The sequence below is a fragment of the Streptomyces sp. NPDC002476 genome, from assembly GCF_042889785.1.
Lineage (GTDB): Bacteria > Actinomycetota > Actinomycetes > Streptomycetales > Streptomycetaceae > Streptomyces.
On the sequence record NZ_JBIARH010000009.1, the window covers coordinates 1 to 55509 of the forward strand.

Genomic DNA, 55509 nt, shown 5'->3' on the forward strand with positions numbered 1-55509 from the left:
TTGATAGGCCGGATGTGGAAGCCTGGTAACAGGTGGAGCTGACCGGTACTAATAGGCCGAGGGCTTGTCCTCAGTTGCTCGCGTCCACTGTGTTGGTTCTGAAACAACGAACCGCTGTTTGCTGGTTGATGTGTTTCATAGTGTTTCGGTGGTCATTGCGTTAGGGAAACGCCCGGTTACATTCCGAACCCGGAAGCTAAGCCTTTCAGCGCCGATGGTACTGCAGGGGGGACCCTGTGGGAGAGTAGGTCGCCGCCGAACAGTTTTTGTGGGGAAGCCCCGCACCCTTGTGGTGCGGGGCTTTCTCGCGTTCAAAAACAGCGGCGGACACGGGCGCCGGCCGGGAAAGTTGTTTGTGCTGGCCGGGCGGGTGGCGGCAGGATCGGTGGATGGACCATGTGATTCGAGTCGTACGTGCCGAGGAATGGCGCCTGGTCAAGGAGCTGCGGCTGGCAGCCCTGCGGGACCCGGTGGCGTCCGTGGCGTTCCTGGAGACGTACGAGCAGAGTGTGACCCGTTCCGACGCGTTCTGGCGGGACCGGGCGCTCGGCGCCTCCGAGGACGGGAACGGTGAGGTGCGGCAGTTCGTCGCCGTGGCGCCCGACGGGCGGTGGGACGGCAGCGTGACGGTGCTGATCGAACGGCCGGACGCGGAGGTCCGGTTCGGCGAGGAGGCCGAGACCCACCAGGCTCATGTGGTCGGGGTGTTCGTACGGCCCGAGGCGCGGGGGCGGGGCCTGGCCGAGAAGCTGTTCCGGGCCGCGACGGAATGGGCCTGGTCACTGGACGGACTGCGGATCGAGCGGGTGCGGCTGTACGTGCACGAGGGCAACCCGCGGGCCGCAGCGTTCTACCGGCGGATCGGGTTCGTTCCCACCGGGCGGACGGAGCCCGTGCCGGGTGATCCGTCCGCCCGGGAGATCGAGTGCGCGGTGGCGCGTCCGGAGTAGCCGCGAGGCGGCATGCGTTCGTTCGGTCGTGGCCGCTCGGGGCGGGGCAGGGCCCATCCGCTCGGCGAAGGGCGTGAGACCGGACGAGGCGGCGCGAACTCAGCGCGGGGCCGGGAGTTCCTGGAGCCAGCGGGCACGGGCCTGTTCACGGGAACGGAGGAGGGCCAGGGTCGGCAGCCCCACGGCCCCGCCCGTCGACAGCAGCTCCGGGAGCAGGGGGACGGGCGCCACTGCGGCGATGTCGTCGAGCACGAGCGTCATTGGTGGGTCGAGCCGACCGTCGGCTGACCGTGCGGCCAGGCGGCGGCCGTGCTCGACCACGTGTGAGGCGAGCGCCGTGAGCAGGGGCATCGCTCCGGGGCCCGAACGGGGATCCTCGATCGGCTCACCCACCACATAGAGAGTGCCCCCCTCGTCCACGAAAGATGCCAGCGCGAGCGAATCCGCCCGGTTCGGGGTGCAGGCCTCGCGGATGTGGACCGCGGAGAGCGCGCCGAGGGCCCGTACGGTCAACTCCTGTGCGATCTCGCGGCGTTCGGGATGCGCCGTGAGGGCGGACTCCAGCAGTCCGGCGAGTCCGGACGCGGCCTTGGGGTGGGTGCGCAGCAGCCGCACCGCTTCGTGTGCGCCGCCGCCGAGGGCCCAGCGGTGGACCTGGCGGAAGGGGCGGCCGTCGACGGCCGCGGCGTGCAGCCAGCACTTCAGGAGCGTTTCCGCGGTGTCGGCCGTCGCCGCGTCCATACGGGCCTGCGGCCGGACCGGGGCGAGCAGCGCGGCGGAGCGGGACGCGGCGGTTTCGGGGTCCTCGCAGCCCGTCGTGGGCGACCAGTGCAGGCGGGCCGGGGTGTCGCAGAGGTGGCCGGGGTCGTAGACGAGGACCGGGCCGAGCTTGGCCCGAGGCCCCTTCGTCTCCGCCCAGACCGTGGGGTCCGAGGTGACGACGAGCGCGGGCCCGTCGGCCTCCAGGATCGCCCGGACGGCGGTGGGGCGGCGGGTGGCGGGCGGACCGTGGACGACGAACGGGGCGCCGGGGGTGGGCGCCGCGCGTTCCAGGGGAGTGGTCTCCGCGCCGGGACCGGCGCCGGGGCCGGGCTCCGGAGCGGCGGGTGTCCTCGCAGCCGGCGCGGTGGCGGCCTCCGGAGCGGGGCCGGGCACGGGAACGGGGTCCGTCGCGGGCACGGCGGCGGAGCGCGGCGCGGGCGTGGGTTCCGGTGCGGAGCCGGGGCGCGGGGCGGGCTCGGGATCGAGGGGCCGCGGGGCCGACACCGGGTGACGGGCCGCCACGGCGGCTTCCGCGGGCCCGCTCGTGTCCCTGCCCGTCTCCCTTGTCTCCTTGCCCGTCTCGCCGTCCTCGTACAGGGCCGCGTGCCGTTCGGCGCGCTGCCGGGCCCGTACCGCGCGCCAGCGGGTCACCACCCCCAGCACGAAGATCGCGAGCACCACCAGCACCATCAGTTCGCCTATGAACAGGCCCCAGAACAGCCCGTATCCCGAGAGGGCGTCCGCCGGGGTCCCGGGCCAGGCGGCCGGGAGGTCGTGCGGCGCGGTGACGAGCCTGCGCATCGCGAGGGGGGTCTCGGCGAGGCTGACCCCCTCCGGCCAGGCGCCGTGCGTGAACAGACCGGCCAGACCGGTGGCCGTCCACGCCAGGAGCGTCAGCCCGAGCAGGAACGCCAGCAGGCCGATCAGCATCCCGTCCGGGATGCCTCCGCCGTTTCCGTCCCGGCCGGCTCCGCCGTGCCCGTTCCCCCCTCGGTTCCCGCCCCCGCCTCCCGTGCCTCGTACTCCGCCGTGCCCCGCCATGTCAGGCCACCGTTGACTCGGACGACTCGTTCAGCCGCCGTTGCTGGTACTCGATCCGTGCCGCGCGCTCCTCCGCCTCCAGGTCGGCGGCGCGCTCGTCGTCCGGGACGCTCTCGTCGGAGGAGGACTCGGTCATCGCGCGGTCGGTGAAGACGAGCGGCCGTTCCGCCTCGGTGATCAGGTGTTTGACGACCTGGACGTTGCCGTTGACGTCCCAGACCGCGATGCCGGGTGTGAGCGTGGGGATGATCTCGACGGCCCAGCGCGGCAGGCCGAGCACCCGTCCCGTCGCTCTGGCTTCGTCGGCCTTCTGGGCGTAGATCGTGCGGGTCGAGGCCATCTTGAGGATCGCCGCGGCCTCGCGCGCCGCCGCTCCGTCGACGACGTCGCTGAGGTGGTGGACGACTGCCACGAACGACAGGCCCAGCCGTCGCCCGAACTTCAGCAGGCGCTGGAAGAGCTGGGCCACGAAGGGCGAGTTGATGATGTGCCACGCCTCCTCGACCAGGAAGATGCGTTTCTTCCGGTCGGGCCGGATCCAGGTGTGCTCCAGCCAGACGCCGACGATCGCCATCAGGATCGGCATCGCGATCGAGTTGCGGTCGATGTGCGAGAGGTCGAAGACGATCAGCGGGGCGTCGAGGTCGATGCCGGCGCTGGTCGGCCCGTCGAACATGCCGCGCAGGTCGCCGTCGACCAGTCGGTCCAGGACGAGCGCGACGTCCAGGCCCCAGGCCCGTACGTCGTCTATGTCGACGTTCATCGCTTCGGCGGACTCGGGTTCCGGGTGCCGGAGCTGCTCGACGATGTCGGTCAGGACGGGCTGCCGGTCGGTGATCGTCTCGTTGACGTACGCGTGGGCGACCTTCAGCGCGAAGCCGGACCGTTCGTCCAGCCCGTGTCCCGTCGCCACCTCGATGATGGTGCGGAGCAGGGCGAGCTGACCGGTCGTGGTGATCGAGGGGTCGAGCGGGTTGAGCCGGATGCCGCCGTTGAGCGCGGCGGCCGGGTCGAGGCGGATCGGGGTGAGCCCGAGCTGCTGCGCGATGAGGTTCCACTCGCCGACGCCGTCCTCGCCCTGCGCGTCCAGGACGACGACCTGACGGTCGCGGAAGCGCAGCTGGCGGAGCACGTACGTCTTCTCCAGCGCGGACTTGCCGTTCCCTGACTCGCCGAGCACCAGCCAGTGCGGGGCGGGCAGCTGCTGCCCGTAGAGCTGGAACGGGTCGTAGATGTAGCCCTTGCCGGAGTACACCTCACGACCGATGATCACGCCGGAGTCGCCGAGGCCGGGGGCCGCGGTGGGCAGGTAGACGGCCTGGGCCTGTCCCGTAGATGTACGGACGGGCAGCCTCGTCGTCTCCACCTTCCCGAAGAGGAAGGCGGTGAAGGCGTCCGACAGCGCGGACAGAGGATCTCGCATGGCGGGACCGGCCTCCCTCTCGTGTCTCTTGTGTCTCTCGGTTGTCTCGGGCGTCTCGGTGGGGTCGGTCGCGCGGTCAGCGGCGGATGCCGGTGGCGAACGGCAGGGTGTTCACGAAGGCGCGGTGGTGCTCGCGGTCGCACCACTCCAGCTTGAGGTACGACTTGCCGGCGGATGCGCGGATCGTCCGCTTGTCGCGGGCGAGGGCCTCGGGGGAGCGCGAGGACACGGTGATGTACCCCACGAGGTTCACCCCGGCCGCGCCGCTCGCGAGGTCTTCGCCCCGCTGGTCGAGGCGGCCGTGCGCGGCGATGTCGCGCGGGTCGACGGTGCGGTTCATCTTGGCCTGACGGCTGGCCTCCGCCTCGTCGTTGGTCTTCTCGGTGAGCATCCGCTCGATGGCGATCTCGGTGGGTTCGAGGTCCATGCAGACCGCGACCGTACGGATCACATCGGGCGTGTGGACGAGGAGCGGGGCCAGGAAGTTGACCCCGACGGGCGTCATCGGCCATTCCTTCACCCAGGCCGTGGAGTGGCACCAGGGGGCTCGGGTGGCCGACTCACGGGTCTTGGCCTGGAGGAACGTCGGTTCGACCGCGTCCAGTTCGGCGGGCCAGGCGTTGCGCTTGGTCATCGCCTGGATGTGGTCGATGGGGTGGTCGGGGTCGTACATGGAGTGCACGAGGGAGGCGAGCCGGCTCTGGCCGAGCGGCTGGCGCACCCTGATGTCGGCCTCGGCGAGACGGGCGCAGATGTCGGTGAGCTCGCGTGCCATGACGACGGCGAGGCCCGCGTCCCGGTCCAGCTTGCGGCCGGACGCGGGGCGGGCCGCACGGGCCATGGCGTTGGCCTCGGCGGCGAGCTCACGCGTGTAGTGCATGCAGGCCACGAGGTAGGCGCGGTGCTGCTCGCTGGAGGTGGAGACCATGGACTGGAGCTGGTCGTACGAGTCCCGCAGCCAGGCCGGGGAGGAGTCGTCGCCGCGCTGGCCGACATCCTTGGCGTGCGCGTCGGGGTCGGCGGGGAGGGTACGGGCCAGCATCTGGATGCGGGTCACGAAGCCGTCCCCGTTGGCGACGTGCTTCAGCAGGGTGCCGAAGCGGTCGACGAGAGCCTCCTGGTCCTCGCTGTCGCGCAGACCGACGCCGGGGCCCTCGATCTCGATCGCGGCGGTGACGGTACGGCGGTCGGCGTGCAGCAGCACGGCGATCTCGTCCGGGCCGAAGGGGGCGGCGAGCCAGTTGATCCGGCCGATGCCGGGGGGCGGGCCGATCTCGACCTCCCGCCCGTCGGCGCGCACCCCGGCCTCCATGGCGCCGGAGCGGTAGGACGTGCCGCGGCGCAGCAGGCGCTTGTAACTCCGGTTGATCTCGTACCACTTGTAGAAGGTGCGGTGCCGGTACGGGACGTACACGATGGCCAGGGCGAGCAGCGGGAAGCCCGCCAGCAGCACGATCCGCGGGGCCAGGTAGGGGATGGCCAGTCCGCTCACCATGCCGAGGAACGCGCCGACGATGATCAGCGCGATCTCCCCGGTCTCGCGGTTCTTGCCGACGATCGCGTTCGGCCGGGCGCGGCCGATGAGATACGTGCGGCGGGGCGCGATCGTGTGGGCCGGAGTCGTCAACGCCCTCCACCTCCCGTGCTGTTGTTACCTGTACTGCCTGATCCGCCGCGCGGGGTGCGGCTGCCGTGCGGGGTGCCGGAGGCCGGACCCGATCCGCTGCGGGGCGGGGGCGCGGTGGGGGAACCGGTGCCGCGGGAGCCGTGCGCGGCGACGCCGCCGCTGACCGGGTTGGCGGGCCGGGGGCTGCCGCCGGCGTCGCCGCCGTTCTGGCCGCCGCGGCCGCTGTGCGTCTTGATGCCCTGGGAGACGAGGGCGGCGGGGGAACTGATCAGCGCGGCGGCCTGGGAGCCGTCGGTGGCCTGCTTGCGGTTGGTGCGCGCGCCCTGGATCTCGTCGCCGAAACCGGGCACGAAGCGGTAGATCATCGCGGAGGCGAAGATGGCGAGCAGGATGATGGCGAGCCCGGAGACCACGGAGGAGAACGCGTTCGGTCCGTCGTCGCCGGAGAGGGCTCCGGCCAGTCCGAGGACGATGACGATGACCGGTTTCACCATGATCACCGCGATCATGATGCCCGCCCAGCGGCGTACGTGGCCCCACATGTTCTTGTCGACGAGCCCCGCGTAGACGACGGTGCCGAGCAGGGCACCGACGTAGAGCAGGGCGGCGCGGATGACGAGTTCCAGGTAGAGGACGCCCGCGGCGAGGATCGAGACGAGCGAGACGACGATCAGCATGATCGGCCCGCCGCCGATGTCGGAGCCCTTCTTGAGCGCTTCGGCGAAGGACCCGAAGAAGACGTCGGCCTTGTTCCCGGTGGCCGAGGCGATCACGTCGCTGATGCCGTCGGTGGCGGACACGACCACGTACAGAACGAGCGGGGTGAACGCCGACGCGATGACGGTCAGCCAGAGGAAGCCGACCGCCTCGGAGATCGCGGTGCTGAGCGGGACGCCGCGGATGGCGCGCTTGGCGACGGCGAACAGCCACAGGACGAGCGTGAGGAAGGCGGAGGCGGCGAAGACGATCGCGTACTGGTTGCGGAAGGTCTCGTTGGTGAAGTCGACGTTCGCGGTCTCCTTCACGGCCTCGCTGAGCTTGTCGACGATCCACGCGGCGGCGTCGGCGCAGCCCCGGGCGAGGGAGGAGAGGGGGTCGAGGGATTCGTCGACGGTGGAGCGGCGGGTCTGGGTGGTGGCCGCCTCGCCCTTCTCGCAGTAGTCCTTGGCGAGTCCGACGATGAGGTCGCAGGCGTTGTCGCTCGCGCCGGGCGAGGGCGTCGACGACGGCTGGGGCGTGGACGACGGCGTGGGGTCCGCGACGGCCGGTGAGGCCAGCAGGAGCGACACGACCGGCAGGAGCGCCGCCACCACCGGCAGACCGGCGAGGACCGCCAGGAGGGCGCGGGCGCGCGGGCGTCGGCCGAGGAGCGTCGGCCCTTCCGGGCAGACCTTTCCGGTCACGGCACTAGCGGGCATAGGTGAAGCCTCCGTATCCCTGAACGGCACTGGCGATCTCGTCCGCGGTCGAGGCCCGGTTGTCGCCGTTGACGGGCGTGGGGCCCTCCGTCTGGCTCGACGACTCGATCCGCCAGTCGCCACCGACCCACTTGAGCTTCTGCGTGAGGGTGAACCACCGTGAGGTGACGGGCTTGGTGGAGTCCTGACCGGCCATGCCGACCAGACCCGTGCACCAGACCTCGACGGTGGCGGTGTCGCCGCCGTGCTCGACCACCTTCGTGCCCACAGGCATGGTCCGGGAGACGAAGGTCAGGCCGGACGGGGTGGTGCCGTCCGCGTTGAGACCGAGGTTCTCCAGCAGGCCCGGCGAGTACGCCTTCGTCAGGTCGGCCAGCAGGCTCTCCACGACGGCGGGGTCATGGGTGGCCTCGACGATGGACCGGCGGGTGTCGGAGCTGAACATCCCGGCCGAGCCCAGCGCCACCGCGAAGTTGGACGCCGCGCTCTGCGCGCCCTGCTCGTCGTGGGCGAAGCCGGTGGGGATCGAACCGTTCTTCCCCGTCACCGGTCTGGTGCCGGTGGCGGCGGTGGACGAGGAGTCGGGCCTGCCGCCCGCGCTCCCGGGGCCGCCGTCCTTGCCGTCCTTGCCGCCTCCGCCCAGGTTCGCGAACGCGATGGCGGCGAGCAGGAGGACGACCACGCCGACGACCATGACGAGGGAGCGGGAGGAACGGGCCGGGCGGCGGGCGGCGCCGTAGTCGTCGCCCTCGCCGTCGGGCAGTCGCGTACGGGTCTGGCGCGTACCGCCGATGGTGCTGTACGGGTCGGCGGTACGTCCCGGGCCGCTGTAGCCGCGCTCGTCGCCGGTGCTCATCTCTCGTACGTCCCCTCAACCGTTTGCTCGGCCGCTTCCTGAACCGGGTGATACGACGGTAGCCGCACGGCTTCCCGTGCGGGCGCGGTGTGGTGACTCGACATCAGGGGGACGCAACCTCTGCCGGTGGGCACGACGGGTGGGTGGTGGAGGTGGGACGGACGAGGAACGGAGGAATGGGCGCGGAGCGCCCCTGGCACGGGTGACTGCCGGTCAGACGGCCATCCCGTAGACGATGGTGAACAACGTCCCCAGGGATCCGATGATGAACACACCGGTGAGCCCTGCGACGATCAGCCCCTTGCCCTGCTCCGCGCTGAACGTGTCGCGCAGCGCGGTGGCGCCGATGCGCTGCTTGGCCGCACCCCAGACCGCGATGCCGAGGCAGAGCAGGATGGCGATGGCCATCACCACTTCGATCATCACGCGGGCCTCGTTGCCCAGGGTCCCGAACGGCCCCCAGTTCGGGGCGATTCCGCCGATGATGGTGGTGATGTCGCCCTTTTCAGCTGCCAGGATCATGTAAGTCACCGCCCCTGTTGGGTAGTTCGATGCCCCTGCCACACGACACGGGTCACCCTCTATCTTCGCTGATGAAACTGCTTTCGTACGACGGCTTGACGGCTCTCTTTACCCGAATCTCGCACGTGTGACCGGTTCGACCATCTGACTGGTGGATCGAATCGATGTATGAGTGAATACGTACGGTTACTCTGTTTATCACGGAGAGTGACCTCGGGCAATGATTGTCATCGCGCCATCCCGGCCGGAACCCGGTGTGGACCTGGTGAGTTCAAGGCGCGGAGCCGGTCCGTTCCTGGTCGGGGGCGGGATCCGGTCAGAGCAGAGGGTGACGGGGGATGGGGCGGCGGGGAGGCGTCGTCCAGGTCGGTGGTGGCTTGAAATCGCACCAGGTGCCGTCGAAGGGAAACGTTCCGGTCTCGGCGAGTCGAGCGACCGCGCGACCCTCGTCCCGGATGGCCGACGCCTCGTCGGGGGTCCAGTAGGCCGGGTGCCCGGTCTTCTCGGCGAAGGACCGTTCGTCCTTCCACCGCCAGCTGCGGTCCGGGGCCACGTCGATGTCGAGTTCGTGGTCGGCGACGTCGATGTCGTCGCCGCGGTGGACCCGGTGCTCCAGGTTCACGTACCAGCCGCGGAATCTCCGGTGGCGGCCGAAGAGCCAGAGCACCGAGTACCCGGCACCGGTCGGCTGGTGGAAGAGGGCGCTGCCCATCGGCCACCGATCGGCGACCAACGGGTATCCCTCGGCCGGGCGTTCGTGCGGCGCGATGTCCCGCAGATGCTTTCCGCGCGGGAGCCTTGTACGCCACATGGGCGTGCCGGTCTCCATCCAGACCAGCTGACCGCTGTCGGTGCGCTCGACGAGGCGCACGGGTACCGAGGTGCTCAGGTGGCCGCCGATGAAGAAGTTCCAGTGGAGTATCCGGCCAGGGGCGTCGTCCATGCCCCTGATCGTGCCCACGGCGCGGAGCACGGACACGTGGCGTGGGTGCGCGGGTGGCTCAGGGCCGGGCGGAGGCGCCGCCGTCGTCGGTGGTCCCGTCGATGTCCTCGCCGATGCCGATGCCGGTGCCGGTGCCGGCACCGGTGCCCGGGTCGGGGACCGTGTCCGTGCCGAAGTCCGTTTCGGAGTCCGTTTCGGAGTCCATGTCGTCGATGAAGTGGTCGAACTCGCCGGCCTGGACGCCCTTGGCGAAGGCGTCCCATTTGGCGCGGGTGGTGGTCACGATGTTGGTGGGGTCGCCGGTCTCGCGGAGATGGACGAGTTCGTCCGGGCCGAAGGCGATCTCGATCCAGGGGCCGGTTCCCTCGTCGTCCTCGGGGGCGGCGCGGATCCAGGTCAGGTCGGCGGGGATGTCGGTCATGGGCGGGATTCTCCTTGACGATGCGTGTTGACGGCGCGTGTTGACGGTGCCGCGAGGGAGCCGACCGGGCGCCGGGGCCGTGCGCCGGGCCGTGCCGGAGTGCGCGCGGATCTCCGCAGGGCGGACCGCGCCGGGAGCGGGAGCGGGGCGGCAGGGCGGCGAACACGGGCACGCGGGATCCGCCCCTGCCGTGGGTGCGAGGGCTCCGGCCACGGTCGGACCGGCGACGGCTGCGGGCAGTCCGGCTACCGCCGCAGGCGGTCCGGCGACGACCGCGGGCGAACCGGCGACCGTCGCGGACGGTTCGGCGACCCCGTGCACGGTTCGGCGACGGCTTCTCCTCAGAGGCTCCGGGCGATGGCGTCCACCAGGTCGCGCGACTCGGCGGCGTCCAGCGCGAGGGACTCCATGCGGTCCAGCACCTGCCGGTACTTGTGCAGGTGGGCCTCCGCGTCCAGAAGGGCCATGCCGTGCGCCTGGTCCAGCTGCACGGTGTCCAGTTGCGGTACGGATCCGTGTACGTAGTGGACCGGCTGGCCGGTCCCCGGATACCCGCCGGCCCGGAACGGGATCACCCGGATCGTGACGTGATCGCGCTCGCTCATGGCCAGCAGGTGCGCCAGCTGCTGTCTGGCCACGGCCGGACCGCCGAACCGCATGTGCAGGGCCGCCTCGTGGACGACCGCCCGGTAGGGCGCGGGGTTCTCGCGGAAGATGACGGCCTGACGCTTGATCCGGAACGACAGGTGGTGCTCGATCTCCGGGGGCGTGAGAGCGGGGACGACCTGGCGGAAGACCTCGCGGGCATGGTCCGTGGTCTGGAGCAGACCGGGCAGACCGGAGACATGGGCGGTGCGCAGTGCGGTTCCGTGGTGTTCGAGTTCCGCCAGGTCCAGCAGTTCCGTGGAGAGGATGTCCCGGTACTCCTCCCACCAGCCCCGTTTCCGGTCGCCCGTCATGGCGGCCAGCGCGTTGACCAGCGCCTCGTCGGGGCAGTGGTAGTGGCAGGACAGCGTGCGCACCCGTTCGGCGCTCACGCCGTAGCGGCCGGCTTCGATGTTGCTGATGCGTGCCTGGTTGCCGCCGAGCAGCCGCGCGGCCTCGGTCGCCGTGATCCCGGCGCGTTCGCGCAGCTTGCGGAGCTCGGCTCCCAGCCGTCTGCGGCGGGCCGTCGGTGTGGTGCTGGGCGGCATCACTCACTCCCCGTCTTGGTCACCCACACGAGCGTATCTGTTACGTAATCCATGGATTTTATGGAATGCATTCCGCATCGAGCTCTATCGTGTGACGCAGGCCACCGGTCCGGAAGTACCCCGCTCGACGGAGCGGCCTCGTCACCGGACAACCCGAAGCGCATCTTCCGACTTCCCTCCGTGAACGGAGACTTCCATGGTCAGTGCCACGGTATCCCCGCCCTGGACGTACACCCTTCAACTCCCGCGAGATCCCCGCGCTCCCGGTGTGGCCCGCGCGATGCTCCGCAGCGCGCTGCGCCTGCACGGCATGCCCGAACTCGTCGAGAACGCCGAAATGCTGGCGAGCGAGCTGGTCACGAACGCGTACCTGCACTCGTCGGGGCCGTACTCATTGCGTCTGCGCAAAGCCGGGCGAGGCCGGATCCGGCTCGGCGTCCGCGACACCAGCCCGCATATTCCCGCGCCGTTCCGAAGGAGCGCCGGGGTCCCGGCGGAGCTGGCCGAACGGGGACGCGGGCTGTATCTGGTGACGCTCTACGCGGAGAGCTGGGGAGCGGTTCCCTTGAGCGACGGAGGGGTCGGAGGCGGTGGACGGCCCGAACGCGCGCCGCAGGCAGCGGAGGTGCCGGACCGAAGCGTCCTGTCGGGGCAGGGCGGAAAGCTGCTCTGGGTGGAGTGCGTGGCCAAGGGGGAGGGCGAGGAAACCGTGGCGGGGGCGGACGCGGAGGTGCAGCGCGAGACCGCGTCGGGGCTGGGGTGAGGGGGAGGAAACTCCGGGGCGGTCTCCGCCCCTTCCGCCCACTCGCCGGAGTCGGCGTACCGCGCGCGGGGTTCGTCCTGTGAGTGGAGACAGACCGGGCACTCGCCGTCCCTGTCCGGCTGCGTGACATCGAAGCACCACACGCCTTCGCCGTCGGCCTCGGCGACTCCCACCAGATGGTTGGTCGACAACGAGCGGCCGTCGCCGCAGTCCCCACGTGCTCCGGCGAGATCATTCCTCGCCCCGGCGTCCGCTCCGACTTCTGGTCCACCGGGGCGCCCTGACGGGTGGGCTGTCCTCAATGCCCCGTATCCAGACAGTCGGTGACGGTACGGGAGAGGCCGATCACCTGGGTTTTTGAGCCTGGTATTGGGCCCTGGGGCCCATGCCGCGCCCTGTAGTGCTGTGGTCGCATAACGGTACCGGGGGGAACCGTCGCTGCACCCACTCACCAAGCTGGGGAGACTCGCCGTGTCTGGCATACGAGAATTAGCGGTACCGGGCGGCGCCGGCGTCGGTGCCGCCGAAGTTCCTCCCGGTAGACAGCCGTTGTCGCGCCCCTTGCAGGCGGTGCTGATTATCGTACGGCTTCTCTTCGCGGTCACGGTCATCGGCGTGATCGACGCGCTCGTCGTGGCGTCGGCCGTCGACGCGGTGAACGGGCGGCTGTTGGGCATGCTCGTGTACGCGGCCCTGCCCGGAGTGATCGGGTTCGTGCTGTCGCTGTACGTGCGGACCGGGGGCGTCTGGATCCGGCGCGGGCTCCTCGCCGTACACATCTGGCTCGCCCTGGGCGCGTTCGCGACCCTGAAGGACGGCACCGCCGGGCAGGGCCTGGCGCAGGTGGTCCTGCCGGTCGTCGTCATCGTCCTGCTCTGCCGGGCCGCCTCGCGCGAGTGGTTCCGCCTGCCGGCCGAACAGCGTGTCCAGTACCGTCCGTTCAGCGTCGTGCGGATGCTGAAGTGGCGTCGTGCCGACGCCGGGCAGACGGCGATGGAGTACCTGGGCATGATCCTCGTGGTCGTGGCCCTCATCGGGGCGCTCGTGGCCACGGGAATCGGCGCGCAGCTGACCGGGCAGATCCAGAACGCCATCTGCCAGCTGACCGGGGGCGCGTGCGCGCCGCCGGACGGCAATGTGGAGGCGGGCAAGGGCTCGGGGGCGACCGGCGGAGGGTCCGGCTCCTCGGGCGGTGCGGGCTCCGAAGGCGCGACCGTGACCGGTGGTACGGGCAGCGGCGGGTCGACCACCTCCGGTGGTGCGGACTCGGGCGGTTCGTCCGCGTCCGGCGGATCCGACGCGTCCGGCGCGTCCGGCGCGTCCGGTGGCACGGGCTCGTCGGGCGGCTCCGGCGGCACGGGCGGGACCGAGGGCTCCGGTGGGACCCAGGGCTCAGGCGGCACCGAGGGCTCCGGTGGCTCCGGCGAATCGACCGGCGGCAATTCTTCTTCGCCGGTTGACGCGGGTAGACAAGACGGTTCGTCGGGTTCCTCCGGCTCCTCGGAGGGCGGCTTCCTCGACGGTGTCGTCGGCGACGGCGGCCTGTTGGGCGACGTCAACGGCGTCGTCGACGCGATCTTCAACCCCGGCGACACGGTCAAGGGCATCGCCGACCAGTACGGCCAGGCGGCACGGGGCGCGGGCAACAAGTGGGACAAGGGCCAGTACATCGCCGCCGCCTGGGACATGACCAAGGCGTCCGGCGGGGGCGGCGGCGCGGTCGCCGGACTGCCCGGCTCCGGGCCCCGGGTCGAAGCGGCGGTGCAGGGCGCGACGCGCGACTACCTCAACGACCGCATCCCGTACAACGCCTCCGCGGCCGATCGCAAGGCGTGGTGGGACGGCCTGTCGCAGCAGCAGCGCGACCAGTACCTCGACCTGTCCTCGGACAAGATCGGCTACCTGGACGGTATTCCGGCGGCGGACCGGGACAAGGCCAACCGCAAGAACCTGCCCGAGCTGATCTCGAAGCTGGAGGGCAAGACCGACTCCAAGTCGAAGGAGCAGCTGGCCGGTCTGCGTGAGATCCAGCGTCAGCTGAACGAGGGCAGTCAGCCGCCGATGTACCTGCTAGGCATCAGCGACGAGGGCAACGGGAGGGCCATCGTCTCGTACGGGAACCCCGACACGTCGAAGCACGTGTCGGCCTATGTGCCGGGCCTGAACACCTCGCTGGACGAGGACTTCGCCAAGTCGGGCCTCAAGCGCGCCCGCGACACGGCGATCGGCGCCCAGGGCTACGACTCGTCGACCGCGGCGATCGTCTGGCTCGGCTACGACGCGCCGCAGTCGCCGGACGGGCTGCACAGCCTGGCCGTCGCGGGCACCAGCCGGGCGGAGAAGGGCGGTGCCGCGTACAACGACTTCATGTCGGGGATCTCGGCCACCAACCAGAACGCGGACCCGCACATCACCGCCATCGGCCACTCCTACGGCTCCCGTGCCGTGGGGGCCGCGACGCAGCACCCGGGTGGCATCCCGGGGGTCGACGACATCATCCTGGTCGGCAGTCCCGGAGTCGGCGTGGACCGCGCCGTGGACCTCGGCGTCGGTGCCGGGCACGTCTTCGTCGGTGCCGCCGAGAACGACCCGGTCACCCACCTTCCGTCCAAGACGCAGGTGGTCGTGGGTACGGTGGGGATGATCCTGGGAGGCCCGGCCGGCGCGTACATCGCGGGCGACCTGGCCGACAAGGGCGACGACGACCTCTGGTTCGGCAAGGACCCGGCGAGCAAGGCGTTCGGTGCCAAGCGGTTCCCGGTGGCCCCCGGGACGCCGTTCATCAGTACCGGTGGTGTGAGCTTCGACGCGCACTCCAACTACTTCGACCCGGTACGGGACGCCATGTCGGCGGACAGCATCGCCCTGATCGTGTCCGGCAACTCCGACAGGCTCAAGATGGAGGAACAGCGATGAAGCGAAGGTTCCGGTTCGTCGCGGTGGCACTGGCCGTCGGCTTCGCGCTGACGGGCTGCGGCAACGAACACGCGCGATCGGGCGGCGAGAGCCCGGGCAATTCCACCGAGAGCAACATGAGCACCAAGGGCACCGGAGGCAAGGGGGGCGACGAGAACACCCAGGAGACCGACGGCGTCCGGCGAGCCAAGAGGACCGACATGGACATGCAGGAGGCCGCGGAACGGTCCGACGGCATGCTCGACTCCGTGCTGGAGGCGATCGACCCCGAGGTGCAGTGGGCGCACGGCCCGACGACCACCGGTACCTGCGACGTGACCCGCAGGCGGACCGTGATGACCATCGTGTCGGCGGAACGCCGCCAGAGCTTCCTGGACCAGGTCGAGAACCACTGGCGCGAGAACGGCTACCGCATCAAGGGCAAGAACGACGACAAGGTCTTCCCGGCGGTCTACGCGCAGACCAAGGACGGCTTCGGGATCAGCGTGAGCGTCCGCGGCAAGGGCCAGGTCTTCTTCGAGGCGGACAGCCCCTGCGTGAAGGAGTCGAAGGTCGCCGAGTCCACGTCCGAGCCGAACGGACCGGCGTACAAGGGGGTCTACCCGCTCCCGCGCCCCAACGTCCGGTCCGGGTACTGGTCGAGCGGCACGGCCTGACGGGAAATCCAGACGGCCTGAAGGGGTGTCGGCACGGCGTGGTCCGTGCCGACGCGCAAGGCTTCCGGATCGGCACGCTCTGACTTGCGGTCAGGGCGTGCCGATCGTCGTTCGACGCACGGTGATCCCCGGGCGGCGCGCCGTGCGCCCCGGCGGGGGGCGGTGCGCCCCACCGGGCGGCCGGTGCGCCCCCTGTGTCACCCGAGGTGCGGGAAGGGCCCGTGAACGACCCCAGTGACCCGGTTGATTCGTACACACCCGCGAAAGCGGTCATGAAAACCGCCCCGATGGGGGATGGTTGAGGGGTGCGAAAATTCTGGGTGATCGGTGGGCTCGGCGTCGGCATGGCCATGTGCTTCGTGACGCTGCTCGTCGTCGGCACGTATTCCGCCGCCGCCGGACTCGCGGGTTCCGGCAGGAGTGGGGCGGTCGGGCTGGCGAAGGGCGCGGTGCCGGCGAAGTATCAGGGGCTGGTGCAGAAGTGGGGCAACCTCTGCCCGGCCATCAACCCGGCCCTCCTGGCCGCCCAGCTGTACCAGGAGAGCGGATGGAACCCCCGGGCCGAGAGCCCGGCGGCCGCTCAGGGGATCGCCCAGTTCATCCCGGGCACCTGGGCCGGGCACGGGATCGACGGCAACGGCGACGGCAGACGCGACGTATGGGATCCGCAGGACGCGATTCCCTCCGCCGCCTCGTACGACTGCGAGCTCGCCGGGTACGTGAAGAAGGTGCCCGGCGACCAGACGGACAACATGCTCGCCGCGTACAACGCCGGGGCGTACCGGGTGATCCGCTCCGGCGGGGTCCCGAACATCGCGGAGACGAAGAACTACGTCACCATCATCCGGTCGCTGGAGAAGAGTTTCGCCCGGCCCGTGGGGCGGGTGCAGCCCTCGGAGCAGGCGGCCGGGGCCATCCACTTCGCCCAGAACAAGCTCGGCACGCCGTATCTGTGGGGTGGCAACGGCACACCGGAGCAGGGCGGGCGGTTCGACTGTTCGGGGCTGACCCAGGCCGCGTACCGCACCGTGGGGATCGACCTGCCCCGGGTGGCGAACGACCAGTACAACGCCGGGCCGCATCCCTCGCGCGACGAACTGCTCCCCGGTGACCTGGTGTTCTTCTCGGACGACCTGACCAACTCACGGGCCATCCGGCACGTGGGGCTGTACGTGGGAGGGGGCTACATGATCAACGCTCCGTACACCGGGTCGGTGATCCGGTTCGACAAGATCGACACCCCCGATTACTTCGGTGCGACCCGCGTGACGAAGGAAGGGGCCGCGGCCCTCCCGACCGACCTTCCCGGCGACCGTCCGGAGGCCTGACGCGGCGACGGCGGTGGCCGGAACTCTCCGTAAGGCCCAGGCCCTGAGCTGCGACGATGCGTCACTCTTCGATAACGTCATAGTGATCATTCGGTGGAGGGTGGAACGCGCGCACGGACCGCGTCGTTCCCTGGGTGGACTGGATGGCCCGGGTGGACCGGGCGGCCCGCGGGCGGTGGTGAGCCGACCGCGCGCACGCCCCCCGGACAGGCCCTCGCGGGCAGGTCCGCACGGGCGACGCAGCCACGCGGTGATCGAACCGACACGGGGGTTCGTCAGGGCGGTGCACGGGTGTGCCCCGCGTCAGCAGACAAGACAAGGGGCCGCAGCGGATGGCTGGACTCGCACTGGATGGGTCGAACCCCGACGTCGGCCTGCTCTACGAGATCAACGGGCTCGCGAAGTCCGCCCCCGCCTGGTTCGACCGGATCATGGAGTTCGTGGGCGAGTACGGGATCATGCTCGGCATGGTCCTGCTGGTCCTGTGGTGCTGGTGGAGCGTGCGCCGGCGCGGCACGGCCGAGGACTCGGTGACGGCGGTCGCCGGGATCGTCTGGGCGCCGCTCGCCGCCGGGATCGCGCTGCTCGTCAACATCCCCATCCGCGGATTCGTGGAACGGCAGCGTCCGTTCCGGGAACACGCGGGACTGGAGGTCCTCGTGGAGGGGAAGAACGACTTCTCCTTCGTGAGCGATCACGCCACGATGGCCATGGCCCTGGCTGTCGGACTCTTCGTGGTCAACCGGAAGTTCGGTGTCGTCGCGATCGGCCTGGCCCTCCTGGAGGGCTTCTGCCGGGTCTACATGGGTGTCCATTACCCGACCGACGTCGTCGGCGGACTGGCGCTCGGCACGGCGGTCGCCCTGCTGCTCTCCCCGCTCGCGATGATGCTGCTCACGCCGTTGACGGCGGCCGTCTCCCGCTCGGACCGCCTCGGACGGCTCGTCAGGTCGCGCGGCTCGTCGTCGGCGGCGAGGCGCGGTGGCCGGACGGGGACGATCGGGATTCGCGAGCCGCGCTCGGGGGCGGTCTGCGGGGATGGCGAGAAGGACCTGGCCGCGTAGGCCGAGGAGCCAGAGGGCCTGCGGGAACGAGAACAGGCGATCCGGGGCGTAGCGCTTCTTCAGGTCCGTCAGACGCTCGGCGGCCGTGCCGTAGTAGGCCCGGCGCCAGTCGCCCAAGCATGGGATCCGTGTAGTTCTGGTACGCCGCCCCGGACGCGTACCGGCACATCACCATGTGGGTGCTTTTCAGCCAGTCCTGCTGGAGCGTGCCCTGTTCGGTGCGGCCGGGTGCGAGGTGCGAGGTGCGAGGTGTGAGGGGGCGTGGGGTCAGGGCGAGGCGCGGTGCTCCGAGGCGTCGGCCCGGGCCCGGTCGCGGGAGCGGCGGGCCGGTCCCGACCATCCGCAGGCGCAACGGGCGATGCAGAACGAGCCGCGTTCCACGGTCGTGGGTTCGTGTCCGACGGACGTGGGAGCGGGGGCGGTCGGCGGGGCCTCTGGGGTGTGTTGGACGTACACCCGTCCACGGTACTGGGTGCCGCCACTCGGCGGTGCGGCGTTCGGGAGCGGCGTGACGGGGGACACGGGTTGTCGTTATCCGGAACGGATGGGGGGCTCGGGCAAGCGGTACGGCGTTGGGGGTTGGCAGGCGATGGTGGTGCAGCGGCACAGGTCCGGAGGCGGGGCGCGCGCTGCCTGCGCCCTCGCCGTGGTGGGTGTGATGGCGGCGACCGCCGGATGCGGGGGCGATCGGGTCGGCGGCGACAGCGCCGTGGCCGACGAGCGGGGCGGGGCCGACTCGCTCGACGCGGTCCGCCGCGCGGCCGAGGTGCTCGGCGGGACGGTGTCCGGCACCGGAACGGGGACGGTGGCCGGGGCAGGAGCCGGGGGCGTCGGGGGAAGCGCCCGGGTGCGTACGTCGATGCAGACCGCGGCGGGCGGGACACGGGTGACGATCAGGGGCCGCGGGGCGTACGACTTCCGCAGGTGCGCCGGCCGGTTGGAGGTCGTGCTGCCCGAGAACGCCGCCGGGGCGGACGGGCACCGCCCCATTACCGAGCTGCTGGTCCCCGACGCGCTGTACATGATGAATCGCGGCGCCGGGGTGCCCACGGACAAGTGGGTCAGGGTCGACACGACGACGCTGGCGGACGGCAATCTGGTCACCGGTGGGGTGACCGACCCCATGGTCGCGGCCGAACTGCTGCGCGGGGCGCGGCAGGTGGAGTACGTGGGGCAGGCGGTGCTCGCCGGGGTGAGCGTGCGGCACTACCGAGGGGTTTCGGACATCGGGCGGGCGGCCCGCGAGGCGTCGCCGCAATCGCGCGGGGCGCTGGTCGCGGCGACGAAAGGATTTCGCACCCGAACCGTGCCGTTCGACGCGTATCTGGACGAACAGGGGCGGCTGCGCGAGGTGCGCCACCGGTTCACCTTCGCCGACGAGGGGCCCGTGGCGGAGGTGACGTCGACGATGTCGCTGTCCGATTTCGGGGTGCCCGTCTCTGTCCGGCTGCCGGACGACCACGACATCTACACCGGGAAGATCGAGGAGCGGTAGGCGGGGCGTGGCACGGCTTCGGCGTGCCGGTACGTCTGCCGAGCACGTGTCGGCACGTCGGCCGGCGCGCATGGCGGAACGGAGGCCGGGGCGCTTGTCGGCACGGCGGCGGGCGCGTCCCGGCCGGGGCGGCGGTGGCGGGTGCGGGCGGCCGGACGGGCCGGGCGGGGGCGGACGTAGGCAGGACGGCGGAGCAGAAATGGTCCGTCCGTGCCATGCGCGGCGCGTGCTCCGCTCCCTACGCTGGGAAGCCGGCACGGCAATGAGAGGTGAGTGACGTGGTGACGCTCGGCACACGGACCGAATCCGACCATGTGGCTCTCGCCGAGATCGAGCTCTGCGGCGAGCTGATGATCGCGGCGTCGGCCGCGATCGGGGAGCGGCTCAGCTCCGCCCGCATCGACGAGGTGCTGAACGTGGGGGTGGTCGCCGAGCGGGCCACCGCTCCCCGGCCCGGCGACCACCTGGCCTGACCAGTGCCCCTTCCGGCGACGTTCGCCCCGTCGCGCGGCCCGGTACTTCCCCGGGCTCTCAGCTTCGTTCGAGCCCGGTCTTCGTCCGGCCCGCCCGGCTGCGGGGCCGGGCCCCGTCCTCAGGTGCGGAGCAGGCGGGCGATGGCCTTGGTGGCCTCCTCGACCTTGGCGTCCGCCTCGTCGCCGCCCTTGAGCGCGGCGTCCGCCACGCAGTGCCGCAGATGCTCCTCCAGCAGCTGGAGCGCGAAGGACTGGAGGGCCTTCGTGGACGCCGAGACCTGGGTGAGTATGTCGATGCAGTAGACGTCCTCGTCGACCATGCGCTGCAGGCCGCGGATCTGGCCCTCGATCCGGCGCAGCCGTTTGAGATGCTCGGCCTTCTGGTGGTGGTAGCCGTGGATGCCCCGGTCGTGGCCGGTGATGACCGGCTCGGCCGCCCCGGTGGTGGTGGAACCGGCCACGGGGTCGGGGGCGGCCGAGGCGCCCGAGGTCGTGGCATCCGCCGTGGCGTCGGTGCTCGCGGTGCCGGCGTCCGAGGTGGTCGCGGCGGTCCCGGTGGTGGTCATGGCTGCCTCCCGTATTCCCTTTACTACTGCCGTCCATATACCCCTGGTGGGTATAGCTTAACGAATTCTGCCAAAACGTGACCGGGGGCCCGTGCTGATCTCCGCGCCCCATGCGCGACACTGAAGAACGCCGGTTAGCCGTGGCCGGATGATGCGCCTAGCATCAGCCTGGCCGAATCCAAAGCACCCCGAGGACCCCACGTGCGCTTTCGTCTGACCCCCAGGGAGACGAGCTTCTACGACATGTTCTCCGCCTCCGCGGACAACATCGTCACGGGCTCGAAACTCCTGATGGAAATGCTGGGGGCGGACCCTGCCTCCCGAGCCGAGATCGCGGAGCGCATGCGGGCAGCGGAGCACGCGGGGGACGATGCCACCCACGCGATCTTCCATCAGCTGAACTCCTCTTTCATCACGCCGTTCGACCGTGAGGACATCTACAGCCTCGCTTCGTCGCTCGACGACATCATGGACTTCATGGAGGAGGCCGTCGACCTGGTCGTGCTGTACCAGATCGAGGAACTCCCCAAGGGCATCGCGCAGCAGGTCGAGGTGCTGGCCCGCGCGGCCGAGCTGACCGCCGAGGCGATGCCCGGACTGCGGACCATGGACAATCTCACCGAGTACTGGATCGAGGTCAATCGTCTGGAGAACCAGGCCGACCAGATCCACCGCAAACTGCTCGCCCATCTCTTCAACGGCAAGTACGACGCCATTGAGGTGCTGAAGCTCAAGCAGATCGTGGACGTACTGGAAGAGGCGGCCGACGCGTTCGAGCACGTCGCCAATACGGTGGAGACCATCGCGGTCAAGGAGTCCTGAACCACGTGGACACCTTTGCGCTGATCGTGACCATCGGGGTCGCGCTCGGTTTTACGTATACGAACGGCTTCCACGACTCGGCGAACGCCATCGCCACCTCCGTCTCCACCCGTGCGCTCACTCCGCGTGCCGCGCTGGCGATGGCGGCGGTGATGAATCTCGCGGGCGCGTTTCTCGGCAGTGGTGTCGCCAAGACCGTCAGTGAGGGTCTGATCGCGACGCCCGAAGGCGACAAGGGGATGGGAATCCTCTTCGCCGCGCTCGTCGGAGCGATCATCTGGAACCTCGTCACCTGGTATTTCGGGCTGCCGTCCTCGTCCTCGCACGCGTTGTTCGGCGGAATGGTCGGTGCCGCGCTCGCCGGCGGGACGATGGTGCACTGGGACGGGGTGATCGACAAGGTCGTCATCCCGATGTTCCTCTCGCCCGTCATAGGTCTGGTCGTCGGCTATCTGGTGATGGTCGTGATCATGTGGATCTTCCGGAAGACCAACCCGCACAAGGCCAAGCGCGGATTCCGGATAGCCCAGACGGTCTCGGCGGCGGGCATGGCACTCGGGCACGGTCTCCAGGACGCGCAGAAGACCATGGGTGTCGTCGTGATGGCCCTGGTCATCGCGGACATCGAGAGCCCGGAGGACCCGATTCCGGTCTGGGTGAAGCTGGTCTGCGCGCTGATGCTGTCGCTGGGCACGTACGCGGGCGGCTGGCGCATCATGCGCACGCTGGGCCGGAAGATCATCGAGCTGGATCCGCCGCAGGGGTTCGCGGCGGAGACCACCGGCGCGTCGATCATGTTCGGCTCGGCGTTCCTGTTCCACGCGCCGATCTCCACCACGCATGTGATCACCTCCGCGATCATGGGCGCGGGCGCCACGAAGCGGGTGAACGCGGTGCGCTGGGGCGTCGCCAAGAACATCATCCTCGGCTGGTTCATCACCATGCCGGCCGCGGCCCTGGTCGCCGCCGCCAGCTACGGGGTCGTGCTGCTGCTCTTCGGCTGACGGACGGCCGTGAGGGCCGCCGGTACGCGCCGGTGCGAAAGTCGGGTCCGCCCCGCTTTCCCGTGAGGGGAGCGGGGCGGACCCTTTGCCTTACGGGTGGCACCGCCATGCAGCACCCAAAGGCCATCCTTGGGGGGCGAGGATCCGGCCCTTCTCCGGCGGAGGAGGGCCCGGCCTCCCCGTTATCCGAACCGGCCCGAGATGTAGTCCTCGGTGGCCTGGACGGACGGGTTGGAGAAGATGCGCTCCGTGTCGTCGATCTCGATCAGCTTGCCGGGCTTGCCGACCGCCGCGAGGTTGAAGAACGCCGTACGGTCGGAGACGCGGGCCGCCTGCTGCATGTTGTGCGTCACGATGACGATCGTGAAGCGCTCCTTCAGCTCACCGATCAGGTCCTCGACGGCGAGGGTGGAGATCGGGTCCAGGGCGGAGCACGGCTCGTCCATCAGCAGCACCTCCGGCTCGACCGCGATCGCGCGGGCTATGCACAGTCGCTGCTGCTGACCGCCGGAGAGGCCGGAGCCGGGCTTGTTCAGCCGGTCCTTGACCTCGTTCCAGAGGTTGGCGCCGCGGAGAGACTTCTCGACGATGTCGGGGAGCTCGCCCTTCTTGTACGAGCCGTTCAGCTTGAGGCCCGCCGCGACGTTGTCGAAGATCGACATGGTCGGGAACGGGTTGGGGCGCTGGAAGACCATGCCGACCGTGCGGCGCACGGTGACCGGGTCGACGTTCGGCCCGTACAGGCTCTCGTCGTCCAGCAGCACCTTGCCCTCGACGCGGCCGCCGGGGGTGACCTCGTGCATGCGGTTGAGGGTGCGCAGGAAGGTGGACTTGCCACAGCCGGAGGGGCCGATGAAGGCGGTCACGGAGCGGGGCTCCACGGTCATCGAGATGTCCTCGATGGCGAGGTGGGAGCCGTAGTAGGCGGACAGGCCGCTGACGTCGATGCGCTTGGCCATCTGAATCACTGCTTCTTTCTGTGGCCGCGTCGGCGGCCGGTCACGGGGCGGGAGCCGCACGTATCAGTGCTTCGGAGCCTTCCAGCGGGCGATGCCGCGGGCCACGAGGTTGAGGATCATGACGAAGGCGATCAGCACGAGGGCGGCGGCCCAGGCCCGGTCGTACGACTGCTCGGTGCCGACCTTGTACTGCTCCCAGATGTAGAAGGGGAGCGAGGACTGGGCGCCCGAGAACGGGTTCGTGTTGATCAGCTGGCTGCCGAAGACCAGCAGCATGATCGGTGCGGTCTCACCGGCGATGCGGGCGATCGCGAGCATCACACCGGTGGTGATGCCGCCGAGCGCGGTCGGGAGGACCACCTTCAGGATGGTGCGCCACTTCGGGACGCCGAGGGCGAGCGACGCCTCGCGCAGCTCGTTCGGGACGAGCTTGAGCATCTCCTCGGTGGAGCGGACCACGACCGGGATCATCAGGATCGTGAGCGCCAGCGCGCCCATCAGACCGGACGGATCGGTCTGCGTCATCAGCATGATCGAGAGGATGAAGAGACCGGCGACGATCGACGGGATGCCCGTCATGACATCGACGAAGAAGGTGACGGCCCGGGCCAGCGCGCCCCGGCCGTACTCGACCAGGTAGACGGCGGTCAGCATGCCGATGGGGGTGGCGATGAGGGTGGCGAGGCCGACCTGCTCCAGGGTCCCGATCAGCGCGTGGTAGACACCGCCGCTGGCCTCGGAGCCGAGCACCCCGGCCATCGAGTGGGTCAGGAAGTACAGGTCGAGGCGTTCGGAGCCCCGGCTGACCGTCGTCCACAGCAGGGAGGCCAGCGGGGCGACGGCCAGCAGGAAGCACACCCAGACGATGCTGGTGGCGAGCCGGTCCTTGGCCTGGCGCCGGTTCTCCACGACCGAGGTCGTGATGTACGAGATGACGACGAAGAGGAGGGCGGAGAACAGCCCCCACTGGGTGCGGCTCTCCCAGCCGGCGGCGATGCCGGTGCCGACGCCCAGCACGAGCGCCACGGCCGCGAAGCCGAAGGGCGCCCAGCGGGGGAGGGACCGTGTGCCGAGGCCGGTCCGGGGGGCGACGGTCGCCGCGGGGGCGGGGACCTCCTGGACGCCGGTGTTGGCTGCGTGGCTCATGCGTTGGCCCCCGAGTACTCCTTGCGGCGGGCGATGATGAGCCGGGCCGCGCCGTTGACCAGCAGGGTGAGGACGAAGAGGACGAGGCCGGAGGCGATCAGGGCGTCACGCCCGAACTGGTCGGCCTCGTCGAACTTCGCGGCGATGTTCTGGGCGAACGTTCCGCCGCCCGGGTTGAGCAGATGCCCGGAGATGACGAAGCTCGGCGACAGGACCGTGGCGACGGCCATCGTCTCGCCGAGCGCCCGGCCCAGGCCCAGCATCGACGCGGAGATCACGCCGGAGCGGCCGAAGGGGAGCACCGAGAGGCGGATGACCTCCCAGCGGGTGGCGCCGAGGGCGAGGGCGGCCTCCTCGTTCATCCTCGGGACCTGGAGGAAGACCTCGCGGCTGACGCTGGTCACGATCGGCAGGATCATGATCGCGAGCAGGATGCCGACGGTGAACAGCGAGCGGGCGACGCCGACCTCGGTCTTGTCGAAGATGTACGTCCAGCCGAAGAAGTCGTCGAGCCAGAGGTTGAGGCCCTCCAGGTACGGGACCAGGAAGAGGGCGCCCCAGAGGCCGTACACGATGCTCGGCACGGCGGCGAGCAGGTCGACGACGTACCCGAGGGGCGCGGCCAGCTTGCGCGGCGCGTAGTGCGAGATGAACAGGGCGATGCCGACGGCGACCGGGACGGCGATGGCCATCGCGACGACCGAGCTGACGACCGTGCCGAAGAGGAGGACCGCGATGCCGAAGACCGGCGGGTCGCCGGCCGGGTTCCAGTCGAAGGCGGTGAAGAAGTTGCCCTCGTTCTTGGAGACGGCCAGTGCGGCGCGGTAGGTGAGGAACACGGCGATCGACGCCATGATCACGAGCAGCAGGATGCCCGAGCCCCGGGAAAGCGCCAGGAAGATCTTGTCGCCCGCGCGCCCGGTACTGGGGGCGCGGCCGGTCGCCGCCGGGGGTACCGGCGGCGTGTCTATCGGTGTGGTGGAAGCCATGGTCTTTCCGGTCTGTGTGGGGGAGCGGCGTGGCTCCCCTGGCGGCGGTGCACCGGATGGGCGGTGGCGGGCCGGTCCGGAGGGGTGCACCGGACCGGCCCGCCGGGTGTCGCTGGTGTTGCTCTGGTGTTGTCGTGTCGCGCGACGCGCGCTACCGCTCGTCGCGCTTCCGGGTTACGAGAGGGAGGCGATGGTCTCGCGGACCTTGGCGTTGATCTCGGCCGGGATCGGCGCGTAGCCGGCGTCGGTGAGGAGCTTCTGGCCCTCGTCACCGGCGGTGTAGTTCAGGAAGGACTTGACCGTCGGCAGGGTCTCGGACTTGTTGCCCTTGTCGCAGACGACCTCGTAGGTCACCAGGACGATCGGGTAGGCGCCGTCGGCCTTGGTCGCGTAGTCGAGGTCGAGGGCCAGGTCCTTGCCGGTGCCCTTGATCTTGGCGGCGGCGATGGCCTTGGAGGCGTTCTCCGGGGTGGCCTTGACCGGGGTGGCGGCACCGGTGGCGATGTCGACGGTGGGGATCGACTGCGCGGTGGCGTAGCTGAGCTCGAAGTAGCCGATCGAGCCGTCGACGGCCTTCACCTGGGAGGCGACACCGGAGGAGCCGGACGCGGCCTGGCCACCGGGGGCCGGCCACTTCTTCTCGGCCTCGTACTTCCAGTCGCTCGGCGCGGCGGCGTTCAGGTACTTGCCGAGGTTCTGCGTGGTGCCGGAGTCCTCGGAGCGGTGGAAGGGCTGGATCGCCTTGTCCGGGAGGTCGACGCCGCTGTTGAGCTTGGCGATCGCCGGGTCGTTCCACTTCTTGATCTTCGTGTCGAAGATCTTGGCGAGGGTGGGGGCGTCCAGCGTCAGGTTGTCGACGCCCTCCAGGTGGTAACCGATGGCGATCGGGCCGCCGACCATCGGGAGGTTGATGCCCTGGCCGCCCTTGCAGATCTTCTTCGAGTCGGCGACCTCTTCGGGCTTCAGCGCGGAGTCGGAACCGGCGAAGCCGACCGTGCCCTGGTTGAAGGCGATGATGCCTTCACCGGAGGAGGACGACTTGTAGTTGATCTCGACACCCGAGCACCCGGCCATGTAGTTCTTGGCCCAGAGGTCCATGGCGTTCTTCTGCGCGCTGGATCCGGAGGCGAGCAGCTGGCCCTTGGCGTCGTCGCACTTGATGTTCGACGCGGCGCTCGTCTTGCCGCCGCCGGCGGACCCGTTGCTGTTGTCGTCCGAACCGCACGCCGTGAGGACCAGGGCGCCGGAGACGGCGAGGGCACCGAGCGCGGTGGCACGAAGCCGGTTCTTGCGCTGAAGCTTCACTTTTCGGGTGTTCCTTCCAGGAGCCGCCGATGCCTTTTTTTGTTCTACGACGGCGCGCGATGTGGTGGGTGCTGCGGCGTTTCGCCGTGCACCGTGCACTGCCGAAGTTAGGCAGAACAGGTGAAGCGGTTTACGGGGGTGGGTGAACGGGAGGTGAACCATGCTGGACGGTGCGGTTCTCGCCACCGGTCGCCCGGTCCGGTCCGGGGTGCGGTTTCGGTCCCGGACCGACGGTGGTCCCGAACCGGGGCGCGGTCCAGGGCCGACGGTGGTCCCGGACCGACGGTGGTCCCGGCGCGGGCACGGGCCACGAGGCCGGTACGGGAAGTGCCGGACGGCCGACGGGCGGGCGGGGGTGCCGGACACCGGCCGACGGGCCGGGCAGGGAAGTCAGACGTCTGGCAGGCCGGCCAGCCAGACGTCGAGCAGGTCCCGGTCGTGGTCCTGCGTGAGGCGGGCCCGGGCATCCGCCGGGGCGAGCCAGGCCAGCCGGTCGACCTCGGCTCCCGGCACGAACGTGCCGCCGGTGGCCTCGGCCGCCCAGTAGGCGACTTCCTTGGGCCGCCCGTTCACGGCGTACCGCACCGTGGGGAGTACGGTTCCCAGCGCGCAGTGGTGGCCGGTCTCCTCCAGGACCTCACGGCGGGCGGCGTCCCGGGCCGACTCGCCGCGCTTCAGCTTGCCCTTGGGGTGCGACCAGTCGTCGTAACGGGGCCGGTGCACCAGGCAGATCTCCATGCTGCCGGTGCGTTCCGAACGCCGCCACAGCACGCATCCGGCCGCCAGGACCGGTCCGTTCGCGGAGCGTCCGCCCGTCGGCCGCCCGGGCCGGGCGGCGGCGCCGGTTCCTGCGGCACGGGCGGCGTCGGGCCTTCCGGCGGATGCGCCGTCGGGACCGGGCGCGGGCGGCCTGCTCATGGCGTGGTCGCCGCCGCCGGGGCGTACGGCCAGCTCGCCCGGAACAGCCCGCGTGCCGCCCCCGCCTCGTGCCGCTGGTCCGCGTGCAGCACCCCGAGGACGTACGCGGTCGCGGGCGCGATCCGGGGGGTGCGGGCCGCCGATGCCGCCGCCGCGGCGGCCTCCGCCGCGTCCCGGTGCAGGTCGAGGGCGTGCCCCGCCGCGGTCAGGACCGGGTCCGGGGCGCCGCGGACCACCTCGTGGGCGTACCGGTGCAGCCGCAGCAGCAGCCGGGTCCGGTGCCAGGGCGCGTCCTGCGCCTCGTTGTACGGCTCGGTCGCCCCGTCCGGCGGCAGCGCGGCCACCGCGCCCAGCAACTGCTGCTCGGCCCGTTCGGCGGGGCCGTGCAGCATCTCGTCGGCCGGGGCCCCGGCCGACGCGGTGAGCGGGACCTCGGAGGCGAGCAGCGCCACGGCGTCGGCCACCGCGTGGAAGCGGGAGGAGCCGAGTGCCTGGAGCGCGGCGGAGTGGGCGCGGGTCCGGGCGAGGGTCAGCTGGCGCTCCAGCAGGGCACCGGCGCGGGCCGCGCCGACGCCGAGGGCGGCACGGTCCTTGTCGTCGGGTCCGTGGGGTCCGGCCCCCGTTGCCTTGCGGGCGGCGGGGAGCGGTCCGCCGGACACGTGGTGCAGCGCTTCGAGGAGCCGGTTCAGCCGGGTCGCGTAGGCGTGTTCCCGGGCCAGGGTCCCCGACAGCCAGGCCAGTTCGGCGCGCAGATGCTCGGCCCAGGCCGGGTCCAGCGCCGTCCGGAAGGTGTGCAGGGTGCCGCCGATCCGGCGCGAGGAGCGGCGCAGCGCGGCGGCGGCCTCCTCGGCGGTGCGGGTCCCGGCATCCGAGGGTGCGCTGTGCTCGCGGTGCAGGCGCAGGCCGCGGAGGAATTCGGCGGCCCGTTCCTGAAGGTAGGGCGCGAGCACCGCGCCCGCCGTAAGGTCCGCCTGCGTCGTCGTCTGGTGGTCATGGCGTCGCACGCCGGCGCCTCCGGGCGTCAATGAGCATTTCCTGTACGTGCCGCAGTGGCTGGCCGTCCGCGTCCGTGGAGTGGCGGGTCCAGTTCCCGTCGGGACCGAGGTGCCAGGAGGAGGTGGTGTCGGCCATGCCGGTCTCCAGGAGCCGGTTGAGTGCGGCGCGGTGGGCGGGGTCGGTGACCCGGACCAGTGCTTCGATCCGGCGGTCGAGGTTGCGGTGCATCATGTCGGCGCTGCCGAACCACACCTCGGGTTCGCCGCCGTTGCCGAACGCGAAGATCCGGGAGTGCTCCAGGAAGCGTCCCAGAACCGAGCGGACCCGGATGTTCTCGGAGAGGCCGGGGACGCCGGGGCGTATCGCGCAGATGCCGCGTACCCAGATGTCCACCGGGACCCCGGCCATCGCCGCCCGGTAGCAGGCGTCGATGACCGCCTCGTCGACCATGGAGTTGACCTTGATGCGCACGTAGGCGGTCCGCCCGGCCCGCTGGTGCGTGATCTCCTTGTCGATCCGGGCGATCAGCCCGTCGCGCAGCGAGCGCGGGGCGACCAGGAGGCGGCGGTAGGTCTCGCGGCGGGAGTAGCCGGAGAGCCGGTTGAACAGGTCGGAGAGGTCCGCCCCGACCTGTTGGTCCGAGGTCAGCAGGCCGAGGTCCTCGTACAGCCGGGCGGTCTTGGGGTGGTAGTTGCCGGTGCCGACGTGCGCGTAGCGGCGCAGTGTGTCGCCCTCCTGGCGGACGACGAGCGAGAGCTTGCAGTGGGTCTTGAGGCCGACGAGCCCGTAGACGACATGGCAGCCGGCCTCCTCCAGCTTGCGCGCCCACTTGATGTTGGCCTGCTCGTCGAAGCGGGCCTTGATCTCGACGAGGACGAGGACCTGCTTGCCGGACTCGGCGGCGTCGATCAGGGCTTCCACTATCGGCGACTCGCCCGAGGTCCGGTACAGGGTCTGCTTGATGGCGAGGACGTCGGGGTCGGCGGCGGCCTGCTCCAGGAACGCCTGGACGGAGGTGGAGAACGAGTCGTACGGGTGGTGCAGCAGCACGTCGCGTTCGCGCAGCGCGGCGAAGATGTCGGGCGCGGAGGCGGACTCGACCTCCGCGAGGTCGCGGTGGGTGCCCGCGATGAACTTGGGGTACTTCAGCTCGGGCCGGTCCAGGGACGCGACGCCGAACAGTCCGGTCAGGTCGAGCGGCCCGGGCAGCGGGTAGACCTCGGATTCGGACACCTTCAGCTCGCGTACCAGCAGGTCCAGCACGTACGGCTCGATGGACTCCTCGACCTCCAGGCGGACCGGCGGGCCGAAGCGGCGCCGCATGAGCTCCTTCTCCAGGGCCTTGAGGAGGTTCTCGGCGTCGTCCTCCTCGACCTCCAGGTCCTCGTTCCGGGTGACCCGGAACATGTGGTGGGCGAGGACCTCCATGCCCGGGAAGAGCTCTTCGAGGTGGGCGGCGATGATGTCCTCTATGGGCACGTACCGCTGCGGCGACGCCTCCAGGAAGCGGGTCAGCAGCGGCGGCACCTTGACCCGGGCGAAGTGGCGGTGCCCGCTGACCGGGTTGCGCACGACGACGGCCAGGTTGAGCGAGAGCCCGGAGATGTACGGGAAGGGGTGCGCCGGGTCGACGGCCAGCGGCGTCAGCACCGGGAACACGCGCTGCCGGAAGAAGGTGAACAGGCGGGCCTGCTCCTTCTCGGTCAGCTCGGGCCAGCGGATCAGCTGGATGCCCTCGTCGGACAGGGCGGGGGCCACGTCCTGCTGGTAACAGGCCGCGTGCCGGGCCATGAGTTCGCGCGAGCGGGTCCAGATCAGGTCCAGGACCTCGCGGGGCTGGAGCCCGGAGGCGGAACGGGTGGCGACACCGGTGGCGATGCGGCGCTTGAGCCCGGCCACCCGGACCATGAAGAACTCGTCCAGGTTCGAGGCGAAGATGGCGAGGAAATTAGCCCGTTCGAGGAGGGGGGTCGCCGGGTCCTCGGCGAGTTCGAGCACCCGCTCGTTGAACGCGAGCCAGCTGCGTTCCCGGTCCAGGAACCGGTCGTGCGGCAGCTCGTCGCCGTCGATGTCGGGCTCGTACGCGTCGACGTCGCCGTCGATGTCGGGATCGAGGTCGGCAGCGGTGGACAGGGCGGCCCCGTCGCGTGAGGAAGCGGCGACGGCGTGCGGCCGGTGCGCGGCGAGCAAGCCGACCGACGGCTGCGCGGTGGACCGGACCGGGACCTCGGAGCTGGGCTGCTGGCTCATGAACCCATTCTTCCGCGCCCGGGGCTTCGAGGGCGCGCCGGAGGACGAGGAGACCACGGGGAACGCGCGGTCCGTACGGTCCGGAGCGCCGTCCGCGCGGTTCGTACGGCTCGTGGGGGCGGCGGCGTTCGCGCGCCCGGGGCGCTCGGCGCGCGCTTCGGGAACCGTACGGTTTCCGAGGCCCGTGAGGCCCGTGAGGTGTGTGCGGTTCACATGGCCGGCGTGGCTCTCGTGGCTCGCGTGGATCGCCTGGTCTCCACCGGGATTTCTCCCGTCGTGAGGGGTCGGCACAGCTGGCTGCATTCTGAGAGGGTGGCAAGCCCTTCTGAATGGCTGGTAACGGCGACATGACGTGCAGGAAGCGGTGTGCCGTGCGCGGACCGTCCCGGCCCCCTCGGAAAGGGGCCGGGACGGACGGCGCGGGCCCGCCGGAGAAGCCCGGGCCCCCTCCGGGGAGGGGGCCCGGGACGGCGCGGTCAGCCGTGCCGACGCCGCAGCACCCGGAACGCGAGGAGGACGGCGAGCGCGGCCAGGGCGAGCAGGATGCCGGTCTCGACGAGCTGGAGCGGCCAGAAGTGCGAGGCGGGGTGGTAGTCGACGAAATTGGTGACACCGCCGAGCTCGCGCATGCAGGCGCCGGGATCGTCCGTCGTGTAGGCGTCGGGGCAGTCCCTCCAGCGCACCTCCTTGCCCGCGGCCGTGAGCATGCCCGAGTCGACCCACCAGACATCGCCCTTCGGCCGGTGGTCGCCGAGGGCCCGGGCCGTCGGCCAGAGGTCCTCGCGTACCCGCTGCTGGATCTTCATCACGAGGCCCAGGACGAGGACGGACACGGCGATGGAGACGACCGTGCGACGCACGAGCAGGGCGATGAGCGCGCCCACGGCGACCGCCAGCAGTACGTACCCGATGGACACCGGCCCCATGACCGGGTACACGCTCGGCTCGTACCAGCCGAGTCCGTAGACGTACGGGCTGTTCACCAGCTGGGAACGTCCCCAGTGGTAGACCGGGACCAGAACGACGGCGCCGGAGGCCGCCAGGGCGGCGGGCACCGCGAGCCGCGCCGCCAGCCACTGCGCGGGGGAGCTGGACTGGGCCCAGGCCATCCGGAACGTCCCGCTCTCCAGCTCCCGGGCGATCAGCGGGCCTGCCACGAAGGCTCCGACGAGCACGGCGAGCACCATCATGGCGGTGCCGCCGTCCGCCAGGAACGTCTCGGCGCTCGTGCGCGCGTAGGTGGGCTGATAGACGTCGTCGCCGCACGGGGTCGTGTCGCCGTCGGCGCACAGTTCGTCGCGGCCCGCGACCGTGACCCAGATCCGCAGCGCGACCACGAAGCCGACGCCGAGCAGCAGCAGTGCGCCCCAGCCCCACAGGACGCGCCGGTGCTGGCGCAGGAGAACGCGGATCTGTCCGTGCAGACCGCTGCGCGAGGCGGTGCCGGAGGTCGTGCGGGTGGTGTCCCGCGAGGGGGAGACGCCGAGCGCGCTCATGCCGCCACCTCCTTGCCGGCCCCGGTCCCGGCCGTGGTCCGGGCCTCGGCGCTCGGCGTCAGCAGGGCGGGCGCCTCCGGCGACCGCAGATGGGCCAGCAGCAGCTCCTCCAGCGAGGGCTCCGCCGCATCCCAGACGCTCGTGTCCACGAGGCCCTGCCTGCGCACCAGCGTGGTCTGCGTCCGCCCCGTCGTGCGCGACTCGACGACGGTGTGCGGCGCGGTGTCCCGCACCGGGCCGGTGAGCAGGGCGTGCGCGGTGAGGAGGTCGTCCGTCTCGCCGCCCAGCCGGACCCGGCCGCCGTCGACCAGCAGGAGGTAGTCGCAGGCGTTCTCCAGCTCGCCGAGGATGTGCGAGGACATCACGATGGTGGTGGAGTGCTCGGCGGCCTCCGCCATGAGCGCGCCCATCAGCCGGTGGCGGGCGAGCGGGTCGAGATCCGCCATCGGCTCGTCCAGCAGGAGCAGTTCGGGACGTTTGCCGAGGGCGAGGGCCAGCGCGAGCCGGGTGCGCTGACCGCCGGAGAGGGTACGGACCGTCGCGTCGCGCGGGAGGTCCCCGGCGATGCGTTCGGCGGTGTCCTGGTCCCAGGCGTCCGGGTTCAGCTCGGCACCCGCCCAGAGCGTCCCGGCGACCGTCAACTGCGGGTACAGCGGCTTGTCCTGGGCCACGAACGCCACCCGCGCCCGCGTCTCGCCGGGCGCCGCGCCCAGCACCCGTATCGTCCCCTCGGCGGCCCGCAGAAAGCCCGCGGCCAGGGCGAGCAGGGTGGACTTGCCCGCGCCGTTGGGCCCGACGAGGGCGCACACGCGCCCGGCGGGCAACCGGAACGAACAGTCGCGCAGCGCCCAGCCCCCGCCCCTCCTGCTCCGGTACTTCATGCCGAGGCCGACGGCCTCGATCGCGGCGCCTGCCGCCGCAGAGCCCCTCGCGCCCCCGGCGCTCGATGGGCTCGTGGCCTCTGTCATCCGGGTCATCCGGGCTGATCCCCCTCGAAAGTCCTGTCCAGTACGGCGGTGAAGAGCGCGCTCACGTCGTCCTTCTCCAGGCCGGCCGCGCGGGCCCGCCGGGTCCAGTCGGCGAGTTCGGTGCGCAGCGGGGTGTCGTCGACGGCCGCCGCGCCGCCGAGCGTCCGCGTGACGAACGTGCCGAGCCCGCGCCGGCCCTCGACCAGGCCCTCGCGTTCCAGCTCCCGGTACGCCTTGAGCACGGTGTTCGGATTGATGGCGGTGGCCTCCACGACCTCCCGCGCGGCGGGCAGCCGGTCGCCGGGCTCCAGCAGGCCGAGCCGGAGGGCCTGTTTGGTCTGCTGGACGATCTGGAGGTATGTGGCGACGCCACTGCGCCGGTCGATGCGGTACTCGATCGCCGCGGGTCCTGCCATGCTTTCCCCCTTTCACTAATCAAGTAGTGAAAGAGTGTTGCAAGAAGGGGGGCGGTGTCAAGTCGCAAGAGAGGGGCGGAGTCGAGCGGACATTCGATACGGGTGGCCGCTCGACTCCGCCCCTGGGCGAGTAGTTCCGAAACGGACCAACGAGACCCTCGCTTCACGCACCCGAAGACTTCGGAATCACTCGTCCAGGCGTGACGAGTCACCGGCGTCCGGGGCGTCTCAGCCTTCCGCGGGAAGCCGCAGCGCGAGGATGGCCATGTCATCGTGGCCGTCGCTGGGGTGATGGTCCGCGAGCGCCTTCACCAGCTCGTCCACCGGCAACGCGGCGTACGCGCCCGCCAGGTCGAGCAGGGTGTCCATACCCTCGTCGATCGAGTGGGCGGAATGCTCGACCAGGCCGTCGGTGAAGAAGACGACCGTGGCTCCCGGCGGCAGCCTCCTGCGGTGGTCCGGGCGCGGCAGCGCCGGGTCGACGCCCAGCGGCACGCCCGGCTCGTCCAGCAGGTACTCGGCCTGTCCGTCAGGCGTGATCACCAGGGGAGGGAGATGGCCGGCGGCGCACCAGTGCAGAACCCGGTTCTTCTCGCCGGGCTCGACCCGGGCCGCCAGCACGGTGGTCGCCGGGGAGTCGGAGCCGACCTCCAAGGTGACGTCGAGCTGTCGCAGGACGTCGCTGGGCGGTGTTTGGCGGTCGTAGAACAGCGCGCGCAGCATGTTGCGGATCTGCGCCATGGTGGCGGCCGCGGACAGGTCGTGGCCGCAGACGTCGCCGATGACGATGCCCAGCGCGCCGTCCGGCAGAAGCAGCGCGTCGTACCAGTCGCCGCCCAGGTGGTTGGGCTCGGCGGCGGGGCGGTAGATGGTGGCGGCGGAGTAGGGGCTGAGGTCGGGCAGGGCGGGCAGCAGCAGACGCTGGAAGTTCTCGGCGCTGTCGCGGACCTGCTCGAAGAGGCGAGCGCTCTCGATGGCGATGCCGGCCGCGCTGGCCAGCGCCACCAGGACCTCCTGGTCTCCGTGCTCGAAGGGTTGGGCGTCGAGGCGTTCGGACAGGTAGAGGTCGCCGTAGATCTCGCCGCGGACGCTGATGGCGACGCCGAGGAGGGACCGCATGCGGGGGTGGCCGGGCGGGTAGCCGACCGAGGCCGGATGGGCGGAGATGTCCTCCAGCCGCAGCGGCTCGGGGTTCTTGATGAGAAGGCCCAGGACGCCCTTGCCGTGCGGGAAGTCGACATCGGCCAGCGCCTCGTACTCCTCGTCGCTCAGCCCCACAGTGATGAACCGCTCGAGGTACTTGCCCTCCTCGTCCAGCACACCGAGCGCACCGTAGCGGGCGCCGCACAGGCGCATGGCGGTGGTGACGATGCGCCGGAGTACTTCGCTGAGCTCCAGCTCGCCGGTGATGGCGAGCACCGCGTCGAGCAGCTCCTCGAGCCGGCTCTTGGTGGAGGCGAGCACCCGCAGATGCTGGGCGATCTGGTCCATCTCGGAGTCCAGGCGCTTGCGCAGGTCGGCGAAGGGCACCGCGTCGCCGTGCGACTGCTGCCGCTCGCTCACCGCGCCCTCCTCCCGGCGCACGTACCGGGACATGCCCGCCGAACCCACCACTGCCTCGCGCGGTGCGCCCCGCCTCCTGTTCCCGACCGTGGACGTTCGCTATCACCCTCGCACGGGGCGGTCCGGGCGGCCCGTCCGGTTGCTCCGCATGCCGACAGGGCGGGGCGGGCGGGTCAGCCGCCCGCCGCTCAGGCGGGCAGCCATGTCCAGCCTCGCCGCGTACCGACGAAGGCCCGGCCCCGTCGGAGCCCCCTGTCCTTGCGGACTCCGGCCGCGTGATGGTGCGCTCGAACGACGGCGGAGTCGACGGGCACCACCCGGCTCAGGTCTCCGTGCGGTACATCAGGTCCACCTCGTGCGTCGCGAAGCCCATGCGCTCGTAGACCGTCAGGGCGGCTTTGTTGTCCGCGTCGACGTAGAGCATCGCGGTCGGCAGCCCCTGCGCGGCCAGGTGGCGCAGCCCGATCGCGGTGAGCGCCTTGCCGAGCCCGCCGCCCTGCGCGTCCGGCCGGATGCCGAGGACATACACCTCGCCGAGCTGCTCCTCGGCGTGCACCTTCGTCCAGTGGAAGCCGATCAGTTCGCCGTCGCGCTCGGCGAGGAAGAAGCCCTTCGGGTCGAACCAGGGCTCCGCCCTGCGGTCGTCCAGGTCGCGCTGGGTCAGCGAGCCCTGCTCGGGGTGGTGGGCGAAGGCCGCGCGGTTCACCGCGAGCCAGGCGGCGTCGTCCTCGCCGGGGACGAAGGCACGGATCGTGACACCGGGCGGAAGCACCGGCTCCGGGATGTCCGGCGGGGTCAACGGGCGGCGCAGCTGGCGCAGTTCACGGAAGAGGGAGAGGCCGAGGACCTGGGACAGATGCCGGGCGGCGGACTTCCCGCCGTGCGCCCACACCCGCAGCCGCTTGCCGGTCAGGGCCAGCAGCGCCGCCCCGAGTGCCCGCCCGTGCCCCTGCCCGCGGTACGAGGGGTGGACGACCAGCTCGGCGGCCGGCGCCTCGACGGGGTCGGTGTCCTCCAGCTGCGCGTACCCCACCAGGGTCGGCCCGCTGCTGAGCAGCAGATGCCGCACTCCCTCGCGCCGCCCGCCCCGCAGCTGCAGCCGCCCCTGCTCGGACACGGCCTGCCTGCCGTCGGAGCGGGCCGCCTCGGCGAGCAGGTCGGACACTGCCTGGGCCTGTTCGGGGGAGAGTGCGTCGAGCGTCTGGATCTCCCGCCCGGGGGCGGGCAGAGGTACGTCAGTCGTCATGTGTACGAGCGTACGGGGGGAGGCGGCGGTTGGCGGGTGTCACGGGACCGGGAGAGCCGCAACGGTACGGAGCGGGGGCGGCCGCGGCACTGCGGGCCGAGGTCGGGGCGCGGCCCCTGGCGGATGAGACCTCGCGGGGCTCAGCCGCCCGGCCGACCGCATGGCAACCAGTTCGTAACCCTGCACATCTGTCGCGCTACGCGCGTTGACCCTAGGCTGCGCACGACGCCTCCGGACTCGTCAACGCTCTTTGACCTCCGCTGAACTCACAAGGGGACCGATGTCAGCGAAACCGCAGAAGAACCGCGTGTCCCGGCGGGTGCTCGCCGCCGCGGCCGGGCTCGCCACCGTCGGTGCGCTCGCCGCCGCGATGCCGGCCGGCGCCCACGACCGGGGGCACGGCCACGGGCACGGCCACCACAAGCCCGCCCGCACCGTCGACGTGCAGCTGCTGTCCTTCAACGACCTGCACGGCAACCTCGAACCGCCGGCCGGCTCGGCGGGCACGGTCACCGAGACGCAGCCCGACGGCACGGCGAAGCCGATTCCGGCCGGCGGGGTCGAGTACCTGGCGTCCTCGCTGCGCACCGCGCGCAAGGGGCACCCGTACTCGATCACCGCCGCCGGCGGTGACATGGTCGGCGCGAGCCCGCTGCTCTCGGGTCTCTTCCACGACGAGCCGAGCATCGAGGCGCTCAACAAGCTGGACCTGGACGTCACGAGCGTCGGCAACCACGAGTTCGACGAGGGCGCGACGGAGCTGGCCCGCCTTCAGAACGGCGGCTGCCACCCGGTCGAGGGGTGCTACGAGAAGGGCAAGAAGTTCAAGGGCGCCGACTTCCCGTACCTCGCCGCCAATGTGACGAACGAGAAGACCGGCCGCCCGATCCTCAAGCCGTACACGGTGTGGAAGAAGAACGGAGTCAAGATCGGCTTCATCGGCGTGACCCTGGAGGGCACTCCGAACATCGTCACGGCCAACGGCGTCAAGGGCCTGAGGTTCCACGATGAGATCAAGACCATCAACAAGTACGCCAAGGAGCTGGACCGGCAGGGCGTCAAGTCCATCGTCGCGCTGATCCACGAGGGCGGGCAGCCCTCCTCCACCTCGTACAACTACGACTGCGACAGCTCCGGCCCCGGTGACGGCATCTCCGGCCCGATCACCGACATCGCCAAGGGCATCACGCCCAAGGTCGACGCGCTGGTCACGGGCCACACCCACCAGGCGTACGTCTGCACCGTCCCGGACCCGGCGGGCAACCCGCGCATGGTCACCTCGGCGTCGTCGTTCGGCAAGCTCTACACGGACACGACCCTCACGTACGACCGCCGCACCAAGGACATCGTCCGTACGTCGGTGAAGTCGGCCGGCGCGCACAACCCGCGGTCCGTCAACCACATCGTCACCCGGGACCAGCCCAAGGCCGATGACATGACGGCCCTGATCGCGCGCTGGAACGCCCTGGCGGCCCCGATCGCGAACCGTCCGCAGGGCTACATCAGCGCCGACATCGACGGCCGCGGCTCCACGGCGTACGAGAAGCCGCTCGGCGACCTGATCGCGGACGCCCAGCTGGAGGGCCTGGCCCCGGCGGACAAGGGCGGGGCGGTCCTGGCCCTGATGAACCCGGGCGGCATCCGCGCGGACCTGGTGTACGCGTCGGAGGACGGCAAGACCGACGGCGTGGTGACGTACGGCGAGGCCTTCACCGTGCAGCCCTTCACCAACATGATGAACGTCGTCGACCTGACCGGCGCCCAGCTGATCACCGCGCTCCAGCAGCAGGTCAGCGGATCCAACGAGGCCGGCCCGAAGATCCTCCAGGTCTCGAAGGGCCTCACGTACACCCTGGACATGACGAAGTCGGGCGCGGCCCGCGTGGTCACCGACACCATCAAGCTGAACGGTGAGGCGATCGACCCGGCGAAGACGTACCGCGTCGCCATGAACGAGTTCCTGGCGGGCGGCGGCGACGGCTTCGCGGCCCTCGGCCAGGGCACGAACAAGCTGGTCGGCCCGTCCGACCTGGACGTGTTCAACGCCTACCTGGCGGCCCACTCCTCGGCCGCCGCCCCGCTGGCCCCGCCGGCGGCGGACCGGATCACGGTCATCAAGTAACGCACGTAGGCGGCGGAGGACTTCCGCACGCGACGAATCGGGGCGGCGGGCCGGACGGGCTCGCCGCCCCTCGTCGTTCGCGCCTGCTCAGGTCAGGCGTCGCCCCCGGCCTCCCGGGCCACGCGTTCCAGCCGGTTCCGATGGTCTTCCCACCACCCGGTTTCGCCCGGCGGCATGTTGTCGTTGCCCTTGTCCATCCCGACGGCACCGTCCGTGAGCTCGCGGAGGATGTCGGCGTGACCGGCATGCCGGTGGGTGTCCGCGATCACGCGCACCACGGCATGGTGCAACGTCACTTCGCCCCGGCTGGCGGGCCACCACGGCACCCTGCCGACCGTTTCCAGCGCCAGCGCGTCGATCGTCGCGTCCGCGTGCGTCCATGCCTGGTGGTAGAGGCCCACGATGTGTTCGCGCGACTCGTCGGCGGTGGCCCACATGTCCGCGTTGGGCTCGGCGTCGTCGTCGAGGCAGGGCAGGGGTATGCCGGAGGGCCGCCCGAAGACATCGCCGAGGTAGCCCAGTTCCACCCCGGTCACATGTTTCACCAGGCCCAGGAGGTTGGTGCCGGTCGGTGTGCGCGGGCGGCGGACGTCGTACTCGGAGAGCCCTTCGAGCTTCCACAACAGGGCGTCACGGGCTGACTGGAGGTAGTAGCGGAGATCGCTCTTGGCGCTCTCGTCGCTCTTGGCGTGGTCCGGTGCGGTCATGGGCCTCAGTCTGGGGACCGGCCGGTCGCCCCGCACCGTCTTTTGACCGAAAGACGGTGCGGGGCGCTCCTTTACGAGCCCTGGCCCCGGCGGCCCGTCGCGGAGGCGAAGCCCAGCCAGGTGTGCCGGTTGCCCGCCCAGCACCATCCGATCTTGGGCGCGTCGCGGCGCTCGCGCCCGTCCCGCCCGGTGCCGTTGCTGATCCAGACCGCAGGCGTACGGGTGTCCAGGGCGCCGTTGGCCTTGCGCAGCCGCGAGCCGATGGTCATGAAGCAGTGGTTGCGTTCCAGGATGTCGGGTTGCTGGAGCACCCAGTGGATGCCCTCGGTGAGCAGCAATGGCGTACGGGCCTCGGCCGTGAGGGCGGGCAGCGCCTCGTCCGGGCTCCAGTTGGCCATCCGGTCGCCTCGGTCGAGACCGGTGAGGAGGTAGAGCGGGGCGTCGGGCAGCGCGACCGTGTCGAGCGGAGCGAAGAGGTCCACGTCCGGCATGTCGACGACGACGAACCCCGGCTTGCCCGAGCGGCGCAGCAACGGCGCAAGGGCGGAGGCCGGGGCCCGGTCCGGGTGAACCGCGAGCAGGGCGCCCTCGCCGCCCGCCGGAGCCTTGGCGGCCTCGGCGGATGCGAAGGTACGGAGCTCTTCGGCGGACAGCCCGGCGATCTCGTGCACTCCCAGCTCGACCAGACGTTCGGCCTGGGCGCTCAAGGCGGGGAGCGAGGCGGAGAGCGAGGAAGGAAGGACAGGGGTGGCAGACGCGGTTTCGGGCACGATGCTCCCTGGGATAGCGATGTGGAAGGGCCCAGAGAGAACGCGACGGCCCGCGGGAATGTTCCCGACCGGGTCTCAGAGGTATGGGTCTCAGAGGGTTGTCCCGAGCGTGAACCAGACCGCCTTCCGGTACGGAACGCAATGGTCGAGGACGGTCGCGCCCCAGGCCAGGGCGAGCCGTTCCACGAGCAACAGCCCTTGTCCGCCGACCCGTTCCGGTTCGACGCGGAAGTCCGTCGGTTTCGGAAGCGCCCAGTGCGCTTCGTCCGTGACCGCCACCGTGACGCGCGTCCGCAGCACGACCGCCTCGACGCCGATCACCGAAGTCGGCGTATGGGGGCGCGCGTTGGTGACCATCTCGGTTACGCACAGGCGCGCGCGCTCATCGGGGGCGTTGGGTCGAGTGGACCGTACGCCCGCGCCCGGCGTACGGGGCAAACCGCGGCGACCACGACGACGGTGGCGGCTCGCCCTGTTCCGACACTGGCATGTGCCGGTCATAATCCGAGGGCCGATTCCCCACCGCAGACGGAGGCACCCGCATGAGCAGCCCGTACGCAGGCTCACGTCCCGGTTCGCGTCGTACCTTCCTCGCAGGCGCATTCGCCGCGACTGCCACCGTCCTCCTGGGCGCGGGGTCCGCCGGGGCCGACACCCGGCAGGCCCTCACCACTCAGGGCTGGATGGGTGCCCTCCCCGATGCCACCGCACTGCAACAGCTCACGATCCCTGGTTCGCACGACTCCGGTGCTCGGTACGGCGGGCCATGGACGGAATGTCAAAACGCCACGATCGCGGAGCAGTTGAGCAGCGGTATCCGATTCCTCGACGTGCGCTGCCGGGTCACCGGAGGCTCGTTCGCGATCCACCACGGGGCCTCGTACCAGAACATGATGTTCGGCGATGTCCTCGGCGCCTGCTGGGACTTCCTGGCCGCGCACCCCACCGAGACCGTGCTGATGCGGGTGAAGCAGGAGTACTCGGAGGAGAGCGACGCGACGTTCCGGACCGTCTTCGACGACTACCTCGACGTACGGGGTTGGCGTCCTCTGTTCCGCATCGACTCGGCGCTCCCGTCGCTGGGCCAGGCACGTGGCAAGGTCGTCCTGCTCGCGGACAACGGCGGACTGCCCGGCGTCCGTTACGCCGACCCCGCACTCTTCGACATCCAGGACGACTACATGGCGGAGCCGATCGCCAAGTACCGCAAGATAGAAGCCCAGTTCCGCAAGGCGGCTGGGCAACCCGGGAAGCTGTACATGAACTATGTCAGCACCGCGGCCCTGCTGCCCCCGCGATGGAACGCGGATCGGCTCAACCCCCAGGTCCACTCGTTCCTCGACGGCTCCGAGGCGTCCGGCTGGACCGGTCTCGGCATCGTCCCGCTGGACTTCCCGGCCACCCGGTCCGGCCTCGTGGAGTCACTGATCCGGCACAACCCGCTGGATCGTTGACGCGGGGCCGCCGGGCTGCGGCGTCCTGGACACCGAATCGGAGAGCCCCCGTCGTGTGCCCGCCACATGCAATGGACCGGCCCTTGGGCGGATGATCAGAGGTCGGAGCCGTGCTGAGCGAGAAGAGCCGTGTAGGCGCCTTCGGCTGCTCTTCCGGGTACGACATCGGCCGGCGTGTGGTTCAGGAAGCTGGCGGTCGTTCCGTGGTGCAGGATGCGCCCGTTGTAGAGGACGCTCACGTGGTTGGCCTCTTCGGCGAGATCGGAGCGGCTGGGGACGACGCGGCGGGGACGCAACACGCCGACAAGGACACCGAAGGCCGAGAGCGGAACGCTGATGCGATTGGTTCCACGCACATCATCAACGACAGCCTCGGCCGACGGGAGTGATCCAAACGAATCGGCCTACACGTCAGCGGACGTCGGGCCGGAGGCGGGCGTCGTCACCGCGACACGCACGGTGCCGGTGGCCGAGGGGGCGAGCTGCGCGATCGTGCCCTCGTCGGGGTGGCGTGCGATCAGCGCAGGGGCGCCTGCCGCCGTCGGTAGGTGGCGCACATGCCAGCCTGTGCTCTGGAAGTAGGTCTGAGCGCGTTCCAGGGCTCGAACCGTTTCGGCCTCCGGCAGTGGTTCGGTCGACCACGTGTGGTGGACCGAAGTACCGGCATCGTCCTGGACGGTGCTGAGGCCTTCCCCGGACTGCGTGGGAGCCGACCTGACCTGCAAAGCGTCGTAGATCCGGCTGGAGTGGCCGAGGGCACGGCTGCTGGTGGGATCGTCGGCCCGCGGGGCTTTCAGCGCGGCGGGGTCGGCCGTGGCCGCTGTTGATGACTTCCCGGGTGGGAGGAAGCAGGGTGACGTCACGACAAGGGAAGCGAGGCCTTGGCCCTTGGCGCGATCCAAGACGCCGGTCAGGGCGTTCATCCAGAAGTCGTCGGGTGCCGTACGCATGTAGACCGCCGGAAAGGGGCCTGACCAGTCGTCCATGCCTGAGGAGGTGTACGTGTAGCCCTGCTTCAGCCAGGCGTCTCGGGCCTGCCGCACGAGGTTTTTGGCCTCGGTCCCCGGAACACCGGTCAGTTTGTAGGCGATGCGTACCTGGAGACGGTCGTCGGGGCCGTGGTCGTCCCTGGCGATGCAGGGGCCAACGGGTGGGGGGCCCACCCGCTCCGGAGTCGGCTTGGGGGACATGCTGGCCACAGCTTGCTGAATGATGTCCTCTGCCCGGTCGATCGCCTGCTGTTCGTCCATCGTGACCTGCTTCGGTGTCTTCCCGCCGTTTGCCTGTACGTCCTCCTGAGTCCCGCACGCGGTCACCGTGATCGGCATGGTCAGCAGTGCGGCAGCCAGGATTGCTTTGCGGAGCTTCACGGCTTTCCTCCTGTGACAATCCTCGCCAGGCTGTTGAGGGGTTTGTCGTCCCAGTACTGGGAGTGCGCGGGCATCATCTCGCCGCCGGAGCCCGGGAACTTCCCGTCGGGGACATCGAAGACCGTGCCACCGAAGTCGTCGGAGACCGGATCGGTTCCATGGACGATCGAGTGGTCGTCGAAAAGCCTCATGTACGCCTTCGGGTTGAGGGGAGCGAGGGTGCCTGCCGGGGGCGGGGCGAGGTTGATCAGGTCATTCTTGGCCGTGGCCGCGAAGACACGGTCCGGCGCGATGTTCAGGTCCTTCGCGTGGTCAACGCCCACGCCCGGGCTGCCCACCATGATCGCGTTGTCGACCGGCAGGTCCAGATGCGTGCTCATGGTCTGGCCGGCCACCAGGGACCCGTAGCTGTGGCCCAGGAGCGTCTGGTTCACGTCGTGATGATTGGCTTCCTCGATGCCCTGCACGAAGTGGCCCAGCGGCACCACCGCCTTGTCGGCCCACTTGGTCTCCGTCGCTTCGGTCGCGATGGCCTGCGGGGCGTCGTAGCCGAGCCAGACGACCGAGGCCGTCGAACGGTCGGGATCGGTGAGCTCCGCCAGCAACTGGAGCGACTCAGCCCTGCCGATGTCCCCGTCGATGGACTCCAGCTTGGCGAACGTCCCCGGAACGTACGTCACCACGTTGTCGGCGGTGTCCGGATTGCCGATGGAGACGATGGCGCGCCCCATGTCGCTGCCGTCGAATCCGAGCAGATAGGGCCGATTGCTCTCGCTCGTGAAGCTGTCGAAGCGTCTCTGGATGGCGTCCATGCCCTTGAAGCCGTTTTCGATCTGCTGCTTCTTCTCGCTCCACTCCTTCCATTCATCGGTCGGGACCCTCGCGCCCGGCACCTCAAGGCCCGTTTCGGGGTCGACGAAGGGCCGGTAGTGCTCGGGCTCCTTCTTGAGCCAGGCGTCGTACTCCACCTGCTTGGCGGCGCGCTGTTCCGCGAGCACCAGACGGTTCGCGTCGTCGCGCACGTCGGAGGGCAGGCCGTCGAGCGCTCCGACACTCGCAGGATGCATGGATACGTAGGCGGCGCGCTGCTCCTCGGAGAGGCCCTTCCACCAGTTGGCGTTGTCCTGGGGCCAATCGTTCTTCGGCGGCGGTTCGATCGTGTCGAGGTAGGCGTCGGCCGCCGTGCGTACGCCGCTCGTGTCCGATGTGACGTCCGCCCAGTCCCGTGCGGACACGGTCAGGTCGTCGTCGGCCTTCAGCGCGCGCAGCTTCGGAGCCCATTTCGCGTCGGCTTCCGTGGCTTCCTTCAGCGCGTCGGCGATCCGGTTCGCGTACTCCACGGCCTTGCCGTAGTTGGGGTTCGGGTGGATGTTCACCGCTTGGCGTTCCATGGCGTCGGACGTGCTGGTACCTCCGGCCTGCCCGGTCACCGTGCCGCCTTCGGCCGCCTTCTCCTCGCCGGGTTTTCTGCCCGCCGAATACGTGACCGAGCCGTCCGCATTCACCTTGCAGCCGTCGGCCACGGCGTCGGCGAGGGCTGTGTCCAGCTTCCGCTTCGCTGCCGTCATGTCGAAGGCGAACCCGTTGAGGGCCGTGCCGACCACGCCGCATTCGGTCTGCACGTAGTGGAGATTCTCTGCCAGGGCACGGAGCTGGGTCTGTGACGCCTGCGCCGCCTCACCTCGCAAGGACTTGCGCATCCCTGCGGCGACGGTGTTCTCGATGTGCTCCTTGGCCGCCTGTGCCATCTGGCTCATGGCGTGGTACCCGTCGGCGGCCTCCTCGAACTCGGACGGCTTGAGGGCCTTGAGCGTGCTGAAGTCCATGCCGGCCGTCACCGGCCCTTGTCCTGGCCGCCGACAGCGTCCGTGTCCGCGTACTTCTGTTTCAGCTTGTCGAGTTCGCCCTTGACCGCTTCGTCAGTCGTCAACTGGTCGTTGCCCGCCTGCTCCAGGAGCTTCTGGAGGGTGCCGCACCGTTCGCCGACACTTCTGGCGTACTTCCTCCAGGAGCTGTACACGTCCTTCTGTGCCGCCGCGCTCAGGCAACCCGTCACCTCACCGAGTCCGGCCTGACCGTCCTCCAGTCGGCTCAGCGCGGTCCTGATGTTCCCACGTAAGGAACCGATCCCTTCGCCCGCCGTGGCCCACGCCTTCCTGCTGGACTTCAATGTGCCGGTCGCGCCGCCGGCTGAGGGGCCCGGCTCGGCCGCGGCCTGGTTCAGGCGCATCGCCACGGGCTGCCGACCGGTCACGTCGGCTTTGATCTGCTCCCACTCGTCCCACGCCATGCGTGGTCCCTCCCCGTTTGTTTCTGCGAATCCCAATCGGTCGAGGACACTACCTCGCGGTGGGACAACGCTCGGAGCGAACTCGAAACCCCGGGTCCGACAGAGTGCGGGAAGGAACGGTTTTCAGCCGCGACAGCGACAACGTCGCGCGGACATGGTGTTGTTGACAGGTGGAGATCTCCGGAAGAGTGTGCGGACGTCGCCTGTTCCAGTGAACTCCAGGTGATGGGTGTTGTGTTCGGCTCCGTGCCGTGGCGGTGTACGGGCTCGCCGAGGGTGGTGCGCCGATCGAACCTTTATGAAGCGCTGACGCCATGGCGGCGTCCTGGGAAATGTTCACGAGTGCGTATCCAGTGTCGGTGGCCGGTAACGTCCCGGCCGGCTCGCACCTCGTGCGCGAGGGCGAGTCCGGATGGCTGAGAGGTGATCCTTCTCCCTGGGCGAGGCCGGTACCGCAGGTGACTTTGTCGAGCCCCGCCTCCATGCCGAGGTCGGGCGAACGAACCCTCTCCGCCGCAGCCCGCCACGGCGGGGCGCCGAGGCGGGCTGCGGCGGAGAGGCTGCGGGGAGGGCCCTGCCCCAGGACCACCTTGTCCGGCCCATGGATCACGAGCCCGTGCCGCAGTGCCGGACGCCCGTGGAAGCCGGACCGGGGACGGGCCCCGTCGCCGTGAGTGCGTGCCGTCCGGCCTGCGGGAGGGAGTGGGGCGAGATGACGCCAAAGGGGGCGAGGTCCTTCCTTTGGGGGATCCGCAAAACCCGTCAAGGTGTCCACCCTGCTTTCCGGCCGCGTGGTGGCATCGGCCAGGCGCCACCCGGGCTCTGGAGCTCCTGGACCTCCGCTTGCGTTTCTTTCGAATTGTGTGATGCTTGAGTCATTCAAGAAGGAGACAGAGCTATGCACAGCACCGTCGAAGACCGAACCCTCCTGCCCGAGCATCGTGCGGAGATCGCCGAGCTGCGCGCTTTTCTCGACAAGGCACCACAGGCCGATGAACCGGCGCTCCTGCGCGGACCCGACGGGAGCGCGCATTCCCTGCCGTCAGAGGTCTACGAAGCCCTCATGGTGGTCGTCCGCGCGCTGTCGGAGGGCAAAGCGGTCACTGTCGCTCCGGTGAACACCACCCTGACCACACAAGAGGCGGCGGACCTGCTCGGAGTGAGCAGACCGACCTTCGTGAAGATCCTGGACGAGGGGGGACTACCCTTCTCCCGCCCGGGGCGGCACCGCAGGGTGCTGCTGGCGGACGTGCTCGCCTACAAGGAGAAGCGTCGGACGCAACGTCGCAGAGGGCTGGACGAACTGGTCGAGCTGACCGAGGACGCCGACCTCTACGACGCCTGAGGCCCCATGACACCGAGCGAACTGGAGTGATGTGCAGCGCGTGGTTCTGGACACGTGTGTCCTCTTCCCGAACTACCTGAGGGACACCCTGCTCCGGCTGGCCGAAGCAGAGCTCTACGAGCCGCTCTGGTCGGCCGACATCCTGGAGGAGCTGCGGCGCAATCTGGCCGAGAAGGTGGCTTCCACGACCGCCAAGAACGTTGTCGAGGCCATGGCGCGGGCCTTCCCGTACAGCGCGGTGACGGGATACGCGGGGCTCATCCCCGTGATGACGAACGACGTGAAGGACCGCCATGTGCTGGCGGCGGCGGTCTGCGGCCAGGCGCACGCCGTGGTCACGCTCAATACGAAGGACTTCCCGTCCTCGGCGGCGGATCCGTACGAGGTCGAGGTTCTCCACCCCGACGACTTCCTGCTGGACATGCTCGACCTCGCTCCCGTCGATGTGGCGGGCGTCCTGCGCGACCAGGCGGTCGGATACCGGCGGGAGCCGCGCGACCTGCACGGACTGCTGGACCGGCTTACGGTCGGCGGGGCGCCGCAGTTCGCCGCCGAGTTCCGCCGTCGGCTCTGAGCTGAGAGCCTGTCGGACGACCTCCGACCGGGCGGCCCCGCCCCGCCTCACAGCCCCGGCGGCGGTTGCGGGGCACCCGGCAGCCGGATCGAGGCCACCGTGCCGCCTCCTCCGTCCTCGTCCGGCGCCGGGCGCAGGGAGACCGTTCCGCCTGCCTGCTGGATCGTGCGGGCGACGATGGAGAGGCCGAGGCCGGAGCCGGGGAGCTGGCGGGCGGACGGGGAGCGCCAGAAGCGTTCGAAGACATGGGGCAGCTCCTCGGCGGGGATGCCGGGGCCGTGGTCCCGTACCGTCAGTTCGCCGTCCCGCAGGGCGACCTCGATCGTGCCGCGCGGCGGGCTGAACTTGACCGCGTTGTCCAGGACGTTGACCACCGCGCGCTCCAGCGCGGCCGGTTCCGCCCGTACGAACCACGGGGTCAGGTCGGCCCGGATGGTCAGCTCGGGGCCGCGCAGCCGGGCGCGTTCCAGGGCCGTGCCCGCGATGTCGTGCAGGGCGACGACCTGGAGCGGGCCGGGGGTCGCCGCGTCGGGGCGGGCCAGTTCCTGGAGGTCGCCGATGAGCGACGCCAGCTCCTTCATCTGCGCCTTCACCGACGTCATCAGCGCCTTGCGGTCGTCCGGCGGGATGGCCCGGCCGGTCTCGTCGCTGCGGGCGAGGAGTTCGATGTTGGTACGCAGCGAGGTCAGCGGGGTCCGCAGCTCGTGCCCCGCGTCCGCGATCAGCTGCGCCTGGCGGTCCCGGGAACTGGCCAGGGAGGCGGTCATGGAGTTGAACGAGCGGGACAGCCGCGCGATCTCGTCCTCGCCTTCGGCGGGGATACGGACGGTGAGATCCTCGGTGCGGGCGACGTGTTCGACCGCCTCGGTGAGTTCGTCGACCGGCCGCAGCCCGGTGCGGGCGACCCAGAGACCGGCCGCACCCGCGCCGACGACCCCGATGCCGGAGGCGGCGAGCAGCACCCATGCCAGGGTGGACAGCGGATCGTTGATCTCGCTCATCGGGCGGGCGACGGACACGGCGATCCGGCCCGTGGCCCCACCGGGGAGCTGGGTGATCTGCACCAGCGGGTAGGTGTAGACCCGCATCCGCGTGCCGTTCTCGGCCCTGGCCGAGTGCAGGGCGTCGGGCCGGTCCTGGTTGACGACCGCCATGTCCGCCCGGCTTACCGGGAGCGGGGACACATCGGGGGCCGCGCAGACCGTGCCCTGGGAGTCGACGAGCTGGACGGTGTACTTCCCGGTGAACGACCGGGGCGGCAGCGGAGTCGTGCCCCGGCAGTACGCGTACAGGCTCGACAGATAGCTCGCGTCGACGCCGGAGCTGCGCAGCGAGGAGTCCAGCTGGTCCTCCAGCTGCGCCCGGGTCACGAACCAGCACGCCGCCGCCACCGCGGCGACCGCGACCGCGACCGCCGTCGCCACCAGCAGCGCGAGCCTGGTGCGCAGCGGCAGGGCGCGGAGTCGGCGCAGGAGGCCGGTCATCCGTTTCCCGCCCATCCGTTTCCCGCCCGTCCCTTCCCCGCCCATCGGTTTCCCGTCCGTCCGTTCCCCGCCCATCCGCACCTCGGTCATCCGTCACCGCCGCCGGCGCGGAGCGCGTAACCGACCCCCCGCACCGTGTGTACGAGTCGCGGTTCGCCGCCTGCCTCGGTCTTTCGGCGCAGGTACATCACGTACACGTCCAGGGAGTTGGAGCTGGGTTCGAAGTCGAATCCCCACACGGCCTTGAGGATCTGCTCGCGGGTCAGCACCTGGCGCGGATGCGCGAGGAACATCTCCAGCAGGGTGAACTCGGTGCGGGTCAGCTCGACCCGGCGGGTGCCCCGGGTGACCTCGCGGGTGGCGAGGTCCATCCGCAGGTCGGCGAAGGCCAGCACGTTCTCGTCGGTGCCGCCGCCGGTCGCCGCGGTGGCGTACGAGCTGCGGCGCAGCAGGGCCCGGATACGGGCGAGGAGCTCGTCCAGTTCGAAGGGCTTGACCAGGTAGTCGTCGGCACCCGCGTCGAGGCCGGTGACCCGGTCGCCGACGGTGTCGCGGGCGGTGAGCATCAGGATGGGGGTGGTGGTCCCGGCGGAACGGAGCCTGCGGGCCGCCGTCAGGCCGTCCATCCGGGGCATCTGGATGTCGAGGACGATGAGGTCGGGCGCGTACGACTCGGCCCTGGCGAGGGCGTCGACACCGTCGACGGCGACCTCGGTGCCGTACCCCTCGAACGCGAGGCTGCGTTGCAGCGCCTCACGTACGGCGGGCTCGTCGTCGACGACCAGGATGCGCTGCGGATCGTCCTCGGCGGGGCTCATCGCTCGTTGTCCTCTTTTCGTTCCGCGCCTACTGGGCTGCTTTCAGCCTCGCACGGTCGCGGCACGTCGTCGCGCGGCCCGGCGCTTGCGGGCTGCGGCGGTACGGACCTCCGGGACGCGTTCCCGGGCGCGTTCCGGAGCCCGTTCCGGAGCCCGTTCCGTGAGGAGTTCCGCGACGAGGGCGAGAGGCAGGGCCAGATCGGCCGGGCCGGTGGGGGTCTGCGTGGGATGGTGCATGGCTGTCTCCTCAGGAGCCGTTGCCGGACCGCAGGGTGTCGAGGTCGGCCTTGAGCGTGTTCACCGGGATCGCGAAGCCGAGGCCCACGCTCCCCGCGCCGGAACTGCTGGAGTCGCCGGACGAAATCGCCGAGTACATCGCGGAGTTGATGCCGATGACCTCGCCGTTCATGTTGATGAGCGCGCCACCGGAGTTACCGGGGTTGAGCGAGGCGTCGGTCTGGATGGCCTTGTACGTGGTGGTGGAGTCGCCGGTGTCCCCGTTGAACTGCCGGCCGCCGAACTCGAACGGCCACTGCCCGCCGCCCGGACCGCTCCAGCCCTGGTTCTGGCCACCGCCGTCGTCCTTGGCGACCGTGACGTTGCGGTCGAGCGCGGAGACGATGCCGCTGGTGACGGTGCCGGTGAGGCCCTCCGGAGAACCGATCGCGACGACCTGCTCGCCGACCGTGACCGCCGAGGAGTCGCCCAGCGTGGCCGTCTTGAGGCCGCTCGCGCCCCGGAGTTTGATGAGCGCGAGGTCCTTGTCGGCGTCGGTGCCGACGACCTGCGCGGTGTACGAGCGGCCGGTGCTGAGCGTCACCTTGATCGACGAGGCGCCGGAGATGACGTGGTTGTTCGTGACGACCTCGCCGTCGGACGAGATGACCACGCCGGAGCCGGTGGATCCGCCCGCGTTCGAGGTCGCGTTGATCTCGACGATCGTCGGTGAGACGGCCTGGGCGACACCGGCGACGGTGCCCTTGCTGCTCTGCGAGACGGTGGTGCCGGGGGCGACGCTTCCGGCACCGGTGCCGGAAGCGTCGTTGTCGGTCAGCTGCCCGATGGCGGTGGCGGTGCCGCCGCCCACGGCCGCCGCCACGATCGCCACGGCCGCCAGGAGGGCCACCGGCCGCTTGGCCCGCGGGGGCGCGGCCGACTCGGCGGCGGGTGCGGGGGAGTGGGACGGCGGTGGCGGGTACGACGCGTCACCGTTGCCGTACGAGGGGTACATCGGGTACTCGCCGCTCGGGCGCTGGCTCTCTGTCATGTCCCCAAGCGTCGAGGCCGAACATGAGAGCAGCCTGAGCACGCCCTGAGAAGCCCGGCAGAACCTCGTACGCCCGATATAAAGCCGAACCTGTACGCGTAAAAGCTGCGCGTAAAAGCTGCGCATGAAAGCTGCGCATGAAGCCGAACGTTGTACGCCCGAGGCACTGCCCGGAGCCGCGCCCGAGACGGCGGAGGGCCGGGACCGACGGACCGTTCCGGGCCCGCGGCGGCGGTGCCGTCACACCCCGGTGCCGGGCTCCCCGCAGCCGCACGAGCGCCGGACCACCAGCGCCGAGGGGAACTGCTTCAGCCGTTCCCGCCGCGACCCCGACACCCGCAACGAGTCGTCGAGCACCAGGTCCACGGCGGCCCGCGCCATCGCCGGGCGGTCCGAGTGGACCGTGGTCAGCGGCGGGTCGGTGAGCCCGGCCTCCTTCACGTCGTCGAAGCCCGCGACCGCGAGTTCCCCGGGCACGTCGATCCGCAGTTCGCGCGCGGCTCGCAGTACGCCGATGGCCTGGTCGTCCGTCGAGCAGAAGATCGCGGGCGGCCTGTCCGGGCCCGCGAGCAGCTTCAACGCCACCTGATAGGCGTCGTAACGGTTGTACGGGGCCTGGAAGAGGCGGCCCTCCGTCGAGCGGCCCGACTCCTGCATCGCGCGGCGCCAGCCCTCGATGTGGTCGGCGACCGGGTCACCGACCACCGGGGTCGACTCCACGCCGCCGAAGCACGCCACGTACTCGTTGCCGTGCTCCAGCAGGTGGCGGGTGGCGAGCTGGGCGCCGCCGATGTCGTCCGTGACGACCGCGACGTCCTCGATCGCCTCCGGGCGTTCGTGCAGCAGCACCACCCGCGCGTCCCACGCCTCGATCTCGGCCGCCGCCCGTTCGCTGGGACCCTGGCTGACCAGGATCAGCCCCGAGACCCGCATTCCGAGGAACGCGCGGAGATAATGCACCTCGCGTTCGTCGCGGTAGTCGGAATTGCCGACCAGCACCATTTTCCCGCGCTCGGCGGCTGCCTGTTCGACCGCGTGCGCCATTTCCGCGAAGAACGGCTGCCGGGCGTCCGGCACGATCATTCCTATGAGGTCGGTCCGCCGCGAGGCCATTGCCTGGGCGACCCGGTCGGGCCGGTAGCCCAGCTCCTTGATCGCGGCGAGCACCCGCTCGCGCGTGGCCGGGGCGACCGGCCTCGGTCCGTTGTTGATGACATAGCTGACCACCGCGGTCGACGTACCCGCCAGTCTCGCCACATCGTCCCGCGTCACCTTGGCCACGCGCGGCAGTCTACGCGGATCGACCCTCCGGAAGGCAGGCCGTACCTCGGCTCATTCCGAGGCACCGGCCCTCGTCGGCTGCTCCGAACGGGTCGCGGAGCCGGTCGCGGCCGGTGTCCTGACCTCGGGCGCGGCCCGGGTCCCGGCGGGAGCCGCGGCCCGTGCCTTGGCCTTCTCCGCGGCGCGCTCGGCCTTTTCCGGGGCGACGAAGCGGTAGCCGACGTTGCGGACGGTGCCGATCAGCGACTCGTGCTCGGGGCCGAGCTTGGCGCGCAGCCGCCGTACGTGGACGTCGACCGTACGGGTGCCGCCGAAGTAGTCGTAGCCCCAGACCTCCTGGAGCAGCTGGGCGCGGGTGAACACGCGGCCGGGGTGTTGGGCCAGATATTTGAGCAGTTCGAATTCCTTGAAGGTCAGGTCGAGGACCCGGCCCTTCAGCTTCGCGCTGTACGTCGCCTCGTCGACCGACAGGTCGCCGTTGCGGATCTCCATCGGGGAGTCGTCGCCGGCCAGCTGTCGACGGCCGGTGGCCAGCCGCAGCCGGGCCTCGACCTCGGCGGGCCCGGCCGTGTCCAGCAGTACGTCGTCGATGCCCCAGTCGGCGGTGACGGCCGCGAGACCGCCCTCCGTCACGACGAGGACCAGCGGGCAGCCCGGTCCCGTGGACCGCAGCAGCTGGCACAGCGACCGCACCTGCGGAAGATCGCGGCGGCCGTCGACCAGGATGACATCGGCACCGGGGGTGTCGACGAGCGCGGGGCCCTCCGCGGGCGCCACCCGCACGCTGTGCAGCAGGAGACCGAGGGCGGGAAGCACCTCCGTCGACGGTTGAAGCGCGTTCGTCAGGAGCAGCAGTGAACTCATCGCCACCCACCTGCCCGGTTCGTCGGTCGATGATGGTGCACGGTTCGCTCGCCCATTACGTCGGTCCTCCTCGTTCCCTGCGAGAGGGGCACTCCCGGGACGGGCCCGGGGGAGTATGCGGCACTTCTTCGTTCGTTTTCGCGCGGCCCTTTGCACGGTTGCACGGTTACGCGGTACGGCTCCGCGTCCCCGAGCCGCTGAGCTTGTGGAAACGTCGCCGTAACAACGCCTGGAAAGCGCAAAAGGACCCGGGGGCTTCTCTGCCCGGATCCTCTTCCCAGCAGAATAGCCCACATGAGTTCTGCGCCCGAGGGACGATTTCGGAGTTCCCCTGTTCCCTTGCTCACGCCCGGTGGTACGCCCGGTGGTACGGACGGTTCCTCGTGTGCCTCGCTGCTGACCGATGACGGTGTCCGTATCGAGGCGGTGTACGAGCCGCGCGCGGTGGAGGGACGGGCCGTCGCCGGATCATCCTTCGACGGTACTGCGGACGACGGCGTCACGGACGGCGGCTTCGGCGTCACGAACGGCTACGGCTACGGCTGCGGCTGCGGCTACGGCACCGACGGTGCCGCGGACGGCACGGCGATCGTGATCGCCCACGGTTTCACCGGTTCACTGGACCGGCCCGCGGTACGGCGTGCCGCCCGGGTGCTGGGCCGGCACGCGGCCGTGGTCACGTTCTCGTTCCGGGGGCACGGCGGGTCCGGTGGCCGGTCGACGGTGGGGGACCGCGAGGTGCTGGACCTGGCGGCCGCGGTGCGGTGGGCCCGGGCGCTGGGACACCGGCGGGTGGTGACCGTCGGGTTCTCCATGGGTGGTTCCGTGGTGCTGCGGCACGGGGCGCTGTACGCGGCGGGCCGGGAGGCCGGGGGGACGGAGGCCCCCGCGGAGGTTCTCGCGGACTCGGAAGCCCGTGCGGACGCGGTGGTGGCGGTGAGCGCCCCCGCCCGCTGGTACTACCGGGGCACCGCTCCCATGCGCCGCCTGCACTGGCTGGTCACCCGGCCCACCGGCCGGCTGGTCGGCCGCTACGGCTTCGGAACCCGCATCGACCGGGACGACTGGGACCCGGTACCGCTCTCGCCGGTCGAGGCGGCCGGACTGATCGCCCCCGTTCCGCTGCTGATCGTGCACGGCGACCGGGACCCGTACTTCCCGCTGGACCACCCCCGGATGCTTGCCGGGGCGGCGGGCGAGGGGGCCGAGCTGTGGCTGGAACCCGGCGTGGGGCACGCGGAGAACGCCGCCGACGAGAGCCTGCTCACCCGGATCGGTGACTGGACCACGGCGGCGTGCTCGATGATGGGCAGCTGACGCGATACGAGAGGAGCCGCCGTCATGCCAGCGGGAACGATCCGCTACTGGGCCGCCGCCAAGGCCGCCGCCGGGACCGCGGAGGAGCCGTACACGGCCGCGACCCTGGCCGAGGCCCTCGACGCGGTGTGCGAGCGGCACCCCGGCGAGCTCACCCGAGTGCTGCGAAGGTGCTCGTTCCTCGTCGACGGTGAACCGGTGGGGAGCCGGAGTCATGAGACCGTACGCCTTGCCGAGGGCGGCACGGTCGAGGTGCTCCCGCCGTTCGCAGGAGGGTGAACCCCAGAACATGAGCAGCAACGATCAGCAGTACCCGTACGGCCCGGCCCCGGCCCCGGACCAGGGCTACGGGTACGGGTACGACGGGTCGTCGGGCGGGCAGCAGCCCCCGCACGCCGCGCGGCCCCAGGACCCGTACCCGCACGGCGACGGGTCCACCGGCGCGCAGCCGTACCCGCCCCAGCCGCACGCGGGTCAGCCGTACGGGAGCCCGTCGTACGGGGACCAGCCGTACGGGAGCCAGGTCTACGGAGGCGGGGCCCACGCGCCCCAGTCCGATGGCGGCCGGTTCCCCCAGGCCCACGGCGGTCAGTCCTACGACGGCCGACTCCACGGCGGTCAGTCCTACGGCGACCAGGTCCACGGCGGTCAGTCCTACGGCGACCAGGTCCACGGCGGCGTGGCCCAGCCGAACCCCCAGCCCCAGGCAAACCCCCAGCCCCAGCCCCAGGCAAACCACCAGCCCCAGGCAAACCACCAGCCTCACGCGAACCACCAGCCTCAGGCGAACCAGTCCTACGGAGGCCGGCCCTACGGGGACCAGTCCCATGGCGCCCCGGTGCACGGCCACGGTGCCGCCCCGTACGACCACGGCCAGGTCCCCGGGACGCACGCCGGGGCCGCGTGGCCGACCGGGGGCGGGCACGCGCCCGGACCTGTGGCCGGGCACACGCAGGAGCCCGTCCCCTTCGCCGCACCGGCCCCCGGCCCGCAGGACCCGCACGTCGCGTACGACCCTGCGGTCACGCAGACCTGGGAGGGCCAGACCTGGGACACCCAGTACCAGCCGACCATCCGCCCCACTGGGTCCACCGGGTCCACCGGGTCCACTGGGTCCAGTGGGTCCAGTGGGTCCACTGGGCCCTCCGCCCCCGCTGGTCCTTCCAGCCCCATTGGCCCCGCCGGTCATTCCGGTACCACCAATCCCGCCGGGCCCACCAGCCCCAACGGGCCCGCCCAGCCCGCCCAGCCGGAAACCTCCGCGCGGGAGTCCGTGCCGTCCGCCGCCGAGACCGCCTATCTCCCGCCGTACTCCGCGTACTCCTCGGCGGGCCCGCAGGGCGCCGTCGGC

General features: G+C 70.7%; 53 protein-coding genes, 2 rRNA genes and 1 pseudogene (1 of these 56 only partly in view). 19 read left to right on the forward strand and 37 right to left on the reverse strand.

What is annotated here, in order from left to right:
* From ACFYXM_RS13225 to ACFYXM_RS13235, 3 genes are all read left to right on the forward strand, one after another.
* Window positions 1-72 (forward strand): 23S ribosomal RNA (locus ACFYXM_RS13225); the annotation flags it as partial.
* A gap of 72 nt (window positions 73-144) precedes the next feature.
* Window positions 145-261: ribosomal RNA gene (gene rrf, locus ACFYXM_RS13230) — 5S ribosomal RNA — on the forward strand.
* A 128-nt stretch (window positions 262-389) separates the two neighbouring features.
* Window positions 390-950 carry a GNAT family N-acetyltransferase gene (locus ACFYXM_RS13235; RefSeq protein WP_389289113.1) on the forward strand — a complete coding sequence of 187 codons (561 nt, stop codon included), beginning with the start codon at window positions 390-392 and terminating at the stop codon, window positions 948-950.
* Between the two features lie 99 nt (window positions 951-1049).
* On the opposite strand, the gene ACFYXM_RS13240 is transcribed toward ACFYXM_RS13235, so the two are convergent.
* The 9 genes from ACFYXM_RS13240 to ACFYXM_RS13280 form a co-directional block, all read right to left on the reverse strand.
* Window positions 1050-2642, reverse strand: a complete 1593-nt coding sequence (locus ACFYXM_RS13240; protein ID WP_389289115.1) for a type VI secretion protein — start codon at window positions 2640-2642, stop codon at window positions 1050-1052.
* Window positions 2643-2754: 112 nt separating this feature from the next.
* Complete coding sequence (locus ACFYXM_RS13245; protein WP_389289116.1) at window positions 2755-4176, reverse strand: ATP-binding protein; 1422 nt, start codon at window positions 4174-4176, stop codon at window positions 2755-2757.
* Between the two features lie 76 nt (window positions 4177-4252).
* Window positions 4253-5803 carry an SCO6880 family protein gene (locus tag ACFYXM_RS13250; RefSeq protein WP_351523638.1) on the reverse strand — a complete coding sequence of 517 codons (1551 nt, stop codon included), beginning with the start codon at window positions 5801-5803 and terminating at the stop codon, window positions 4253-4255.
* Window positions 5800-7221, reverse strand: coding sequence for a hypothetical protein (locus tag ACFYXM_RS13255; protein WP_389289117.1), 1422 nt, complete (start codon window positions 7219-7221; stop codon window positions 5800-5802). The genes ACFYXM_RS13250 and ACFYXM_RS13255 overlap by 4 nt, the downstream gene beginning before the upstream one ends.
* On the reverse strand, window positions 7211-8077 hold the full coding sequence (locus tag ACFYXM_RS13260) for a hypothetical protein (protein ID WP_389289118.1): 867 nt from the start codon (window positions 8075-8077) through the stop codon (window positions 7211-7213). Before ACFYXM_RS13260 ends, ACFYXM_RS13255 begins: the two co-directional genes overlap by 11 nt.
* A 213-nt stretch (window positions 8078-8290) precedes the next feature.
* Window positions 8291-8599 carry a hypothetical protein gene (locus ACFYXM_RS13265; protein WP_018101695.1) on the reverse strand — a complete coding sequence of 103 codons (309 nt, stop codon included), beginning with the start codon at window positions 8597-8599 and terminating at the stop codon, window positions 8291-8293.
* Window positions 8600-8915: 316 nt separating this feature from the next.
* Window positions 8916-9542, reverse strand: coding sequence for a DUF402 domain-containing protein (locus tag ACFYXM_RS13270; protein WP_389289119.1), 627 nt, complete (start codon window positions 9540-9542; stop codon window positions 8916-8918).
* A gap of 58 nt (window positions 9543-9600) precedes the next feature.
* Entirely contained in the window at window positions 9601-9963 is a 363-nt protein-coding gene (locus tag ACFYXM_RS13275) for a DUF397 domain-containing protein (RefSeq protein ID WP_389289120.1), read from the reverse strand.
* A gap of 341 nt (window positions 9964-10304) precedes the next feature.
* Window positions 10305-11156 (reverse strand): helix-turn-helix domain-containing protein, encoded by an 852-nt coding sequence (locus ACFYXM_RS13280; RefSeq protein WP_389289121.1) that lies wholly within the window; start codon window positions 11154-11156, stop codon window positions 10305-10307.
* 196 nt (window positions 11157-11352) lie between these two features.
* On the opposite strand from ACFYXM_RS13280, the gene ACFYXM_RS13285 reads away from it, so the two are divergent.
* From ACFYXM_RS13285 to ACFYXM_RS13305, 5 genes are all read left to right on the forward strand, one after another.
* Window positions 11353-11919 (forward strand): ATP-binding protein, encoded by a 567-nt coding sequence (locus ACFYXM_RS13285; protein WP_389289122.1) that lies wholly within the window; start codon window positions 11353-11355, stop codon window positions 11917-11919.
* A 570-nt stretch (window positions 11920-12489) separates the two neighbouring features.
* Complete coding sequence (locus tag ACFYXM_RS13290; protein ID WP_389289123.1) at window positions 12490-14835, forward strand: alpha/beta hydrolase; 2346 nt, start codon at window positions 12490-12492, stop codon at window positions 14833-14835.
* The gene (locus ACFYXM_RS13295) at window positions 14832-15491 is read left to right on the forward strand and encodes a hypothetical protein (RefSeq protein ID WP_389289124.1); all 660 of its coding nucleotides are present in this window, start codon (window positions 14832-14834) and stop codon (window positions 15489-15491) included. Before ACFYXM_RS13290 ends, ACFYXM_RS13295 begins: the two co-directional genes overlap by 4 nt.
* Window positions 15492-15796: 305 nt before the next feature.
* On the forward strand, window positions 15797-16819 hold the full coding sequence (locus tag ACFYXM_RS13300) for an NlpC/P60 family protein (RefSeq protein WP_389289125.1): 1023 nt from the start codon (window positions 15797-15799) through the stop codon (window positions 16817-16819).
* A gap of 332 nt (window positions 16820-17151) precedes the next feature.
* The gene (locus tag ACFYXM_RS13305; RefSeq protein WP_389289126.1) at window positions 17152-17883 is read left to right on the forward strand and encodes a phosphatase PAP2 family protein; all 732 of its coding nucleotides are present in this window, start codon (window positions 17152-17154) and stop codon (window positions 17881-17883) included.
* Between the two features lie 12 nt (window positions 17884-17895).
* Here the strand turns inward: ACFYXM_RS13305 and ACFYXM_RS13310 are convergent.
* Both ACFYXM_RS13310 and ACFYXM_RS13315 read right to left on the reverse strand, forming a co-directional pair.
* Window positions 17896-18094 (reverse strand): annotated as a pseudogene (locus ACFYXM_RS13310) (BBE domain-containing protein); the annotation flags it as partial.
* 56 nt (window positions 18095-18150) lie between these two features.
* Window positions 18151-18339, reverse strand: a complete 189-nt coding sequence (locus ACFYXM_RS13315) for a hypothetical protein (protein WP_389289127.1) — start codon at window positions 18337-18339, stop codon at window positions 18151-18153.
* Between the two features lie 133 nt (window positions 18340-18472).
* Here ACFYXM_RS13315 and ACFYXM_RS13320 point away from each other — a divergent pair, with 133 nt between their 5' ends.
* Window positions 18473-19378, forward strand: coding sequence for a hypothetical protein (locus tag ACFYXM_RS13320; protein WP_389289128.1), 906 nt, complete (start codon window positions 18473-18475; stop codon window positions 19376-19378).
* Between the two features lie 278 nt (window positions 19379-19656).
* Complete coding sequence (locus ACFYXM_RS13325) at window positions 19657-19851, forward strand: hypothetical protein (RefSeq protein ID WP_389289305.1); 195 nt, start codon at window positions 19657-19659, stop codon at window positions 19849-19851.
* 119 nt (window positions 19852-19970) lie between these two features.
* On the opposite strand, the gene ACFYXM_RS13330 is transcribed toward ACFYXM_RS13325, so the two are convergent.
* Window positions 19971-20417, reverse strand: a complete 447-nt coding sequence (locus ACFYXM_RS13330) for a metal-sensitive transcriptional regulator (RefSeq protein WP_389289129.1) — start codon at window positions 20415-20417, stop codon at window positions 19971-19973.
* 201 nt (window positions 20418-20618) lie between these two features.
* Between ACFYXM_RS13330 and ACFYXM_RS13335 the strand changes: the two genes are divergently transcribed.
* Window positions 20619-21239: a DUF47 domain-containing protein gene (locus ACFYXM_RS13335; RefSeq protein WP_389289130.1), complete on the forward strand. Its 621-nt coding sequence runs from the start codon at window positions 20619-20621 to the stop codon at window positions 21237-21239.
* A gap of 5 nt (window positions 21240-21244) precedes the next feature.
* Entirely contained in the window at window positions 21245-22243 is a 999-nt protein-coding gene (locus ACFYXM_RS13340) for an anion permease (protein WP_389289131.1), read from the forward strand.
* Window positions 22244-22425: 182 nt separating this feature from the next.
* On the opposite strand, the gene pstB is transcribed toward ACFYXM_RS13340, so the two are convergent.
* The 12 genes from pstB to mshD all read right to left on the reverse strand — a co-directional run bounded on the left by pstB (window position 22426) and on the right by mshD (window position 36495).
* Window positions 22426-23202: a phosphate ABC transporter ATP-binding protein PstB gene (pstB, locus tag ACFYXM_RS13345; RefSeq protein WP_389289132.1), complete on the reverse strand. Its 777-nt coding sequence runs from the start codon at window positions 23200-23202 to the stop codon at window positions 22426-22428.
* A gap of 63 nt (window positions 23203-23265) precedes the next feature.
* Window positions 23266-24348, reverse strand: a complete 1083-nt coding sequence (gene pstA / locus ACFYXM_RS13350) for a phosphate ABC transporter permease PstA (RefSeq protein WP_389289133.1) — start codon at window positions 24346-24348, stop codon at window positions 23266-23268.
* Entirely contained in the window at window positions 24345-25337 is a 993-nt protein-coding gene (gene pstC, locus ACFYXM_RS13355) for a phosphate ABC transporter permease subunit PstC (protein WP_389289134.1), read from the reverse strand. The genes pstA and pstC overlap by 4 nt, the downstream gene beginning before the upstream one ends.
* Before the next feature lie 174 nt (window positions 25338-25511).
* Window positions 25512-26642 (reverse strand): phosphate ABC transporter substrate-binding protein PstS, encoded by a 1131-nt coding sequence (gene pstS, locus ACFYXM_RS13360; RefSeq protein ID WP_389289135.1) that lies wholly within the window; start codon window positions 26640-26642, stop codon window positions 25512-25514.
* Window positions 26643-27032: 390 nt separating this feature from the next.
* A complete protein-coding gene (locus tag ACFYXM_RS13365) occupies window positions 27033-27560 on the reverse strand; it encodes an NUDIX hydrolase (protein ID WP_389289136.1) in 528 nt (175 codons plus the stop codon).
* On the reverse strand, window positions 27557-28564 hold the full coding sequence (locus ACFYXM_RS13370) for a CHAD domain-containing protein (RefSeq protein ID WP_389289137.1): 1008 nt from the start codon (window positions 28562-28564) through the stop codon (window positions 27557-27559). Before ACFYXM_RS13370 ends, ACFYXM_RS13365 begins: the two co-directional genes overlap by 4 nt.
* Entirely contained in the window at window positions 28551-30806 is a 2256-nt protein-coding gene (locus tag ACFYXM_RS13375) for an RNA degradosome polyphosphate kinase (RefSeq protein ID WP_389289138.1), read from the reverse strand. The genes ACFYXM_RS13370 and ACFYXM_RS13375 overlap by 14 nt, the downstream gene beginning before the upstream one ends.
* Before the next feature lie 476 nt (window positions 30807-31282).
* Window positions 31283-32302, reverse strand: a complete 1020-nt coding sequence (locus tag ACFYXM_RS13380; RefSeq protein WP_389289139.1) for an ABC transporter permease — start codon at window positions 32300-32302, stop codon at window positions 31283-31285.
* Window positions 32299-33270, reverse strand: a complete 972-nt coding sequence (locus ACFYXM_RS13385; RefSeq protein ID WP_389289140.1) for an ABC transporter ATP-binding protein — start codon at window positions 33268-33270, stop codon at window positions 32299-32301. Before ACFYXM_RS13385 ends, ACFYXM_RS13380 begins: the two co-directional genes overlap by 4 nt.
* Before the next feature lie 5 nt (window positions 33271-33275).
* Window positions 33276-33686 carry a GntR family transcriptional regulator gene (locus tag ACFYXM_RS13390; RefSeq protein WP_389289141.1) on the reverse strand — a complete coding sequence of 137 codons (411 nt, stop codon included), beginning with the start codon at window positions 33684-33686 and terminating at the stop codon, window positions 33276-33278.
* Window positions 33687-33914: 228 nt separating this feature from the next.
* Window positions 33915-35177, reverse strand: a complete 1263-nt coding sequence (locus tag ACFYXM_RS13395) for a PP2C family protein-serine/threonine phosphatase (RefSeq protein WP_389289306.1) — start codon at window positions 35175-35177, stop codon at window positions 33915-33917.
* 394 nt (window positions 35178-35571) lie between these two features.
* Window positions 35572-36495: a mycothiol synthase gene (gene mshD, locus ACFYXM_RS13400; protein WP_389289142.1), complete on the reverse strand. Its 924-nt coding sequence runs from the start codon at window positions 36493-36495 to the stop codon at window positions 35572-35574.
* A gap of 280 nt (window positions 36496-36775) precedes the next feature.
* Between mshD and ACFYXM_RS13405 the strand changes: the two genes are divergently transcribed.
* On the forward strand, window positions 36776-38617 hold the full coding sequence (locus ACFYXM_RS13405; RefSeq protein ID WP_389289143.1) for a bifunctional metallophosphatase/5'-nucleotidase: 1842 nt from the start codon (window positions 36776-36778) through the stop codon (window positions 38615-38617).
* 92 nt (window positions 38618-38709) lie between these two features.
* Here ACFYXM_RS13405 and ACFYXM_RS13410 read toward each other — a convergent pair whose 3' ends face one another.
* From ACFYXM_RS13410 to ACFYXM_RS13420, 3 genes are all read right to left on the reverse strand, one after another.
* On the reverse strand, window positions 38710-39324 hold the full coding sequence (locus ACFYXM_RS13410) for a DinB family protein (protein WP_389289144.1): 615 nt from the start codon (window positions 39322-39324) through the stop codon (window positions 38710-38712).
* 71 nt (window positions 39325-39395) lie between these two features.
* Complete coding sequence (locus ACFYXM_RS13415; RefSeq protein WP_389289145.1) at window positions 39396-40094, reverse strand: DUF5701 family protein; 699 nt, start codon at window positions 40092-40094, stop codon at window positions 39396-39398.
* A gap of 90 nt (window positions 40095-40184) precedes the next feature.
* Complete coding sequence (locus tag ACFYXM_RS13420; protein ID WP_389289146.1) at window positions 40185-40697, reverse strand: ATP-binding protein; 513 nt, start codon at window positions 40695-40697, stop codon at window positions 40185-40187.
* Between ACFYXM_RS13420 and ACFYXM_RS13425 the strand changes: the two genes are divergently transcribed.
* The gene (locus ACFYXM_RS13425; RefSeq protein ID WP_389289147.1) at window positions 40637-41548 is read left to right on the forward strand and encodes a phosphatidylinositol-specific phospholipase C; all 912 of its coding nucleotides are present in this window, start codon (window positions 40637-40639) and stop codon (window positions 41546-41548) included. The genes ACFYXM_RS13420 and ACFYXM_RS13425 overlap by 61 nt on opposite strands.
* A gap of 95 nt (window positions 41549-41643) precedes the next feature.
* Here the strand turns inward: ACFYXM_RS13425 and ACFYXM_RS13430 are convergent, their stop codons facing one another.
* The 4 genes from ACFYXM_RS13430 to ACFYXM_RS13445 are packed head-to-tail and all read right to left on the reverse strand — an operon-like array spanning window position 41644 to window position 45208.
* The gene (locus tag ACFYXM_RS13430; RefSeq protein ID WP_389289148.1) at window positions 41644-41904 is read right to left on the reverse strand and encodes a hypothetical protein; all 261 of its coding nucleotides are present in this window, start codon (window positions 41902-41904) and stop codon (window positions 41644-41646) included.
* Between the two features lie 48 nt (window positions 41905-41952).
* Window positions 41953-42918 (reverse strand): hypothetical protein, encoded by a 966-nt coding sequence (locus ACFYXM_RS13435; RefSeq protein ID WP_389289149.1) that lies wholly within the window; start codon window positions 42916-42918, stop codon window positions 41953-41955.
* Window positions 42915-44744, reverse strand: coding sequence for an alpha/beta hydrolase (locus ACFYXM_RS13440; protein ID WP_389289150.1), 1830 nt, complete (start codon window positions 44742-44744; stop codon window positions 42915-42917). Before ACFYXM_RS13440 ends, ACFYXM_RS13435 begins: the two co-directional genes overlap by 4 nt.
* Before the next feature lie 8 nt (window positions 44745-44752).
* Window positions 44753-45208: a hypothetical protein gene (locus tag ACFYXM_RS13445; RefSeq protein ID WP_389289151.1), complete on the reverse strand. Its 456-nt coding sequence runs from the start codon at window positions 45206-45208 to the stop codon at window positions 44753-44755.
* 898 nt (window positions 45209-46106) lie between these two features.
* Between ACFYXM_RS13445 and ACFYXM_RS13450 the strand changes: the two genes are divergently transcribed.
* Together ACFYXM_RS13450 and ACFYXM_RS13455 are read left to right on the forward strand one after the other, a co-directional pair.
* The gene (locus tag ACFYXM_RS13450; protein ID WP_389289152.1) at window positions 46107-46553 is read left to right on the forward strand and encodes a helix-turn-helix domain-containing protein; all 447 of its coding nucleotides are present in this window, start codon (window positions 46107-46109) and stop codon (window positions 46551-46553) included.
* A 40-nt stretch (window positions 46554-46593) separates the two neighbouring features.
* Window positions 46594-47127 carry a putative toxin-antitoxin system toxin component, PIN family gene (locus tag ACFYXM_RS13455; RefSeq protein WP_389289153.1) on the forward strand — a complete coding sequence of 178 codons (534 nt, stop codon included), beginning with the start codon at window positions 46594-46596 and terminating at the stop codon, window positions 47125-47127.
* A gap of 47 nt (window positions 47128-47174) precedes the next feature.
* On the opposite strand, the gene ACFYXM_RS13460 is transcribed toward ACFYXM_RS13455, so the two are convergent.
* The 6 genes from ACFYXM_RS13460 to ACFYXM_RS13485 all read right to left on the reverse strand — a co-directional run bounded on the left by ACFYXM_RS13460 (window position 47175) and on the right by ACFYXM_RS13485 (window position 52841).
* On the reverse strand, window positions 47175-48611 hold the full coding sequence (locus ACFYXM_RS13460) for a sensor histidine kinase (RefSeq protein WP_389289154.1): 1437 nt from the start codon (window positions 48609-48611) through the stop codon (window positions 47175-47177).
* Window positions 48612-48697: 86 nt separating this feature from the next.
* The gene (locus ACFYXM_RS13465) at window positions 48698-49429 is read right to left on the reverse strand and encodes a response regulator transcription factor (protein WP_389289155.1); all 732 of its coding nucleotides are present in this window, start codon (window positions 49427-49429) and stop codon (window positions 48698-48700) included.
* 42 nt (window positions 49430-49471) lie between these two features.
* The gene (locus ACFYXM_RS13470; protein ID WP_389289156.1) at window positions 49472-49666 is read right to left on the reverse strand and encodes a hypothetical protein; all 195 of its coding nucleotides are present in this window, start codon (window positions 49664-49666) and stop codon (window positions 49472-49474) included.
* Between the two features lie 10 nt (window positions 49667-49676).
* Window positions 49677-50696 (reverse strand): S1C family serine protease, encoded by a 1020-nt coding sequence (locus tag ACFYXM_RS13475; RefSeq protein WP_389289157.1) that lies wholly within the window; start codon window positions 50694-50696, stop codon window positions 49677-49679.
* 240 nt (window positions 50697-50936) lie between these two features.
* On the reverse strand, window positions 50937-51977 hold the full coding sequence (locus ACFYXM_RS13480) for a LacI family DNA-binding transcriptional regulator (RefSeq protein ID WP_389289158.1): 1041 nt from the start codon (window positions 51975-51977) through the stop codon (window positions 50937-50939).
* A 51-nt stretch (window positions 51978-52028) separates the two neighbouring features.
* On the reverse strand, window positions 52029-52841 hold the full coding sequence (locus ACFYXM_RS13485) for a response regulator transcription factor (protein ID WP_389289159.1): 813 nt from the start codon (window positions 52839-52841) through the stop codon (window positions 52029-52031).
* Between the two features lie 294 nt (window positions 52842-53135).
* On the opposite strand from ACFYXM_RS13485, the gene ACFYXM_RS13490 reads away from it, so the two are divergent.
* From ACFYXM_RS13490 to ACFYXM_RS13500, 3 genes are all read left to right on the forward strand, one after another.
* Window positions 53136-54158 carry an alpha/beta hydrolase family protein gene (locus ACFYXM_RS13490; RefSeq protein WP_389289160.1) on the forward strand — a complete coding sequence of 341 codons (1023 nt, stop codon included), beginning with the start codon at window positions 53136-53138 and terminating at the stop codon, window positions 54156-54158.
* Window positions 54159-54182: 24 nt separating this feature from the next.
* On the forward strand, window positions 54183-54437 hold the full coding sequence (locus tag ACFYXM_RS13495; protein ID WP_389289161.1) for a MoaD/ThiS family protein: 255 nt from the start codon (window positions 54183-54185) through the stop codon (window positions 54435-54437).
* Between the two features lie 658 nt (window positions 54438-55095).
* Window positions 55096-55509, forward strand: the 5' portion of a protein-coding gene (locus ACFYXM_RS13500; protein ID WP_389289307.1) for a hypothetical protein. 909 nt of this gene lie beyond the right edge of the window; the window shows 414 of its 1323 coding nt (coding positions 1-414); the start codon lies at window positions 55096-55098; the stop codon falls past the right edge of the window.

Excerpts from the sequence above, each read along its gene's own strand:
- ACFYXM_RS13235 (WP_389289113.1), top strand. The coding sequence starts at position 390 with ATGGACCATGTGATTCGAGTCGTACGTGCCGAGGAATGGCGCCTGGTC.
- ACFYXM_RS13240 (WP_389289115.1), bottom strand. The coding sequence starts at position 2,642 with ATGCTGATCGGCCTGCTGGCGTTCCTGCTCGGGCTGACGCTCCTGGCG.
- ACFYXM_RS13245 (WP_389289116.1), bottom strand. The coding sequence starts at position 4,176 with ATGCGAGATCCTCTGTCCGCGCTGTCGGACGCCTTCACCGCCTTCCTC.
- ACFYXM_RS13255 (WP_389289117.1), bottom strand. The coding sequence starts at position 7,221 with ATGCCCGCTAGTGCCGTGACCGGAAAGGTCTGCCCGGAAGGGCCGACG.
- ACFYXM_RS13260 (WP_389289118.1), bottom strand. The coding sequence starts at position 8,077 with ATGAGCACCGGCGACGAGCGCGGCTACAGCGGCCCGGGACGTACCGCC.
- ACFYXM_RS13265 (WP_018101695.1), bottom strand. The coding sequence starts at position 8,599 with ATGATCCTGGCAGCTGAAAAGGGCGACATCACCACCATCATCGGCGGA.
- ACFYXM_RS13270 (WP_389289119.1), bottom strand. The coding sequence starts at position 9,542 with ATGGACGACGCCCCTGGCCGGATACTCCACTGGAACTTCTTCATCGGC.
- ACFYXM_RS13275 (WP_389289120.1), bottom strand. The coding sequence starts at position 9,963 with ATGACCGACATCCCCGCCGACCTGACCTGGATCCGCGCCGCCCCCGAG.
- ACFYXM_RS13280 (WP_389289121.1), bottom strand. The coding sequence starts at position 11,156 with ATGCCGCCCAGCACCACACCGACGGCCCGCCGCAGACGGCTGGGAGCC.
- ACFYXM_RS13285 (WP_389289122.1), top strand. The coding sequence starts at position 11,353 with ATGGTCAGTGCCACGGTATCCCCGCCCTGGACGTACACCCTTCAACTC.
- ACFYXM_RS13295 (WP_389289124.1), top strand. The coding sequence starts at position 14,832 with ATGAAGCGAAGGTTCCGGTTCGTCGCGGTGGCACTGGCCGTCGGCTTC.
- ACFYXM_RS13305 (WP_389289126.1), top strand. The coding sequence starts at position 17,152 with ATGGCTGGACTCGCACTGGATGGGTCGAACCCCGACGTCGGCCTGCTC.
- ACFYXM_RS13320 (WP_389289128.1), top strand. The coding sequence starts at position 18,473 with ATGGTGGTGCAGCGGCACAGGTCCGGAGGCGGGGCGCGCGCTGCCTGC.
- ACFYXM_RS13330 (WP_389289129.1), bottom strand. The coding sequence starts at position 20,417 with ATGACCACCACCGGGACCGCCGCGACCACCTCGGACGCCGGCACCGCG.
- pstB (WP_389289132.1), bottom strand. The coding sequence starts at position 23,202 with ATGGCCAAGCGCATCGACGTCAGCGGCCTGTCCGCCTACTACGGCTCC.
- pstA (WP_389289133.1), bottom strand. The coding sequence starts at position 24,348 with ATGAGCCACGCAGCCAACACCGGCGTCCAGGAGGTCCCCGCCCCCGCG.
- pstC (WP_389289134.1), bottom strand. The coding sequence starts at position 25,337 with ATGGCTTCCACCACACCGATAGACACGCCGCCGGTACCCCCGGCGGCG.
- ACFYXM_RS13365 (WP_389289136.1), bottom strand. The coding sequence starts at position 27,560 with ATGAGCAGGCCGCCCGCGCCCGGTCCCGACGGCGCATCCGCCGGAAGG.
- ACFYXM_RS13375 (WP_389289138.1), bottom strand. The coding sequence starts at position 30,806 with ATGAGCCAGCAGCCCAGCTCCGAGGTCCCGGTCCGGTCCACCGCGCAG.
- ACFYXM_RS13380 (WP_389289139.1), bottom strand. The coding sequence starts at position 32,302 with ATGAGCGCGCTCGGCGTCTCCCCCTCGCGGGACACCACCCGCACGACC.
- ACFYXM_RS13385 (WP_389289140.1), bottom strand. The coding sequence starts at position 33,270 with ATGACAGAGGCCACGAGCCCATCGAGCGCCGGGGGCGCGAGGGGCTCT.
- ACFYXM_RS13390 (WP_389289141.1), bottom strand. The coding sequence starts at position 33,686 with ATGGCAGGACCCGCGGCGATCGAGTACCGCATCGACCGGCGCAGTGGC.
- ACFYXM_RS13395 (WP_389289306.1), bottom strand. The coding sequence starts at position 35,177 with ATGGACCAGATCGCCCAGCATCTGCGGGTGCTCGCCTCCACCAAGAGC.
- mshD (WP_389289142.1), bottom strand. The coding sequence starts at position 36,495 with ATGACGACTGACGTACCTCTGCCCGCCCCCGGGCGGGAGATCCAGACG.
- ACFYXM_RS13405 (WP_389289143.1), top strand. The coding sequence starts at position 36,776 with ATGTCAGCGAAACCGCAGAAGAACCGCGTGTCCCGGCGGGTGCTCGCC.
- ACFYXM_RS13410 (WP_389289144.1), bottom strand. The coding sequence starts at position 39,324 with ATGACCGCACCGGACCACGCCAAGAGCGACGAGAGCGCCAAGAGCGAT.
- ACFYXM_RS13425 (WP_389289147.1), top strand. The coding sequence starts at position 40,637 with ATGAGCAGCCCGTACGCAGGCTCACGTCCCGGTTCGCGTCGTACCTTC.
- ACFYXM_RS13420 (WP_389289146.1), bottom strand. The coding sequence starts at position 40,697 with ATGCGCCTGCGAGGAAGGTACGACGCGAACCGGGACGTGAGCCTGCGT.
- ACFYXM_RS13440 (WP_389289150.1), bottom strand. The coding sequence starts at position 44,744 with ATGGACTTCAGCACGCTCAAGGCCCTCAAGCCGTCCGAGTTCGAGGAG.
- ACFYXM_RS13445 (WP_389289151.1), bottom strand. The coding sequence starts at position 45,208 with ATGGCGTGGGACGAGTGGGAGCAGATCAAAGCCGACGTGACCGGTCGG.
- ACFYXM_RS13450 (WP_389289152.1), top strand. The coding sequence starts at position 46,107 with ATGCACAGCACCGTCGAAGACCGAACCCTCCTGCCCGAGCATCGTGCG.
- ACFYXM_RS13460 (WP_389289154.1), bottom strand. The coding sequence starts at position 48,611 with ATGACCGGCCTCCTGCGCCGACTCCGCGCCCTGCCGCTGCGCACCAGG.
- ACFYXM_RS13465 (WP_389289155.1), bottom strand. The coding sequence starts at position 49,429 with ATGAGCCCCGCCGAGGACGATCCGCAGCGCATCCTGGTCGTCGACGAC.
- ACFYXM_RS13470 (WP_389289156.1), bottom strand. The coding sequence starts at position 49,666 with ATGCACCATCCCACGCAGACCCCCACCGGCCCGGCCGATCTGGCCCTG.
- ACFYXM_RS13475 (WP_389289157.1), bottom strand. The coding sequence starts at position 50,696 with ATGACAGAGAGCCAGCGCCCGAGCGGCGAGTACCCGATGTACCCCTCG.
- ACFYXM_RS13485 (WP_389289159.1), bottom strand. The coding sequence starts at position 52,841 with ATGAGTTCACTGCTGCTCCTGACGAACGCGCTTCAACCGTCGACGGAG.
- ACFYXM_RS13490 (WP_389289160.1), top strand. The coding sequence starts at position 53,136 with ATGAGTTCTGCGCCCGAGGGACGATTTCGGAGTTCCCCTGTTCCCTTG.
- ACFYXM_RS13495 (WP_389289161.1), top strand. The coding sequence starts at position 54,183 with ATGCCAGCGGGAACGATCCGCTACTGGGCCGCCGCCAAGGCCGCCGCC.